The 55,931-nt window shown below is 67.5% G+C and carries 53 protein-coding genes and 1 pseudogene (1 of these 54 running past the window's edge); 35 read left to right on the forward strand and 19 right to left on the reverse strand.

The annotated features are described in order from the left end of the window. Both LC039_RS17855 and LC039_RS17860 read left to right on the forward strand, forming a co-directional pair. Positions 1–113, forward strand: a pseudogene (locus tag LC039_RS17855) (IS5/IS1182 family transposase); the annotation flags it as partial. Between the two features lie 242 nt (positions 114–355). Further along, on the forward strand, positions 356–1,771 hold the full coding sequence (locus tag LC039_RS17860; RefSeq protein WP_226627006.1) for an ABC transporter substrate-binding protein: 1,416 nt from the start codon (positions 356–358) through the stop codon (positions 1,769–1,771). A 26-nt stretch (positions 1,772–1,797) separates the two neighbouring features. Here the strand turns inward: LC039_RS17860 and LC039_RS17865 are convergent. Further along, positions 1,798–2,924 (reverse strand): IS3 family transposase gene (locus tag LC039_RS17865; RefSeq protein ID WP_226627007.1). Its coding sequence is split into 2 segments (ribosomal slippage): positions 1,798–2,660 and positions 2,660–2,924, totalling 1,128 coding nucleotides; the frame shifts between segments, so codons are not numbered across the junction. Between the two features lie 90 nt (positions 2,925–3,014). On the opposite strand from LC039_RS17865, the gene LC039_RS17870 reads away from it, so the two are divergent. The 14 genes from LC039_RS17870 to LC039_RS17935 all read left to right on the forward strand — a co-directional run bounded on the left by LC039_RS17870 (position 3,015) and on the right by LC039_RS17935 (position 16,921). Next, positions 3,015–3,893, forward strand: a complete 879-nt coding sequence (locus LC039_RS17870; RefSeq protein ID WP_226627009.1) for an ABC transporter substrate-binding protein — start codon at positions 3,015–3,017, stop codon at positions 3,891–3,893. A 47-nt stretch (positions 3,894–3,940) separates the two neighbouring features. After that, positions 3,941–4,738, forward strand: coding sequence for an ABC transporter permease (locus LC039_RS17875; protein WP_226627011.1), 798 nt, complete (start codon positions 3,941–3,943; stop codon positions 4,736–4,738). Beyond that, on the forward strand, positions 4,731–5,546 hold the full coding sequence (locus LC039_RS17880) for an ABC transporter permease (protein ID WP_226627013.1): 816 nt from the start codon (positions 4,731–4,733) through the stop codon (positions 5,544–5,546). Before LC039_RS17875 ends, LC039_RS17880 begins: the two co-directional genes overlap by 8 nt. Before the next feature lie 31 nt (positions 5,547–5,577). Then, complete coding sequence (locus tag LC039_RS17885) at positions 5,578–6,987, forward strand: M24 family metallopeptidase (RefSeq protein ID WP_226627015.1); 1,410 nt, start codon at positions 5,578–5,580, stop codon at positions 6,985–6,987. Then, positions 6,984–7,646, forward strand: a complete 663-nt coding sequence (locus tag LC039_RS17890) for a flavin reductase family protein (RefSeq protein ID WP_226627017.1) — start codon at positions 6,984–6,986, stop codon at positions 7,644–7,646. The genes LC039_RS17885 and LC039_RS17890 overlap by 4 nt, the downstream gene beginning before the upstream one ends. A 517-nt stretch (positions 7,647–8,163) precedes the next feature. Then, positions 8,164–9,039, forward strand: a complete 876-nt coding sequence (locus LC039_RS17895) for an STAS domain-containing protein (RefSeq protein WP_226627018.1) — start codon at positions 8,164–8,166, stop codon at positions 9,037–9,039. Positions 9,040–9,049: 10 nt separating this feature from the next. After that, complete coding sequence (locus LC039_RS17900; protein ID WP_224907190.1) at positions 9,050–9,394, forward strand: STAS domain-containing protein; 345 nt, start codon at positions 9,050–9,052, stop codon at positions 9,392–9,394. After that, positions 9,387–9,806: an ATP-binding protein gene (locus LC039_RS17905; protein WP_226627020.1), complete on the forward strand. Its 420-nt coding sequence runs from the start codon at positions 9,387–9,389 to the stop codon at positions 9,804–9,806. Before LC039_RS17900 ends, LC039_RS17905 begins: the two co-directional genes overlap by 8 nt. After that, positions 9,803–10,813: an ATP-binding SpoIIE family protein phosphatase gene (locus tag LC039_RS17910; RefSeq protein ID WP_226627021.1), complete on the forward strand. Its 1,011-nt coding sequence runs from the start codon at positions 9,803–9,805 to the stop codon at positions 10,811–10,813. The genes LC039_RS17905 and LC039_RS17910 overlap by 4 nt, the downstream gene beginning before the upstream one ends. Beyond that, positions 10,810–11,946, forward strand: coding sequence for an ATP-binding protein (locus LC039_RS17915; protein ID WP_226627023.1), 1,137 nt, complete (start codon positions 10,810–10,812; stop codon positions 11,944–11,946). Before LC039_RS17910 ends, LC039_RS17915 begins: the two co-directional genes overlap by 4 nt. A 660-nt stretch (positions 11,947–12,606) precedes the next feature. Then, on the forward strand, positions 12,607–13,890 hold the full coding sequence (locus LC039_RS17920) for a TRAP transporter large permease (RefSeq protein WP_226627025.1): 1,284 nt from the start codon (positions 12,607–12,609) through the stop codon (positions 13,888–13,890). Positions 13,891–13,932: 42 nt separating this feature from the next. Then, entirely contained in the window at positions 13,933–14,913 is a 981-nt protein-coding gene (locus LC039_RS17925; protein WP_226627027.1) for a TRAP transporter substrate-binding protein, read from the forward strand. Positions 14,914–14,925: 12 nt separating this feature from the next. Next, a complete protein-coding gene (locus LC039_RS17930) occupies positions 14,926–15,456 on the forward strand; it encodes a TRAP transporter small permease (protein WP_226627029.1) in 531 nt (176 codons plus the stop codon). 46 nt (positions 15,457–15,502) lie between these two features. Beyond that, positions 15,503–16,921 carry an amidohydrolase family protein gene (locus LC039_RS17935; RefSeq protein WP_226627031.1) on the forward strand — a complete coding sequence of 473 codons (1,419 nt, stop codon included), beginning with the start codon at positions 15,503–15,505 and terminating at the stop codon, positions 16,919–16,921. 261 nt (positions 16,922–17,182) lie between these two features. Here LC039_RS17935 and LC039_RS17940 read toward each other — a convergent pair whose 3' ends face one another. The 12 genes from LC039_RS17940 to LC039_RS17995 form a co-directional block, all read right to left on the reverse strand. Beyond that, positions 17,183–17,890 (reverse strand): SDR family NAD(P)-dependent oxidoreductase, encoded by a 708-nt coding sequence (locus LC039_RS17940; RefSeq protein ID WP_226627033.1) that lies wholly within the window; start codon positions 17,888–17,890, stop codon positions 17,183–17,185. Positions 17,891–17,913: 23 nt separating this feature from the next. Beyond that, positions 17,914–19,221, reverse strand: coding sequence for a TRAP transporter large permease (locus tag LC039_RS17945; RefSeq protein ID WP_226627035.1), 1,308 nt, complete (start codon positions 19,219–19,221; stop codon positions 17,914–17,916). A 21-nt stretch (positions 19,222–19,242) separates the two neighbouring features. Beyond that, a complete protein-coding gene (locus LC039_RS17950) occupies positions 19,243–19,728 on the reverse strand; it encodes a TRAP transporter small permease subunit (protein WP_226627037.1) in 486 nt (161 codons plus the stop codon). A gap of 72 nt (positions 19,729–19,800) precedes the next feature. Then, the gene (locus LC039_RS17955) at positions 19,801–20,919 is read right to left on the reverse strand and encodes a C4-dicarboxylate TRAP transporter substrate-binding protein (protein WP_226627038.1); all 1,119 of its coding nucleotides are present in this window, start codon (positions 20,917–20,919) and stop codon (positions 19,801–19,803) included. A gap of 66 nt (positions 20,920–20,985) precedes the next feature. Further along, a complete protein-coding gene (locus LC039_RS17960) occupies positions 20,986–22,221 on the reverse strand; it encodes a metal-dependent hydrolase family protein (RefSeq protein ID WP_226627040.1) in 1,236 nt (411 codons plus the stop codon). 20 nt (positions 22,222–22,241) lie between these two features. Continuing rightward, positions 22,242–22,724: a GAF domain-containing protein gene (locus LC039_RS17965; protein ID WP_226627042.1), complete on the reverse strand. Its 483-nt coding sequence runs from the start codon at positions 22,722–22,724 to the stop codon at positions 22,242–22,244. Between the two features lie 4 nt (positions 22,725–22,728). Continuing rightward, positions 22,729–24,039, reverse strand: a complete 1,311-nt coding sequence (locus tag LC039_RS17970; protein WP_226627044.1) for a TRAP transporter large permease — start codon at positions 24,037–24,039, stop codon at positions 22,729–22,731. Between the two features lie 23 nt (positions 24,040–24,062). Continuing rightward, positions 24,063–24,587: a TRAP transporter small permease subunit gene (locus LC039_RS17975; protein ID WP_226627046.1), complete on the reverse strand. Its 525-nt coding sequence runs from the start codon at positions 24,585–24,587 to the stop codon at positions 24,063–24,065. Positions 24,588–24,657: 70 nt separating this feature from the next. Continuing rightward, positions 24,658–25,635, reverse strand: a complete 978-nt coding sequence (locus tag LC039_RS17980; protein WP_226627047.1) for a TRAP transporter substrate-binding protein — start codon at positions 25,633–25,635, stop codon at positions 24,658–24,660. Between the two features lie 262 nt (positions 25,636–25,897). After that, positions 25,898–26,515: a TetR/AcrR family transcriptional regulator gene (locus LC039_RS17985; protein ID WP_226627049.1), complete on the reverse strand. Its 618-nt coding sequence runs from the start codon at positions 26,513–26,515 to the stop codon at positions 25,898–25,900. Between the two features lie 218 nt (positions 26,516–26,733). After that, positions 26,734–27,696 carry a Gfo/Idh/MocA family protein gene (locus LC039_RS17990; protein ID WP_226627051.1) on the reverse strand — a complete coding sequence of 321 codons (963 nt, stop codon included), beginning with the start codon at positions 27,694–27,696 and terminating at the stop codon, positions 26,734–26,736. Positions 27,697–27,877: 181 nt separating this feature from the next. Then, entirely contained in the window at positions 27,878–30,256 is a 2,379-nt protein-coding gene (locus LC039_RS17995; protein WP_226627053.1) for a 1-deoxy-D-xylulose-5-phosphate synthase N-terminal domain-containing protein, read from the reverse strand. Between the two features lie 250 nt (positions 30,257–30,506). Here LC039_RS17995 and LC039_RS18000 point away from each other — a divergent pair, with 250 nt between their 5' ends. Continuing rightward, a complete protein-coding gene (locus LC039_RS18000; RefSeq protein ID WP_226627055.1) occupies positions 30,507–31,385 on the forward strand; it encodes an alpha/beta hydrolase fold domain-containing protein in 879 nt (292 codons plus the stop codon). Here the strand turns inward: LC039_RS18000 and LC039_RS18005 are convergent. Beyond that, positions 31,370–32,317 (reverse strand): GlxA family transcriptional regulator, encoded by a 948-nt coding sequence (locus LC039_RS18005; protein ID WP_226627057.1) that lies wholly within the window; start codon positions 32,315–32,317, stop codon positions 31,370–31,372. The genes LC039_RS18000 and LC039_RS18005 overlap by 16 nt on opposite strands. A gap of 171 nt (positions 32,318–32,488) precedes the next feature. Between LC039_RS18005 and LC039_RS18010 the strand changes: the two genes are divergently transcribed. The 8 genes from LC039_RS18010 (at position 32,489) to LC039_RS18045 (ending at position 42,191) form a co-directional block, all read left to right on the forward strand. Beyond that, on the forward strand, positions 32,489–33,409 hold the full coding sequence (locus LC039_RS18010) for a 3-keto-5-aminohexanoate cleavage protein (protein WP_226627059.1): 921 nt from the start codon (positions 32,489–32,491) through the stop codon (positions 33,407–33,409). Further along, positions 33,406–34,848 carry a carnitine 3-dehydrogenase gene (locus LC039_RS18015; protein WP_226627060.1) on the forward strand — a complete coding sequence of 481 codons (1,443 nt, stop codon included), beginning with the start codon at positions 33,406–33,408 and terminating at the stop codon, positions 34,846–34,848. The genes LC039_RS18010 and LC039_RS18015 overlap by 4 nt, the downstream gene beginning before the upstream one ends. 108 nt (positions 34,849–34,956) lie before the next feature. Continuing rightward, a complete protein-coding gene (locus tag LC039_RS18020; protein ID WP_226627062.1) occupies positions 34,957–36,546 on the forward strand; it encodes an ABC transporter substrate-binding protein in 1,590 nt (529 codons plus the stop codon). A 10-nt stretch (positions 36,547–36,556) separates the two neighbouring features. After that, on the forward strand, positions 36,557–37,516 hold the full coding sequence (locus LC039_RS18025; protein WP_226627064.1) for an ABC transporter permease: 960 nt from the start codon (positions 36,557–36,559) through the stop codon (positions 37,514–37,516). Next, the gene (locus LC039_RS18030; RefSeq protein ID WP_226627066.1) at positions 37,513–38,331 is read left to right on the forward strand and encodes an ABC transporter permease; all 819 of its coding nucleotides are present in this window, start codon (positions 37,513–37,515) and stop codon (positions 38,329–38,331) included. Before LC039_RS18025 ends, LC039_RS18030 begins: the two co-directional genes overlap by 4 nt. Then, positions 38,324–39,937, forward strand: coding sequence for an ABC transporter ATP-binding protein (locus LC039_RS18035; RefSeq protein ID WP_226627068.1), 1,614 nt, complete (start codon positions 38,324–38,326; stop codon positions 39,935–39,937). Before LC039_RS18030 ends, LC039_RS18035 begins: the two co-directional genes overlap by 8 nt. A 149-nt stretch (positions 39,938–40,086) precedes the next feature. Then, positions 40,087–41,211 (forward strand): mannitol dehydrogenase family protein, encoded by a 1,125-nt coding sequence (locus tag LC039_RS18040; protein ID WP_226627070.1) that lies wholly within the window; start codon positions 40,087–40,089, stop codon positions 41,209–41,211. An 8-nt stretch (positions 41,212–41,219) separates the two neighbouring features. Beyond that, a complete protein-coding gene (locus tag LC039_RS18045; RefSeq protein ID WP_226627071.1) occupies positions 41,220–42,191 on the forward strand; it encodes an aldo/keto reductase in 972 nt (323 codons plus the stop codon). 34 nt (positions 42,192–42,225) lie between these two features. Here LC039_RS18045 and LC039_RS18050 read toward each other — a convergent pair whose 3' ends face one another. Beyond that, positions 42,226–43,128, reverse strand: coding sequence for a GntR family transcriptional regulator (locus LC039_RS18050; protein WP_226627073.1), 903 nt, complete (start codon positions 43,126–43,128; stop codon positions 42,226–42,228). Between the two features lie 202 nt (positions 43,129–43,330). On the opposite strand from LC039_RS18050, the gene LC039_RS18055 reads away from it, so the two are divergent. The 5 genes from LC039_RS18055 to LC039_RS18075 all read left to right on the forward strand — a co-directional run bounded on the left by LC039_RS18055 (position 43,331) and on the right by LC039_RS18075 (position 48,491). Continuing rightward, positions 43,331–44,356, forward strand: a complete 1,026-nt coding sequence (locus LC039_RS18055) for an ABC transporter permease (RefSeq protein WP_226627075.1) — start codon at positions 43,331–43,333, stop codon at positions 44,354–44,356. 69 nt (positions 44,357–44,425) lie between these two features. After that, positions 44,426–45,370, forward strand: coding sequence for an ABC transporter substrate-binding protein (locus LC039_RS18060; RefSeq protein ID WP_226627077.1), 945 nt, complete (start codon positions 44,426–44,428; stop codon positions 45,368–45,370). A gap of 55 nt (positions 45,371–45,425) precedes the next feature. Next, entirely contained in the window at positions 45,426–46,247 is an 822-nt protein-coding gene (locus LC039_RS18065; RefSeq protein WP_226627079.1) for an ATP-binding cassette domain-containing protein, read from the forward strand. Continuing rightward, complete coding sequence (locus tag LC039_RS18070; RefSeq protein ID WP_226627081.1) at positions 46,244–47,266, forward strand: zinc-binding alcohol dehydrogenase family protein; 1,023 nt, start codon at positions 46,244–46,246, stop codon at positions 47,264–47,266. Before LC039_RS18065 ends, LC039_RS18070 begins: the two co-directional genes overlap by 4 nt. A 181-nt stretch (positions 47,267–47,447) precedes the next feature. Next, positions 47,448–48,491 carry an L-idonate 5-dehydrogenase gene (locus LC039_RS18075; protein ID WP_226627082.1) on the forward strand — a complete coding sequence of 348 codons (1,044 nt, stop codon included), beginning with the start codon at positions 47,448–47,450 and terminating at the stop codon, positions 48,489–48,491. 15 nt (positions 48,492–48,506) lie between these two features. On the opposite strand, the gene LC039_RS18080 is transcribed toward LC039_RS18075, so the two are convergent. The 4 genes from LC039_RS18080 to LC039_RS18095 are packed head-to-tail and all read right to left on the reverse strand — an operon-like array spanning position 48,507 to position 51,986. Beyond that, positions 48,507–49,340, reverse strand: a complete 834-nt coding sequence (locus LC039_RS18080) for a metal ABC transporter permease (RefSeq protein ID WP_226627084.1) — start codon at positions 49,338–49,340, stop codon at positions 48,507–48,509. Next, on the reverse strand, positions 49,337–50,191 hold the full coding sequence (locus LC039_RS18085) for a metal ABC transporter permease (protein WP_226627086.1): 855 nt from the start codon (positions 50,189–50,191) through the stop codon (positions 49,337–49,339). The genes LC039_RS18080 and LC039_RS18085 overlap by 4 nt, the downstream gene beginning before the upstream one ends. After that, positions 50,188–51,060: a manganese/iron ABC transporter ATP-binding protein gene (locus LC039_RS18090; protein ID WP_319003732.1), complete on the reverse strand. Its 873-nt coding sequence runs from the start codon at positions 51,058–51,060 to the stop codon at positions 50,188–50,190. Before LC039_RS18090 ends, LC039_RS18085 begins: the two co-directional genes overlap by 4 nt. A 17-nt stretch (positions 51,061–51,077) precedes the next feature. Then, positions 51,078–51,986 (reverse strand): metal ABC transporter substrate-binding protein, encoded by a 909-nt coding sequence (locus tag LC039_RS18095; protein WP_226627088.1) that lies wholly within the window; start codon positions 51,984–51,986, stop codon positions 51,078–51,080. 179 nt (positions 51,987–52,165) lie between these two features. On the opposite strand from LC039_RS18095, the gene LC039_RS18100 reads away from it, so the two are divergent. The 5 genes from LC039_RS18100 to LC039_RS18120 all read left to right on the forward strand — a co-directional run. Beyond that, the gene (locus tag LC039_RS18100) at positions 52,166–52,588 is read left to right on the forward strand and encodes a Fur family transcriptional regulator (RefSeq protein ID WP_226627090.1); all 423 of its coding nucleotides are present in this window, start codon (positions 52,166–52,168) and stop codon (positions 52,586–52,588) included. A gap of 97 nt (positions 52,589–52,685) precedes the next feature. After that, a complete protein-coding gene (locus LC039_RS18105) occupies positions 52,686–53,480 on the forward strand; it encodes a uracil-DNA glycosylase (protein WP_319003733.1) in 795 nt (264 codons plus the stop codon). A 68-nt stretch (positions 53,481–53,548) separates the two neighbouring features. Beyond that, the gene (locus tag LC039_RS18110; protein ID WP_226627091.1) at positions 53,549–54,067 is read left to right on the forward strand and encodes a hypothetical protein; all 519 of its coding nucleotides are present in this window, start codon (positions 53,549–53,551) and stop codon (positions 54,065–54,067) included. 51 nt (positions 54,068–54,118) lie between these two features. Then, entirely contained in the window at positions 54,119–54,661 is a 543-nt protein-coding gene (moaB, locus tag LC039_RS18115) for a molybdenum cofactor biosynthesis protein B (protein ID WP_226627094.1), read from the forward strand. Between the two features lie 134 nt (positions 54,662–54,795). After that, on the forward strand, positions 54,796–55,931 hold the 5' portion of the coding sequence (locus LC039_RS18120) for an efflux RND transporter periplasmic adaptor subunit (protein ID WP_226627096.1). It continues 340 nt past the right edge of the window; only the first 1,136 of its 1,476 coding nucleotides appear in the window; its start codon is at positions 54,796–54,798; its stop codon lies off the right edge, out of view.

Consider the following 55,931-nt stretch of genomic DNA (forward strand, 5'->3'; position numbering starts at 1 on the left):
AACGCCTCATGGCCCGGGATTTCGACCGTCAGCTTGCGGAAGTCCAAGTCCGTATCGCCGTCATGAACGGTCACACCGCGCTCGGCATACCCGTTACTGTGGCCGTGGGATAAGTCCGTTTGGGGAAAGGGAGAGCCTGATCATCAGCCGATTTGTGCAACAGAGTCATGCGACCGTCGAACCGCCGGAACTCGTAATTGAATCCTCCCTGCCCATAACTGCAACGCGCCCTGAGGCAGAGGTGACTGATTTGCGGGCGTATAACCTCACGGAATATTTGCCGAAGGTTTTCGATTTTGACGACATAGGGGTGCGTTCCCATAGTCGGCCGCATCAAAACAACAGGGAAACGATCATGACTGGAAACGCAGTGACAAATCTGAGGCGCATGCTGGGGCTGGCCGTGGCTGCCGGGCTGTCGATGACCAGTGCCGTCGCGATCGCCGCGACGCTGAATGTCGGCATCAACATGGATGCGACGAACCTCGATCCGCACCGGGCTACGGCGACCACCGACGTTGCGCTGGCGGGCTGGATGTTCAACGGTCTGGTACGGTTCGCTCCGGGCAGTGCCGACCCGGCCTCAATCGAGCCGGACCTAGCGACCAGCTGGGAAACTTCCGAAGACGGGCTGACTTGGACGTTCCACCTGCGTGATGGTGTCGAATTCCAGCGGGGCTACGGCCCATTGACCGCCGATGACGTCGTCTATTCCCTAGAGCGAGCGGCCGATCCGGAGCGGTCGTCCTTCGCGAATGATTACGCCGCCTTCGAAAGCGTCGAGGCAGTTGATGCGAAAACCGTTCAGATCAAGCTCAGCGCGCCGGTTCCGGGCTTCCTTGGCCTGGTTGCCAACTACCACGGCGGCATGATCGTCAGCCGCAAGGCCGCCGAGGAAAAGGGCGATGCCTTCAACGGTGATCCCGTCGGCACCGGCCCGTTCGAGTTCGAAGAGGCCGTGACCCAGCAGCACGTCGATCTGGTGGCGAACCCCGATTACTATCGTGGCGCCCCCAAGCTGGACGGTATCCGCCTCCAGATCATCCCGTCCGACTCCAGCCGCGAACTGGCGCTGATGTCGGGCGAGCTGGACCTGATCTACGGCAAGCGGGAGCAGCGTTGGGTCGATCAGGTGAGCCGCAACCAGGACATGATCGTCGACACCTTCGCGCCCGGCGAATACCGCACCCTTTACCTGAACGAGGCCCATGCGCCGCTGGACAACATCAAGGTCCGCGAAGCCGTGGCCCATGCCGTCAATGTGGACGAGATTTCGGCCTTCGTAGGCGAGGGTGTCGGTCCGCGCGGCTGTTCTGCCGTGCCGTCGGGCTACCTGGGCGAGAACTGCGATGCGGGCACCTACAGCTATGACCCGGAGCTGTCGAAATCCCTGCTGGCAGAGGCAGGCTTCCCCGACGGGATCACGCTGACGGCGGTCGTTTCCTCCAGCTCGTCCCAGCAGCCGATCATGGAAGTGATCCAGGCGCAGCTGGGCCAGGCCGGCATCAAGATGGAAATGAACGTCGTCGACCACCCGACCTATCATCAGCAGATCCGCCAGGACCTGAGCGACATGGTCTTCTACGGCGCCGCGCGCTTCCCTGTGGCCGACAGCTACCTCAGCCAGTTCTACCATTCCAAGGCGATCGTCGGGACGCCGACGGCGGTGACGAATTTCTCGCACTGCGCTGTGGCGGACCAGCAGATCGACGCCGCCCGCGCCGAGGCGGACCCGGAAATGCAGATGCAGCTCTGGGCCGAGGTGAGCTGACCCCATCGAGTGGTCCGGGTTAAATGCTAATGCATGGTCGGCCTTCGATCTATAGGGATGAAGGCCTCTGGCGTCGGCGCCCGATATCCGAGAGCGCTATGCGGCCGGTCCATGTTGTAGTGTTTTCGCCATCTTTCGATGAGGATTTGCGCCTCCCTCAACGAGTAGAAGACCTCGCCATTTAGTAGCTCATCCCGGAAGCGCGCATTGAAGCTCTCGCAATAGCCGTTCTCCCAGGGTGACCCCGGCTCGATGTAGGCAGTCTTCGCGCCCACCAGCTCGATCCAGTCGCGGACCTTCTGCGCGATGAACTCCGGGCCGTTGTCGGACCTGATGAACCGCGGCGGGCCGCGCTGGATGAAGAGATCGGTCAGAGCGTCCAGGACATCGGTGGAGTTCAGTCGCCTGTCGACACGGATCATTAACGCCTCCCGCGTATATTCATCGAGGATGTTGAGTGTCCGGTAGGCCCGGCCGTCGCTGGTCCGGTCCTGCACGAAGTCGTAGGACCAGACGTGGTTGGGATGTTCAGGCTTCAGCCGCACGCAGGAGCCATCGTTCAGCCAGAGGCGGCCGCGTTTCTTCTGCTTGTGCGGGACCTTGAGCCCTTCGCGCCGCCAAATGCGCGCCACCCGCTTGTGGTTCACCTGCCAGCCCTCCCGGCGCAGCAGCACGGCGACCCGGCGGTAGCCGTAGCGGCCATACTCCCGGGCCAGCTCGATGACGTCGGCGGTCAGCCGCGCCTCGTCTTCCCGGCCCTGTGGTGGCTTGCGTTGCGTGGAGCGGTGCTGGCCAAGCACCCGGCAGGCCCGGCGTTCGGAGATGCCGAGTGTCTGGCACACATGCTCCACGCACTCGCGGCGGCGCGAAGGGCTTAGAAGTTTCCCTGAGCAGCCTCGGTCAAGATCAGCTTCTCGAGCGTCAGGTCAGATACCGCCCGCCGCAGCCTCAGGTTCTCCTTCTCGAGGTCCTTGAGCCGCGACACCTGTGCCCGGTTCATCCCGCCATACTGCTTCCGCCAGCGGTAGAACGTGTGCTGCGATATCCCGATCTGGCGCACCGCATCGGCCATCGACAGGCCTTGGCCGTGCAAAACCTCGACCTGACGCAGCTTGGTGACAATGTCTTCCGGCTTCTCTCGCTTTCCAGCCATTCCGTAGTCCTCCTGTCCGCCGAAATCCTATCGGATTTCACGCTTCGTGGGTGAACCACTTCAAAGGGGCTGGCTCAGATCGTCGGCCCGATGGTCAAGGACGCGGGCTTTGATCTGACCGTCGCGCCGTCGCTGGCGCAGGACCAGATCGCCCGCCTGATGGCCAGCCCCGGCCAGCCGCCTTATGACGCGCTGCTCGTCTCGCCGGGCCAGAGCGACATCCTGATCCAGGAAGGGCTGATCGAGAAGATCGACCCCACGCGCCTGAAGAACTGGGACAAGCTGAGCCCTGCCGCGCAGAACGCGTGGGGGCCCTATGTAACGATCGAGGTCAACGGCATCGCCTACAACCCCGAGGTGGTCGACAAGCCCGCGGGCTACAAGGCGCTCTTCGAGGACCCGCAGTGCGAAGGCAACCTTGCGCTCATCGGCTTCGGCTCGAACACCGCGACCATGGCCTATACAGAGATCAACAAGGCCTACGGCGGCACCTATGACAACATGCAGCCGGTCTTCGATCTGCTCGAGGCCTACCTGCCGAAGATCGGCGCCATCGCGACCTCGGGCTCGAACCAGATGACCATGTACCAGCAGGGCGAGATCGCCGTGTTCATGGCCTCGACCGGCAACGTCGCCAAGCTGCGCGAACTGGGCATGCCCTGCGAGTTCGCCCATCCCGAAACCGGCTCGCCCTCGGTGCCCGTCGCGATCCATCTGGTGAAAGGCGCGTCCAACCCCGATGGCGTCTACGCCTATATGGATGCCGCCATCGACGCCGCCGCGCAGACCCAGCTGGCCGAGCCGCCGACCGCGATGATCCCGACCAACGTGGATGTGCCGTATTCCGAGGTCGTCTCGCAGTTCGTCACCCCCGAGCAGGTGGCAAACGCCGTCTACCCGGACTGGCAGGCGATCAACAAGCACCGCGCGGAGTGGACGGAAACCTTCGACCGCCTCGTCGTCCGCTGATCGGGAGAGCCGCGATGATCCGCAAAGAAACCTTACTGTCGTGGCCCATGATCGCTTTCATGGTGCTGTTCTTCATCTCGCCACTGCTGCTGCTCGCCGGCATCAGCCTGCGCGGGGAGGATGGAAGTTGGGGCCTTGGGAACTTCGCGGCCTTCCTTTCCGACCCCTTCGCGCGCGGCGTGCTCACCGGCACGCTGGCGCTGGGGGCGAAGGTGACCTGCTTCGTCTCGCTGGCGGCGCTGCCGCTGGTGATGCTCTACTGGCACGCGGGGAAACGTCTCCGCGGGCTGATCCTGATCTGCACGCTGCTGCCGATGCTGACCGCCAACGTGGTGCGCACCTTCGCCTGGGTCGTGCTGCTGGGGCGCAACGGACCGATCAGCCAGACGCTGCTCGGGCTCGGCCTCACCGAGCGCCCGTTCTCGTTGCTCTTCTCCGAGACCGGGCTGATCATCGCGCTGGTGCAGATCGAACTGCCGCTGCTGCTGCTGCCGGTCTTTGCCGTGCTCAACCGCGCCGACCGCAAGACTCTGGAGGCTGCCGAGGTACTGGGCGCAGGACGCTGGCGTGCCTGGTTCTCGGCGATCTTCCCGCAGATCATCCCCGCCGTGCTGGCGGGCTGGGTGCTGGTCTTCGCCTCCGCCACCACCTCTTACGTGACGCAGAGCGTCATCGGCGGCGCGCGGCTGATCTATCTTCCGCAATTTGTCTACCGCGAGGTCGGTGTACTCTTCCAATGGCCAATGGCCGCCGCGATCTCGATCCTTCTTCTGGCGTCCACCGGCGTCATCATGCTGGGCCTCACCATGCTCGCCCGTCACGAAAGGCTCCAAGGTCATGCTTGAGACACGCTCGAAGATCTCCACCGCCCTCTACTGGGGCTTCGTCTGGGGCTGCGGCCTCGCGGTGCTGGCCTTCATGATCGGCCCGATCCTGCTGGCACTTCTGATGTCCTTCAACTCCGGCACCACGCTGCGCTTCCCGCCCGAGGGCTTCTCGCTGCGCTGGTACGAGATGCTGTTCGACCCGATCGCCTCGGAGCCGATCCACACCGCCGCCAAGAACTCGATCGAGGTGGCGCTCTCCACGGTCGCCGTGGTCACTCTGATCACCGCCCCCGCCGCTTGGGCGCTGGCGCGCGCGCCGAAGCGCTTCGCCGGGTCGGTCGAGCCGGTGCTGCTGGCGCCGCTGGTGCTGCCCAGCCTCGTCTACGCGCTCGCCGCGCTGCTGGCGCTGAGCCTGCTCGGCCTCGGCCCGTCCTTCCTCGCGGTGCTGATCGGCCACGCGGCGGTCTTCGCGCCGCTGATGTTCCGCACCGTGCTGGGCCTTGCGCAGCGCATGAACCCGGCGCTCGAGGAAGCCTCGGCCACGCTCGGCGCCAGCCGCGCCCGCACCTTCCTGCGCATCAGCCTGCCGGGCATTCTTCCCGGTATCTTCGCAGGCGCCTTCCTCGTCTTCATGCAGTCGATCGACAACGTGTCGGTGACGCTCTTCCTCGGCGATCCGGGTCGGACCATGCTGCCGCTGCGCCTCTTCGCCATGCTCGAGGAAAGTCTCGACGGACGGGTTGCCGCGGTCTCCGGCGTGCTGATCCTCGCCGCGGCCCTGCTGCTGGTCACCCTGCAACGCTTCGGCGGGCGCGATGCCCGCTGACCCCGAACCCCCTCACGGAAAGGACCTTCCCATGAACGCGCACAGCTCCGGCGCCCGGCCGTCCGTCGAAAGCCTGCTCGGCGATTTCGCGCCTGACTTCGACTTCACCCCCGCGATGCCGATCCCGGCGGAGGAATACGCCGAGCGGATGCGCAAGCTGAAGCGCGAGGCGGTCTCTGCCGGGCTCGACGCGGTGGTCGTGCATTGTGACAGCGTCGGCTGGTTCCACGCGGCGCATGCCTACCTGCGCTACCTCTGCGACTGGATGCGCGAGGGGGTGCTCATTGTGCCGATGGATGAGGACAAGGAGCCGGTGCTGCTGTCGTTCTTCACCCAGTCGGTGATCCTGCCGCCGGGCGGCGAGCCGGTGGGCGTGGACCGCATCTTGCAGATCGGCGCCGTGGGCCGCGAATACGCCGACATCCCCGGCGACTCGGGTGCCAAGACGATGCAGGCGCTGGTTGGTATCCTGGGTGAGCTGAAGGCCGACAATATCGGCTTCATTGGCGACAAGCGCTCGGCCGGGTTCCGCGCCGCGCTGGTGCCCGAGATGCCCAAGGCGAAATTCTCCGACCAGCACGGCATTCTCGACCGCATGCAGCGCAACCGCACGCCTGCCGAGATTGCTCAGTTCCGCACCGCCGCGCAGCTGATCAGCATCGCGACGCAGGCGGCCTATCATGTCGCCCGCCCCGGCGTGACCGACTATGAGATCTACGCGGCCTTCACCCTTGCTCAGATGGCCCGTGGCGGCGAGACCGGCGACGGCTACCAAATCGGCGCCAACGAATGGGGCACGCATTGCGGCAAGCCCTACGGCCACGTCATGCGCAAGGGCGACCTCGCCAACCTCTACGTGTCGAACGTCACCTACCAGGGCTACACCGCCCAGGCCGCGCGCATGTTCGCCTTGGGCGAGTTGACCGACCGGCAGGAGCTGGTGCTGGACGCCTGCACCCGCGGTGTGCAGGCCGCCGAGAAGTTGATTCGCCCCGGCACGTTGATCCGCGACCTGAACAACGCCGCTTTTGGCAGCTACATCGAGGCCGGTCTGCTGAAAGACGCAGAGGCGCGCACCATGCCCTACAACTGGCGCACCGCCGACGATGGCGGCCCGCGCGAAATTCCGCGCCAGTACGTCCCCGACGCCGACTACGAGGCGCAGGGCCGCAAGTTGATGCATGTCTACCCGGCAACCTTCGGCCCGCATAACCCCAACCTCGGCCATTCGGTCGGCATGGCGGGCGGGCAGAACGCCTTCAACATCTCCTCGCACAATTATGACAGGCTCGAGGAGGGCATGGTCTTCGTCCTGCACACGCAATGGCTCGAGCCCATGTCGGCGGGCTGCAACATCGGCGACATGTACGTTGTGACCGCCGACGGCTTCGAGAACCTCTCGCGCCACACGCCCCTCGAGACGCACCGGATCCCCGCATGAAAGATCAGATCATGACCAGCCACGCCTTCGACTTCGCCGAGCTGACGCCGAAGCAGCGCTACAAGCTGCTGATCGGTACGGTGATCCCGCGCCCCATCGCGCTGATCACCACCCTGTCGGAGGAGGGCACGCCCAACGCGGGCTCCTTCAGCTTCTTCAACATCCTCACCCATGATCCGGCGATCATGGCGGTGGGGATCGAGCACAAGCCCGACGGCACCCCCAAGGACACGGCGGCAAACATCCTCGCCACAGGCGAGTTCACCGTCCACATCTCGGACCATGCGCTGGTCGATCAGATGGAGATCTGCTCGATCAAGTTCCCGGCGGATGTCGACGAGCTCGCCCTTGCGGGGCTCGAAACCGCACCCGGCGAGACGGTGCGCAGCCCGCGCATCCTCGCAGCCCCCGCCGCCTTCGAGTGCCATCTGGTGCAGACTGTCCCGGTCAGCCCCGCGCGCACCATCGTGCTCGGTGAGGTGAAGCGGATGTTCGTGCGCGAGACGCTGGTGGACCCCGAAACCCACTACGTCGATCAGATCGGCATCGACGCCGTCGGGCGTCTTGGCGGGCACCTCTACGCGCGTCAGCTCGACCAGTTCGAGCGTGTGACGCCGACCGTGGAGGAGTTCATGGAAGTCTCGGAGAAGGCGGGCTGAGGCTCGTTTCGGGAACACCGAAACCGATCACTTGGAGAACTGGGAAATGCCCGCAGCTTCGGCCCTTCCCGATCCGCCGGGCGCAGATGACCCCCGCTGAAGTGCTGGCCATCGGAAGGGCTCTGGCTCGGAAGCGCTAGAGCGCTTGAATTCGGGACGGCCAGCGGATGTCCTGCTGACAGCTGTGGGACCGCCGAAGGGGCTGAACGGCCGCCGGTTTGCACTGGCTGCCGCGGAGGGGCGGCCGAGACCAAGGCCGTCCCTGTCCTAGGATGCGATGAAGCCCGCGGCGCTTGGCGCCGACCTTTCGGCGGTGGGCATGGAAGCGGGCATGGAAATCGTGCATGAAGGCTCTGATCCCGACGTGTCGACCGAAGAGAGGGAGCGGTCTTGCCGGCGTCGGTGCATGACGTATTCTTCTGCCTGACGCAGCGATAGGCTACGTTCCCATTGCCGTTGACTTTATTTCCGCTAACTGGCTTATCTGCCGAATAATAATGAACTGGGGTTCCTGCAAATGCCGCAAACAGCGACGGCAAATATTCTGACCATCCTCGAAACCGATTTCTCCGGTGTCGTGGAAGAGTGGCTTGGCACCCAGGTCAAGGAGGGCGTGAAGCGCTCCGACCTGTTCTCCGACTCCGAAAGTCGTGCGCAGAACCAGGAACTCCTGAAAGCATTCGGCAAGGGCGTTCGGGCGGGTGTCGTGAACGAGGAATTCAGCCTCGAAGATGATGCCTGGGAAGACCTGCGCGCCGTCTTGGCCGATGTCAGCAAGGAGCGCGTCAGCCGCGGCGTCACGCCGACCGAAATGGCGACCTTCGTGCTGGCGCTCAAGGCGCCGCTGTTCAAGCGGCTCGAGGCCATGCCCGGCGTCGAAGGCGGGAAGCTCATTCGCGACGTGCTGATGGTGACCCGGCTTGTCGACGCCTTCGCGATCTACACCAACGAGATCTTCATCGGCGAGCGCGACCAGATCATCGAACGCCAGCGCCAGGAGATGCTCGAACTGTCGACCCCCGTGGTCGAACTCTGGGACCGGGTGCTCACGCTGCCGCTCATCGGTACGCTGGATTCCGCCCGGGCGCAGGAGGTCATGGAGAACCTTCTGCAGACCATCCTCGAGCGCCAGGCCGAGGTGGTGATCATGGACATCACCGGTGTCGGCACCGTCGACACGCAGGTTGCGCAGCACCTTCTGCGGGCCGCGGCCGCGGTGCGTCTGATGGGGGCCGAATGCATCATCAGCGGCATCAGCCCGATGATCGCGCAGACCATGGTGCAACTCGGCATCGACGTGGGCACCGTCTCGACCCGGTCCAGCATCCGCACGGCGCTGTCCGATGCGCTGCAGAAGGTCGGCTATGTGATCAAGACCACCGAGGCCTCCTGACGTGTCGGGTGTGACGTCCATAAATCTGGTCGAGAACGCGCTTCTCGTCTCCATTCAGGACGACGTCACCGATACCGAAATCGTCGAGTTGCAGGAGACCCTCTCCAACCGGATCGCCAAGGAGAACGTCAAGGGCGTGATCCTCGACATCAGCTCGCTGGAGATCGTCGATACCTTCGTCGGGCGCGTCATCGCCCAGCTGGCCGGAATCTCCCGGCTGCTGGCCGCCGAGACCTACGTTGTCGGGATGCGCCCGGCGGTGGCCGTGACCCTGGTCGAGCTGGGGATGTACCTGCCCGAGACCCGCACGGCGCTCAGCCTGACCCACGCGCTGTCCCAGTTGCGGCGTGCCTGATCCCGAAGGGACATCAGGCAGGCCCGCGATCGCGGAGATAACGCTCGCAACCAGCCGGGACGTGGTCGCCGCGCGCCAGGCGGTCGCCCGGATCCTCAAGGAACGCGGGCTCTCGGTGATGCGCATCACGCGCTTCGCGACGGCGGTGAGCGAAATTGCTCGCAACGCCATCGTGCACGGTGGTGGTGGCCGGATTTCGATTTATCTCGATACGCGTAACGAGTATCTGCGCGTCGAATGCCGGGACGAAGGTCCGGGGATCGAAGATGTGACGCTGGCCATGACCGAGGGCTACACGACCGCGGGCGGGCTGGGCAGGGGGCTTGGCGGGGCCAAGCGGCTCTCACATGGGTTCGAGGTCCGGTCCGAGCCCGGAAAGGGTACAACCGTTTCCATGAGCGTGAAGCTATGAACCAGTGGGTCGAGATTGATGATCGGAGCGCCGTCGCCGTGGTGCGGCGGCTTGCGCGGCGCCATGGCGCCGAGATCGGTCTTCCCGAGACGCGCGTCGACGAGCTGGCGATCGTCGCGACAGAGGCGACGACGAACATCCTGCGCTACGCCGAGCGCGGCCGGGCCCTGATCGAGCTCGTGCGGTCCCCCGGTGCCGAGCTGATCACCATGATATTCACCGACCGCGGACCGGGGATCTCAGACATCGACCGGATGTTCCAGGACGGCGAAAGCTCCACGGACTCCGCCGGGCTGGGGCTCGGGGCCATCGTTCGGTTGTCCGATACCTTTGACATCTTCAGCTCGCCCGAGAACGGAACCACTATCGTGTGCACCTTCGGGGGGCGGGGCGAGCGCCTGGACGTCGGCGTCGAGGCCGTTGGCCTGCGCGTGTGTCATCCGCACGAGGACTCCTGCGGCGACGACTACCAGATCCGGCAGACCCCGCGGGCGACCGACGTGCTGCTCTGCGATGGCCTTGGCCATGGTCCCGCCGCCGCCGAGGCCGCCGCCGAGGTCACGGACGCCGCTTTCGCCGCGGGCGGGCTGTCGTCCGAGCCGGGCAAGCTGATGCGCCAGATCACCGAGACGCTGGTCGGGCGGCGCGGCGCCGTGGCCGCGCTGGTGCATGTCGCGCAGCCGCAGATGGAGATGCGCTACTGCGGACTCGGCAATATCTCGACCTTGCTGATCGGCGCGCAGGGCGTGCGCCGCATGGCGGTTCGGGACGGTCGCATCGGCGGCGCCGCGACCCGCGGCTACGAGGAAGCCGTGCAGCTCGAGGCGGGGGACATGGTGATCCTGCACAGCGACGGGCTGAAAACGCTTCGGGAAACCCACTTCCCGCCGGGGCTGCTGAAGAAAAGCCCCCTGCTGATTGCCGGCTTCTTTCTCGACCGGGCCTTCCGCGGTCGGGATGACGCCAGCATTGTCGTGATGCGCATCAACCGGGAGCGCGAGCAATGAAGACGGCGAAGCTCACCACCGTGACCCTCGAGAAAAGCGCCGACGTGGCCCGGCTGCGCGAGGTGGCCATGACGCTGACCAACGTGCTGCAGTTCGGCTCCTTCGAGCGGACGCGGACGGTGACCGCCGTGGTCGAGCTTGGCCGCAACGCCATCGAGCATGGCCAGAAGGGGCGTGCGACCTTCTCGCTCACCGAGGTGAACGGCAAGCCGGCGCTCGGTCTTCTGGTGACCGATCAGGGGCGGGGGATCCCGAAAGAGAACCTCGAGCCCGACGGCCCGCCGACCTCCTCGGCGGGCATGGGGCTGGGGCTGCGCGGCGTGCAGAGGATTGCCAAGCGCTTCGACGTCGAGACCGGTCACGAGGGCACGCAGATCGATGCGGCGTTCCAGCCGTCGGCGAGTTTGCCGGCCAGCCCCCAGCTCATCGACCAGGCGACCGAAGCGTTGAACGAACTCAGCGCCAAGGATCCCACTGCGGCTCTCAGCGAGCAGAACCGGGAGCTGAGCGAGGGGATCGCCGACCGTGACCTGCTCATGCAGGAACTGCATCACCGCACTGGCAACAACCTCGCGCTCATCGTCGCGCTGATCCGCATGAGCAAGTCGCAGGCCGAACAGGATGAAACCCAGCAGGTCCTGACCGAGCTGGAGGTCCGCGTCGGCTCCCTGGCCAAGGCGCACGAATTGATGCAGCGCGGCACGGATGCCGGAAAGGTCGACCTGTCGGAGATGCTCGACGAGGTCGCCAGGACATCGGAGCGCGCCTTCAGCGGAGGCGCCCTCGCCGCCAGCATCGAGGTGTCCTGCGGAGCGCTGCAGCTCGACAGCAAGCTTGCCATCGACATCGGGCTCATCATCGGCGAACTCATCACCAACGCCTTCAAGTATGCCTTCGTCGGGAGGGAGAAGGGACTCATCCGTGTCGAGGTCACCGGCGAGCTGGAGCATGGCATCACGCTGGTGGTATCGGACAACGGCGTCGGCCTGCCGGCGGATGCCGAACGTCCGGAACGGTCGAACTCTCTCGGCTGGCGGATGATCCGGACGCTGACTTTCCAGCATGACGCCACCCTGACCGTGGACGGGGCGGATGGTCTGCGCGTGCACATCAAGTTTCCCGCGCAAGCCTGACCTCCGGCGCGGCCTGGCGCTCTGCTGCGGCGGCTTTGCTCATCCGGGGCGGCCGTGCCGGTCCTCATCGAGGTATTGGCCCCGGTAGACGGCGCCATTTGAGACCTGCTCGGCGCAGTCGCGCAGGTTCAGTGACGGCACAATCCGCGCAGCTTCGCGCGCGATCGGCCACTGGCGAACATGCGGAGCGCGGGACCGCAGGGGCCTCGCAATGTGCCACAGACCGGTTCTGGCTACGGCAGCCCCCTAGTCTACCTCGCATCGCAAGTCTGGCACTTCCGCGTCTTGGCAACGCAGGTCGATGCTGGGGCAAGTCGCCTTCGCAACCGCAGCGAACGGCCGCAAAGCGCGCGCTGTCGAGGCTCCACGGGGCAAATCTGCGCTCTCTGGGGATGAACAACAGACCGGCAGGGGGGCAGGTCAAAACGCGCATCGCGTGAATACTTGCCTACTTTGCAGGCGTGACACGAGATCGACCTCGACTTCCGGGATACGGAGACTCGCGAGAGGTATGGGGCAAGTGTCGGAAAATAATCAATTTCTATGGGGTTGCGGGCGGTTATATAACGGCTCATTATATTAAACGAAGGATTAGCGGATTTTCTTTTACGTCGCCGCTCTGCAGCGTCCCGGGACCTCGCCTCCCACATGGACGTCCTCTTGCCCGTTTCCTTCATCCTCCTCTTCACAGCTGTCGCGCTCGCGGCCGGTTCCGCCATCGCCTATCTGATCGGCGCCTCGGCGATCCTGACCTTCTGGGCCGTCGACAAGGCCCAGTTCATGGCCGTGCTGCCGCAGCGCCTGTTCAGCCAGCTCGACAGCTTCGCCTTCCTTGCCATGCCGCTGTTTATCCTCGCCGGAGACCTGATGAACCGGGGCGGCGTCGCCTCTGCGCTGATCGATCTCAGCATGTCGGTCTTCGGTCGGCTGAAGGGCGGTCTGGGCCATGTGAACGTCGTGACATCGGTGTTCTTCGCTGGCGTGTCCGGCTCCGCCACCGCAGACGCCGCGGCGCTTGGCAACTCGCTGGTGCCGGAAATGGAACGCCGCGGCTACACGCGCGACTACGCTTCGGCGATCACCGGCGCCTCGTCGATCATCGGGCCGATCATTCCGCCGTCGTCGATCATGATCTTCTACGGCGCGCTGATGGAAACCAACGTCACCGCGCTGTTTGCCGCCGGTATTCTGCCGGGCCTGCTGCTGGCCGCCATGCTGATGGCCATGAACGCCTATTTTGCCCATCGCGACGACCACCCCGGCGGCGCCGACATGGACCTGCCGCCGTTCCTGCCGTCGCTGATCCGCGCGGTCCCCGCGCTGCTCCTGCCGGTCATCATTCTCGGCGGTACGCTCTTCGGCTTCATGACCCCGGCCGAGGCGGCGGCGGTGGCCGTGCTTGCGGCGCTGCTGATCGGCATCGGCTACGGCAAGCTCAACCTCAAAGGCATCCTCGACAGCCTGATGCGCACGGGTGTGATGCTCGGCGGCCTGTTCATCCTGCTCTGCGCGATTTCCACCTTCTCCTACATCGCGGCGCTGCTGCAGTGGCCGCAGGCGATCCAGAGCGTGGTCGAAGGCTGGGGTCTCGGGCCGCTCGGCTATCTGATGCTGATCAACGTGATTTTCCTTGGCGCTGGCATGGCGATGGACGTGAAAGCCGCCGTGGCGCTCTTCGCCCCGATCTTCGTGCCGGCGGCGCTGGCCATGGGGATCGACCCGATCCATCTGGCGATCGTCATCTGCTTCAACATCACCGCCGGCCTGCTGTCGCCGCCGCTCGGCGCGGTGCTGCTGATCCTGTCGACCGTGGTCAAGCTCGACTACTGGCGGCTGATCCGGGTCACCATGCCCTTCCTGATCGCCGAGCTGCTGCTGCTGCTCGTCCTCACCTACGTTCCCGCCATCACCCTCGCCCTTCCCACGGCGCTCGGGCTGCGCTGATCCCTCCCAATCAAGAGCCCTACCAACAAGGAGACCTCCCACATGAAAACCCTTGCAACCCTGCTCACCGCAAGCGCGCTCACCCTCGGCGTCACCTGCGCCCAGGCCGCTGAAATCAAGATCGCGATGAATTCGGTGGACGACCCCGCGAACAGCGGCGAGGCCACGTTCGCGCATGGCTTCGCCGACGCGCTGGAAGGGACCGATTTCACCGTCGAGATCTACCCCTCGGAAACCCTCGGCAAGGAGAAGGAGCGCCTCGATCAGGTGTCCTCGGGCCTGCTCGAGATCAACCTCGCCGCCGCCTCGACCGCCTATTCGGTCTCGCCCGTGCTCAAGGGCCTGACCCTGCCGTTCTTCTTCGACAGCAACGAACAACTCGACAAGATCATGTCCGAAGACGCGATGATGGAGAAGGCCAGCGCCCCGCTGCTCGACCTCGGCGTGCGCTTCGCCGGCATCAACTTCATCGGCACCCCGATGGGCATCCACAACGCCAAGAAGCCGATCTCGACCGTCGCCGACATGGCGGACCTGCGCTTCCGCGCCCTGAATCCCGAGCAGCTGAACCTGATGGAAGCGCTCGGCTCGAACGGCACCGTGATCGCCTGGGCCGAGGTGGCCAACGCCATCCAGACCGGCGTTGCGGACGGCTACTTCAACCCGCCGAGCTCGGCCATCCGTGGCGGCCACACTGGCTTTCTGACCAACTACACCCCGGCGGACCTCTTCCCGTCGACCCGCGCCATCATGGTCTCGGATGACTGGTACAACAGCCTGAGCGAGGAAGAGCAGGGCCAGATCGACGCGGCGCTGGAAGCGGGCCTCGAGGCCAACCGCGCGTGGCTCGCCGAATGGACCACCGAGATCGCCGAGCGTCAGGCAGAGCTGGGCGTGACCATCACCCTGCTGGCCGAGGGCGAGCGCGACAAGATGATCGAGATGGCGGCACCGCTGTGGGAGACTCAGGTCTCCGCCGAGGACTTCCAGCTCTGGATCGACGCCAAGGCCGCGGCCGAGTAAGCAGGAGCGTTCATGACCTCCCTGAAAAACGCAATCCTCCGGACCAGCCGGATCCTGGATTGGGCAGCCAGCGCGGTGACACTCACCGCGCTGGTCGTGCTCGTCGGCGTGGTGCTGCTGCAGGTGGCGGCGCGCTACATCTTCCAGCAGCCCCCCTCCTGGACCGAGGAGCTGGCGCGCTATGCGATGATCTGGGCCGGGCTCATCGGCGCCACCATGGCCTTCAAGCGCCGCTTCGACCCGGCGCTGATGAACAGCGTCAAGAACGGGCCGCCTTGGCTGCAGACCGCTGCCGAACTGGTGCGGTCGCTGGTGGTGTTCGTCTACCTTGCCCCGGTGCTGCTCTACTGTTTCGTCGGCCCCGGCATGAACCCGGCGCGCGGTTTCCTGCTGCGCCATACCAAGACCATGGCCGAGGCGCTGCCGTTCCACACCATCTGGATCGCCATCGCCGTGCCATTGATGATCGTGGTGATCTTCGTCCATATCCTCGCACGCCACAGCGGCGATGACGGGGCGCCGCGCCGCGCCACGCCCGACTGAATTGCCGTCCTGTCCCCGCGGGGACGGGCACGAAAGGAAAGACACGATGACCTATGATCTGATCCTGCGCGGCGGCCACGTCTGCGACCCGCGCTCGGGCGTGAACGGCATTGCCGATGTCGCTTTCGAGGGGGGCAAGGTCGCCGAGGTCGCGCCGCAGATCAGCGCCGCTGCGGCGCGCGAAGAGGATGTCAGCGGGCTGCACGTGCTGCCCGGGCTGATCGACTCGCACGTCCACGTTTCGGGCTGGATGGGGGGCGCCGCCGGACACCGGATGCTGGCGCTGGCGGGGGTGACCACCGCGCTCGACATGGCCGGACCGATCGACAGCGTCATGCAGATCGCCGCGCGCACCGGCACCGGCCTCACACTGGCCTGCATCGACTACGTGCGCCCCGGCCACACCGTCGACACCACGAACCCCGAGATGCCCGAGCTCGAAGCGGCGCTGGCCCGCGCCCGCGCCGCCGGGGCGGTCGGGCTCAAGGTGCTGGGCGGGCATTTCCCGCTGACCCCCGAGGCCTCGGGCCGGGTCATCGAGCTTTGCGGGCGCGAGGGCGCACATGTCGCCTTTCACGCGGGCACGCTGGACACGCCGCAGAACCTCGACGGGCTGCGGCAGGCCTGCGAGCTTGCGGGCGGCCAGCCGCTGCACATGCCGCACGTCAACGCCTACGCACGCGGCTTCCAGGGGCCGGCGCTGCTCGAGGCCTACGAGGCAGCGCAGATCCTGGCGCGCTATCCCAACATCTGGTCCGAGAGCTACCTCGCGCCGATCAACGGCAACTCGGCGAAATGCGCCAACGGCATTCCCGAGAGCGTCGCGACCCAGCGCAACCTGATCGCCGGCGGCTACAGCGCCGACATCAAGGGCATGGAACAGGCGATCCTCGAGGGCTGGGCGCATATCCACGTCTACGAAGGCGGCGTCACCCGCCTCGAGACCGGCGAGACGGCGGTGGCGGCATGGCGCGAGGCCGAGACCGACATCGGCATGAGCTATTTCGTCAACCCGGCCGACACCTCGATCACCCTGGCGCTGCTGCGCCGCGAGAGCGGCCGCTTCGCAATCGATGCGCTGGCCACCGACGGCGGCGGGCTGCCGCGCAACGACCTGTGCGAGCGCGGCCTCGCGCTGGTGCATCTCAACGCGCTGAGCCTTTCGGAATTCGTGCAAAAGACCTCGGCCGAGCCGGCCCGCATGATGGGGCTTTCGGCCCGCAAGGGCCATCTCGCCCCCGGCGCGGATGCGGATGTGACGGTCATCGACCTCGAGCGCCGGCGGCCCGTGCTGAGCTTTGGCGCTGGCAGGCCGATCCTGCGCGAGGGCGAGGTTGTCGGCTCGGGCACCACCATGGTGGTGCCGCCGGAAGGCGTCGCTGCGGCCCGTGCGCTTGGCCTCGAAACGATCGTCGCCGAGTACGGGAGCTTCCGCCCTGTCCATCATGATCAGGCGCCGAGCTGAACATCGCTGGCCGGGGCCCATGAAAGACATCCCTTCCGCCGCCAGCGCGGACCCTTTCAGTGGGCGGAAGGGAAGTGCTACAGGTGGCGGCTTGCCGGGGGAACGATCGGCCAGCTCGATAGCTGGCTTGATCGAAATGACGATCCGCACCGTCACCGCTCAGTTGAACCCGGGGCGCTTCGCGTGTCCCCTGGCTCTGCAAGCTCCCTGCTCTCGCAGAGATGTGTGGCGGGCGAGCGGACTGCCGGTCGCCCCAACCACTCAGAATATCCCGTCGGTCCGGCAGTTGATGTGGATCTCCGGCACCGAGGCGGTGTTCGACAGGCCGATCGCTTCCATCACCAGATGCGCGACCTCCTCCGGCTGGGTCATCTGCTCTGCGGCTCTGCTGCCCGCGGCGGCGGTTTCGCCCATGTCGGTCGCCACGAGGCCGGGGCAGACCGCGGTGGCGCGGATGCCATGGTCCCAGCCCTCGTAGCGCAGCGCGTGGGCAAGGCCGACCGCGGCGAACTTGCTGACCGAGTAGAGCCCGGATCCGGCCGAGGCCACCCGCTTGCCTGACAGTGACCCGAGGAGGATGACGCGGCCGCGGCCCGCGGCCTTCAGGGCGTCCCAGCTCGCCATGGCCAGCCGCCGCGGCGCGCGCAGGTTCACTTCCAGCAGGGTGTCGACCTCGGCCTCCGGGGCCTCGACGATGCTGCTCGAGGTGAATAGCCCGGCGCTTGCCACGATGGCGTCGATCCGGCCGTGCCGTGCCATGACCGCCTCGGCCCAGGCCGCCTCGGCCTCGCGGTCGGTCGCGTCGTAGGCGAAGGTGTCGAGCAGGGCGGGATCAAGCCCCTCCGGCACGCGCGCGGGGTCGCGCAGCCCGAGGCTCACGTGCCAGCCGAGGGCCTGCGCCGCGCGGGCGATCTCGGCGCCGATCCCTCGGCTGCCGCCGGTGAGCATCATTACGGGGCGGTCGGTCATGGTGGATCCTTTCGGTCAGTGGGTCAGTAGGCCAGAGACGGCAGCCAGAGCGTCAGCGCCGGAAACAGGATCAGGATCAGCAATGTCGCGAGATCCATCAACAGGAACCACCAGATGCCGCGGAAGATCTCGGGCAGGGTCACCGCGTTGTTCAGCGCGCCGTTGATCATGTAGACGTTGAGCCCGATCGGCGGCGTCACGAGGCCGATCTCCAGCAGCTTGACGATGATGATGCCGAACCAGATCGCGTCGATCCCGGTGGTCTGCACCAGCGGCACGAGGATCGGAAGGGTCAGCAGCAGCAGGCCGATGGAGTCGATCAGCATGCCCAGCACGAGATAGATCACCGCCACCGCGAAGAGGATCCACCAGGTCTCGCTGCTGACCGAGAGGATCGCGTTGGAGAAGGCCGTGGGCAGGCCCGAGAGCGCGAGGAAGCGGGTGAAGAACAGCGAGCCGATCAGGATGATGAAGATCGACCCGGTGGAGATCACCGCCTGGGTCACCGCCTCGATCACCGCGGCGCGGGTGAGCTTGCCGCGCACCGCGCTGATCACCGCCGCGAAGAAGGCGCCGAGCGCCCCGGCCTCGGTGGGCGAGAAGGCGCCCGAGAAGATGCCGCCCAGCACCAGCAGGATCAGCGTCGGCAGCGGCCAGACATCCCGCAGCGCCGCGCGGCGCTCTTGCTCGGTCGGCGGCGGCGGGGTCTCGCCCGCGAGCGACGGGTTCAGCTTCACGCGGGTGACGATCATCGCCATGTAGATCAGCGCCGAGAGGATGCCGGGGACAAAGCCCGCCATGAACAGCTGTCCGACCGAGACCTGCGCGTAGACGCCGTAGAGGATCAGCAGCACCGAGGGCGGGATCAGCGAACCCAGCGTGCCCGAGGCGGCGATGGTGCCGGTGGCGAGCCCGCGGTCGTAGCCCTGCTTGAGCATCTCCGGCACCGCCATGCGCGACATCGCCGAGGCGGTGGCGACCGATGAGCCCGAGGCCGCCGCGAAGAAGGCGCAGGCGCCGACGGAGGTGATCGCCAGCCCGCCCGGCAGCCGCGCGAGGTAGAGCCGCAGCGACAGGAACAGCCCGCGCGTCATGTCCGTCGCGGAGCACAGAAAGCCCATCAGCAGGAACATCGGCGCCGCCGACAGCTCCCATTGCCCGACGTAGTCGAAGGGGGTGGCCGAAATCATCCCCCAGGCGACGTTCATGTTGAACATCTGCGAGATGCCGACGATGGAGACGAGCCCGAGCGAGAGGCCGATTGGCACGCGCAGGGCGATCAGCACGAGGGCGACGACGGTGCCGAGAATGCCGATATCGAGATTGCTCATGGTTTCAGTCCCTCTCGGCGGTTACAGCGCGCGCCGCAGCGTCGCGGATTTCAGCAGGTTCGACAGCACCGCCAGCCAGATGCCCGCGAAGCCGACCGGCAGCGCCCAGCGGGCGGGCCAGATGTAGAAGGTGAAGTTGCTCATCGCCTCTTCGGCGCGGGTCGTGGCGCTGAGGGCGTCCTGCGCCGACTGCCAGAACAGCAGGCCGAAGAAGACGAGCCCGAGCACGCAGGCCAGCAGGTAGAGCGCAAGCTGCACGCCCTGCGGCATCATCTTGGCGAAGAGATCGACGCGGATGTGTTCGCCGCGCAGCTCGACGTAGCCGAGCGACAGGAAGACGATCACCACCATGTAGTAGTAGGAGACGATCTCGAGCGTGCCGATGAGCCGGCCATCGAAGAAGTACCGCAGCGCCACGTCGGTGGTGATATGGGCCATCATCAGCAGCATGAAGGCGCAGGCGAGCGCCATGACGGCGCGGTTGGTCCAGCGGATCAGGGCGTGCATCGCGGCACCTCCTTTGGCGTGCGGGCACAGGGGCCCGTCGCGGGGCCCCTGACGTTTCCGATGCGGGTGGGGTTACTTGAGGCCGTAGCTGGCCGGATCGAGATCGCCGTAGATCTCGGACATCGCCAGCGCGGTCAGCGCGTCCTCGTCCGCGGTATCGACCTCGGCCAGCAGCGCGGTCCACTTGTCCATCGTGGCGCGGAAGTCGTCGATCACCGCCTGGGCGTCGGTCAGCCCGTAGGTCTCGGCCGCCTTGTCGTAGACGCCTTCGAGCGTCTTGGCGCGGAATTCCTCGACCGAGGCGGCGAGATCGGCCTCCGGCTCGTAGACGTTGCCGCCCTTGTCCTTGGCGGTCTCCAGCGCGGCCTCGGCCTGTGCGGTGTAGTTGATGATCATCCGTGCCATCGACCGGGCCGAGGCCTGCATGAACACGCCGCGCTGCTCGGCGCTCAGCCCGGACCAGAAACCGGGATTGACGCCCCAGTTCGGCCCCGACCAGTACATGCCGGTCGGCAGCAGCGTGGTGTGCTCGGCCACTTCCAGCAGCGAGCGGTCCACAAGGTCGTTGGCGGCGTTGGTGGCGCAGTCGAGCGTGCCGCGCTCGAGACCGGTGTACATCTCCGACGAGGGCACGTTGACGGGCACGCCGCCCGCGTCCTCGACCCAGGCCGAGACGGCGGAGCCGGCGGTGCGGATGCGCTTGCCCTTCAGCTCGGCAAGATTGCGCACCGGCTCGGCGCACATGAGGATGTAGGGCGGGGTGGCGTAGGCGCCGAGATAGACGATGCCCTGATCGTCCCATTCCGCCAGTTGCGCGTCATTGTGCATCGAGAAATCGGCGACGGCAAAGATCGCGGTGATCGGGTCGGCATAGTTGAAGCCCAGTTCCTGCACCGCGTTCGCCACGGGCAGGTCCGAGGGGGTGTAGATCGCGGCGTGGTGGCCGACCTGCACGACGTTGTCGCGGATGCCCTGCATCGAGGCGCGCGGCGCCAGAAGCACGGTGCCGGTGAAGACCTGCGGCGCCAGTTCACCGCCGGACAGGTCCTTCACGATCTCGGCCCATTCGGTGTAGCCGTATTTCGCCAGCGGGTGCTGCGCGTCGTAGAAGGTGTTGGCGATGAAATCGGTCGCCAGCGCAGGACTTGCAAGCACGCTGGCGAGCAGCGTGGTGGTCAGGAAGGTCTTCATGTCTCTCTCCGGGTTGGTCTGCGGGCGGCCGATGGCGCCCGCGCTGGGGATTTTTCTATTGGCTATTTAGAGGCTTGCCGCCTTCTTGATTGCGCGGCCGCCCTGCATGATCAGCGGCATGTGCGCGCCTTGACCGGTCAGCAGGTCGAGGTTTTCCAGCGGGTTGCCCTCGACCGCGATGATGTCGGCATGGGCGCCCGGGGCGATCACGCCGACTTCGCCTTCCATGCGCAGAACCTTGGCCGCGTCCACGGTGGCGGAGCGGATTACCGCGTCGGCGGGGATGTAGCGCCCGCGCAGCGGGAATTCGCCCGACTGCTCGGTCTGCATGCCGCCCAGCAGGTCCGAGCCGTAGCCCATGGTCACGCCCGCCTCGTGCAGCTTGACCACGCGCTCGAGCCCGGCCTCGCGCACGTCGGAAACCTTGGCCACCGACTCCGGCGGCAGGCCGAACTCGGCGCCCTTGCGGGCCAGCAGGTCGTAGGTGATGTTGGTCGGGACCACCACGGCCCCTTCGCGGGCAACGCGCTTGATGGTCTCGTCGCCGATCAGGTTGCCGTGCTCGATGCAGGTGATGCCGCAGTCCAGCGCCCGCACGATGGCTTCGTCGGCATAGAGATGCGCGGCGACATAGGTGCCAAAGCCATTCGCGACCTCGACGAGGGCGGTGAGTTCGTCGACCGAGTAGACGAGGTAGCCGACCGGGTCGGAGGGCGAGGACACGCCGCCGTCCGCCATCACCTTGAGGAACTGCGCGCCGCCCTTCAGCTCTTCGCGCGCGGCGCGCAGCAGCTCGGGCTTGCCGTCACAGATGCGCCCCAGCGTGCCGAGCGCCTGCGCGTACCAGCCGACGTCGCGGTTGTCGTAGGGCCCGCGGTAGTCGGTGTGCCCGCCGGTCTGGCTCAGCGCCTTGCCGCAGATCACCAGGCGCGGCGCGGTGAAGTGACCTTCCTCCATGGCCAGCTGCAGGCCGCGGTCGGCACCGCCGAGGTCCCGCACCGTGGTAAAGCCGCGCATGATCATGTTCTTCATCAGCGTCGCGGCACGCGCGGCCACCAGCGAGGAGGGCAGCGAGGCATTGAGCCCGAGGTTCGCCGTGGAGGCGATGGTGTGGACGTGGCAGTCGATCAGCCCGGGCATCACCGTCAGCCCGTCGAGGTCCAGGTCGTCCTCTGCGGTGAAGGCGACCGAGGCGCCGACCTCGCGGATGCGGCCATCCTCGATGGCGATCTGCATCGGGTCGGTCGGCTCGGGCGAGGTGCCGTCGACGATGCGGGCGTTCTTGATCAGCAGGGTGGTCATCTTGGTCGTCCTTTCGGGGGTCAGATCAGCGCCGGTGCGAGGGTTTGGGCGATGAGGGTCATGTCCGCCATGTCATCGGGGCTGTAGGCATCGCGCGCATCGTTCAGCGACAGCACGCCGACGCAGCGCCCGGCCCAGAGCACCGGCGCGCAGGCGCAGGCCTCGCAGCCTTTCGACAGGATCAGCTCGGCGTCCGGAAAGGCCCAGAGCACGTCCTCGCGCGAGTTGCCGAGCCAGCTCTGCCCGCCATCCAGCACCACCTTGCCCCATTCGGTCAGCCCCATGGGCTTGAGCGCGCCGGTCGGGTAGTCGGGCTCGGAGCTGTGCATCCGCATGACATTCCCGGTGCCCGGCAGGTTCTTCAGCACGGTCAGGAAGCGAAAGCCGAAACGCTCGGCGCAGGCATCCTGAACCGCGCGGAACAGGGTGTGGGGCTGGTTCAGCTGGGCCTGCGCGCGCAGCAGCGCGGCAAGATCGGTGGCAGGAAGGGCAGGGGAGGTCATTGTCTTATCCGTAGAAGAAGTTCGGAAGCCACAGGGCGATCCCCGGGAAGGCGGCGAGCAGCGCGACCCCGATGAGCATAAGCACGAAGAAGGGCAGCGCGGCGCGGGCGACGTAGCTGATCGAGCGGCCAGAGATGCCCTGCAGCACGAAGAGGTTGAAACCGACGGGCGGCGTGACCTGCGCCATCTCGACCATCAGCACGAGGTAGACGCCGAACCAGATCGGATCGAAGCCTGCCTGCAGCGCCAGCGGCAGGGAGATCGGCAGGCTCATCACGACGATCGACGTGCCGTCGAGGAAGAAGCCCAGCCCGAGGTAGAACAGCGACAGCACCACCAGAAGCCCCCAGGGCGGCAGGTCCAGCGCCGCGATCCCGTCTGCGACATCCGCCGGGATGTGCAGGTAGCCGATCGCGGTGGACATGAAGGCGGCGGTGATCAGGATCGAGCACACCATGGTCGAGGTCCGCAGCGCGCCCATCAGCGTGTCGCGCAGCAGGGTCAAGGATAGCTGGCCCGTCACCGCGGCGATGGCGATGGCGGCGATGACGCCAACGGCGGCGGCCTCGGATGGGGTCGCGATCCCGGTGTAGATCGAGCCCAGAACGATTGTCATCAGCACCACCAGCGGTGCCAGGTCCCAGAGCGCACGCAGGAAATCCATCGCGTTGCGGGTCTCGCGCTTGGCCGGCACCAGGCCCGGGTTCATCTTCGCCCGCAGCATGATGTAGCCCGAGTAGAGCGCGGTGATCATCAGCCCCGGCAGCACGCCGGCGGCGAAGAGGCGCGAAATCGATTGCTCGGCGAGGATGCCGTAGACGATCATCACGATCGACGGCGGGATGAGCAGGCCCAGGCTGCCCGCGCCGGCCAGCGAGCCCAGCGACAGACGGTCGTCGTAGCCGCGCTGGCCCAGCTCGCGCGTGGTGATCCGGCCCACGGTCGCCGTGGTGGCCGGCGACGAGCCGGAGACCGCGGCAAACAGCGTGCAGCCCAGCACGTTGGTGTGCAGCAGGCGGCCGGGGATGTAGTCGACAAAGGGCGACAGGCCGCGGAACAGCCGGGTCGAGATGTCGGTGCGGAAGATGATCTCGCCCATCCAGATGAACATCGGGATGGCCGACAGCTCCCAACTGGTGGAGTAGCGGTAGATGATCCCCGCCGCGATCGAACCGATGCGCGACAGGTCCATCCCGTGCAGGAAGAACAGGGCCGAGGTGGCGACCAGCGCCAGCGAGATGAAGACCCAGACGCCGAGGCCAAGGAACAGCAGAAGGAAGGCCAGCGTGGCGGCCGCGGTCAGGAGCGTGTCCATGTGATCTCTCCGTGTGTGGCGGCTTATTCGACCGGCGTGGCCAGCGGCGTGCGCGGCGCGGGCGAGGGGTGACCGGTGATATGGCGCAGACCGTGCGCCAGCGCGGCGAGCGCGAAGACCCCGAGCCCGACCATGACGGCGCTTTCGGGGATCCAGGTCGGCACGGCGGCGACCGAGGAGGAGACGGTGCCCCGCGACCATGCCCGCGCAACGCGGATCCAGAACATCCAGGCCAGACCGGCAGAGAGCGCGCAGGCCACCAGGGCCGCGGCGGCGGTCATCAGATGCTGCGCGCGCTGCGGCAGGCGGTCGAGCACGAGGCCGACGCGGATCAGGTCGCCATGTTCGAGCACGTAGCCCAGCGACCAGATCACGCAGATGCTGATCGCGTAGCCGACGAACTCGTCGAGCACGAAGGTCGAGGTGGCGAAAAAGCTCCGCAGGATGATCTCGTAGGCGATATGGCCCACCATGTAGACCAGGCCACATGCGGCGATCACGGCAGCCAGTCGCGACAGGGCGAAAACGCCGGAATAGAAGCGGGTCATGCGGAGCTCCGGGGGAAGGAAAAAAATGCGCGGACAGCGCAACGGGCTGTCCGCGCCAGGCGGGGAAGGGTCAGCGGTTCTCGTAGGTTTCCATGATCGACTGCGCGCGGTCGCCGGTGTCCGCGATCCACTGGTCGATGAAGGGCTGCGCCGCGGCGGTCAGCGCCTGCGAGAAGTCGGCCGGGATGTCCTCGGTCACGGTCATGCCGTTCTCGCGCATCGTGTCGAAGTCCTTGGCGGTGGCATCCGCCAGCAGGCCCCAGCCAAAGTCCTCGGCCTCCGCGGCCGCATCCATGACGGCGGTCTGCTGCTCTTCGGTCAGGTCGTCCCAGGCGTCGAGGTTGAGGTGGATCGCCTGCAGAGAGGAGGCGTAGTTCACGTTGGTGAAGTTCGACTGCAGCTCCCACATCTGCACGCCGACGCCGCCGTTGGGCGAGGTCAGCACGGCGTCGATGGCGTTTGTCGAGAGCTGCGCGGGCACGTCGGCCCAGGAGATCTGGATCGGGAAGGCGCCGGCATTCTTCATCGTCTCGGTCGAGGCGACGTCATAGGTGCGCACCTTCACGCCTTCGAGGTCGGCGGTCGAGGTGAAGGCCGTGTTGCCCCAGAGCCCCGAGGACGGCCAGGGCGTGGCGAGCAGCAGCATCTGGTTGTTGTCCTCGAGGACCTTTTCGTACTCGGGCTTCGCCAGCTCGTAAAGGTCATGCACGTCCTCGGAGGTCGGGGCGAGGAAGGGCAGAGACGAGAGCTGGAAGATCGGGTCGATGCCGGTCCAGAACACGAAGGCCGAGGACGCTGCCTGCAGCGCGCCGTCGCCCACCGCGTCGAAATGGTCGACGCTCTTGTATCCAAGGGCGGCGCCATGATGGACGGTCACCTCGACGTCGCCACCGGTCTTCTCGGCCACGGCCTTGGCAAAGAAATCGGCGGTCTGCCCCTGCAGCGAGCCGGCGGGATATTCGCTCGACAGGTCCCAGGTGGTGGCGAACGCAGGTGCGGCTGCGAGGCCGAGGCCGGCGACGGTGCCAAGAAGCGTCTTGATGGTCATGTGATCTTCCCTGTTGCGGCCCGTGGGACCGGGCGGTCTCTCCAATCTGCTCGTTGCGCATGCGAATACTTACGAACAGGTTTGTCCGCATCATGCGATCAGCGCTGTTCGTAAATCAAGCTTTGACCCGCTGAAATTTTAGCGTTGGGGCAAAAATTTCGGCGAAAAAATGAAAATGTAGATTAATAATCTGTAATTAAACAGAAAATTATCGGATCAATTTGCGGGCATTTCTGTTTGGAAGTGTGGGGGATGCCCGGGTTCAGGCCTTCCGGGCGATCCGCTTCCACAGATCGATCAGCTTGTTGGCCGTCTGCGGATCAGAATCGAAGCTCTGGTGCATGGCGATTCCGCGCAGCACCGAGAGGTGCAACTGCACCTTCAGATCAGCCTCGGCGTCGTCGACGTCGCCGCCGACCAGCCGCACGGTGATGCGGTCGCGTTTGCGGATCCATGACACCAGAATATCGCGCAGCGCGTGGCCCAGCTCGTTGTCCTGGCGCGCGGCGAGCATGAGCTCCATCGCCGCGATGTAGCGGCCGTCGGCGAAGATGTTGTTCCAGAGCGCGTCGATCAACTCGTCGACCGAAAGCTGCTCCTTGTCGGGGTCGAGTCCGAAGGGGTAGCCCTCCCGCCATTCGCCAACCAGCTTTTCGAATGCCGCGACCAGCATGTCGTTGCGGGTCGGGAACTGGTGGGTGAGCGCGCCGCGCGACACCTGCGCCTTCTGTGCGATCAGCGTCGTCGAGATCTGCTCGTAGCCGACTTCCACGAGGGCCTGAAGCGTCGCCTCGCAAACCTTGTTGCGGGTCTCCTGTGATCGCTCCGCCTGCGTGCGCCGCGGGCGTGCGGCAGGGGGCGATTTGGCCTCATCGCTCATGTTCTGTCCAGTGTTCGTGAAGTTACGAACTGGTCTACCTGTTTTCGAAGGGGTTGCAAATGGCGACCGCGGGTTTGCTGCGGCGGGAGACGAAACCTGCTCCACCTTGCGGTTCCGCCACGCTTGCTTTGCTCATTCGCTGACCGACCTTTTCCGCAGCGTCGGTCGCCCGGATTTTTCCGCAGGCCCCGCCGCTCGCCCGGGGCCTGCGCGCGTGGTCAGCCCTTGCCGTGCAGCATCGTCTCGACCAGCCGCTGCACGTCCAGCGCCTCCTGCGGCGTGGCGAGCCGGTGCGGCTTGCCGGCGATGCACAGCAGCATATCGTCGAGCTGGGCGCGCAACGCCACGGCGCGCGGCTCGCCGGAGGTCGCCGGGACGGGCACGAAGTCGCCTCCCGTCGAGACCGCCTCGTCCGAGAAGTTGGACACCCGGTGGCTGGCCTTGCTGCCCTTCACGGTGAACTCCTGCCGGTCCTGCTGCGCGCCGCCGACGCTGGCGAGGATCGAGACCGGCACGCCCTCCGCGGTCTCGAGCCGGGCCAGCAGCGCGGTCTCGCAGAGCGCCGGGTCGGCGGGATAGGAGGGCCGCGCCCAGACCACCGAGAGCGGGCCGAGAATGCGCTGGCTGAAGAACAGGAAGTGCGAGAGCACCTCGCGGGTCATGCCGCCCTCGGCGCGGAAGCGCAGCCAGTCCGCCGCGACCTGCCAGGCACGCGGCCAGGCGGCATAGGTGACCACCATGTCGACTCCCGCCAGATCGCCCATCTCCCCGGACTGCGCCGCCGCCGTGATGTGGCTCAGCGCCTCGCCGGCGGCCTGGGTGAAGTTGACCGCCGCGGGCACGCCGCTGGCGCGCAGTCCGGCCACCAGCTCTTCACTCGCGGCGAGGTCGACGCCGAGCGGCTTTTCGAGGAAGACCGCCTTGCCCGCCTCGGCCGCCGCCAGCGCATAGGCCATGCGCGGTTCGGGCGGGCAGGCGAGGTAGACCAGCTCGGCCTCCGCCATGGCCTCTTCGGCACTGGCCGCGACGGGCGTGCCGGGCGCCATGGACTGCGCCGCCGCGCAGCCCTCTGCCGAGGGATCCCACATGGCGACGACGGAATAGCCTTCGTGGCGCTGCATGTGCTCCAGCATGCGCCGCCCCATGATGCCCAGTCCGATGATTGCGGTCTTCACTGCCATGGCCCTGCCTGCTCCTTCGAAGTACTTGAATTCCCACCGGAGCCTGCGCCCCGGCATCGTCCCTCGCATGGCGCTGGAGAAGGGGCCAGAGTGGCGCAGCGTCAACCGGCCGGGCGGCGGCCCGGCTGGGCAGAAACCGGGCGCCCCGTCGCCGGACGAGGCAGGGCGCCCTTGTAAGGGGTCAGGCCACGACCGAGCCCACGGTCAGGTTCGTCACCGCCCGCGCGAGGCTTTCGCGGTCGAGCCCGAAGTGCCGGTAGAGATCGCCGATGGTGCCGGTCTGGCCGAAATGCTCGACGCCATGCGGGATGACCCGGTGCCCCGCGACCGCGCCCAGCCACGACAACGTCGCCGGGTGGCCGTCGATCGCGGTGACCAGCGTACAGTGGCGGGGCAGATCGCCCAGCAGCGCCTCCACATGCGAGCGCGCCGCCGGGTTGCCGCGCGCGCGATCGCGCTGCGCCGCGGTCCAGCCGGCGTTGAGCCGATCCGCCGAGGTCACCGCCAGCACGCCGACGTCGCGCCGGTGCTCGCCGATCATCCCCGCCGCGGCGATGGCCTCGTCGGCCACCGCGCCCTGGTAGGCGATGACGACCGAGCAGTTCGGTCCCGGCTTGCGCAGCCAGTAGCCGCCGTCGATGGCCCCCTGCACGAAGGCGTCGTCCTGCCGCTTGCCGGGCTGCTCGAGCGGCTTTGTGGTCAGCCGCAGGTAGACCGAGCCGCCGGTCTCGTCGCGCAGCCATGTCCGCTCGTCGGGAGCCCCGCCGCCGTCCTTTTGCGCCTCGCGCTGCAGGTAGTCGAAGGCCCATTCCATGATCACTGCCAGCTCGTCGGCGAAGGCGGGCTCGAAGGCCGCCAGCCCGTCCTGGCTCATGCCGATCAGGGGCGTGCCGATCGACTGGTGCGCGCCGCCCTCGGGGGCCAGCGTCACGCCAGAAGGCGTGCCGACGATCATGAAGCGCGCATCCTGGTAGCAGGCGTAGTTCAGCGCATCGAGGCCGCGGGCGACGAAGGGATCATAGACCGTGCCGATGGGGATCACCCGCTTGCCGAAGAGGCTGTGCGACAGTCCCGCCGCGCCGAGCAGCAGGAAGAGGTTCATCTCGGCGATGCCCAGTTCGAGGTGCTGCCCCTCGGGGGCGAAGTTCCACTTGGCGGTCGAGGGGATGCGATGCTCGATGAAGGCGTCGCTCTGCGCCGCGCGGGCAAAGAGCTTGCGGCGGTTCACCCAGGGCCCGAGCCCGGTGGTGCCGGTCACGTCGGGCGAGGTCGTCATGATCCGCGCAGCCAGGTCGCTGTCGCCGCGCGCCAGCTCGTCGAGGATCTTGCCAAAGGCCATCTGCGTCGAGATCTCGCGGCTGGTGTCGATGGCCACCGCCGGAACCGAGAGGCGGGCATCGGAATAGCGCCGCGCGCCCTTGGCGAAGAACGGCACGCGGGCGAGGAACTGCTGGAGCGCCTCGGCGTCCTTCACCGTGGCGAAGGGCTCCCATTCCGCGCCCTCGGCGACGCCCATATGCGCCTGCCACTCGGCCATCTGCGCCTTGGTCATCAGCCCGCCGTGGTTGTCCTTGTGCCCGGCGATCGGCGTGCCCCAGCCCTTGATCGTATAGGCGAGGAAGCAGACGGGGCGGTCATGGTCGATGGCGGCAAAGGCCTCGGCCATTGTGGCAACGCAGTTGCCGCCGAGGTTCTCCATCAGTGCGGCCAGCTCGGCATCGCTGCGCCGCTCGATCAGCGCGGTGACCTCGCCCTGATCGCCCAGATCCTCCATCAGCCGCTCGCGCCAGACCGCGCCGCCGCGGTAGGTCAGCGCGGAATATTCGGCGTTGGGGCAGGCGTCGATCCAGTCCCGCAGCCGCGCGCCGCCGGGCTCGTTGAACGCCTCGCGTTGCAGCGCGCCGTATTTCACCCGCACCACGTCCCAGCCAAAGGCCTCGAAGATCTTCTCGACCCGTTCGAACAGCCCCTCGCGCACGATGCCGTCGAGCGACTGGCGGTTGTAGTCGATCACCCACCAGCAGTTGCGCAGGTCGTTCTTCCAGCCCTCCTGAAGCACCTCGTAGATGTTGCCCTCGTCGAGCTCGGCATCGCCGACCAGCGCGACCATGCGGCCCGCCTCGACCTCGGTGCCCCAGTCCTTGGCCCGGATGAAATCCTGCACCATCGAGGCCAGCGCGGTGATGCCCACGCCAAGCCCGACGGAGCCGGTCGAAAAGTCGACGTCGTCGATGTCTTTCGTCCGGCTGGGGTAGCTCTGCACGCCGCCATAGCCGCGGAAGCGCTCCATCTTCTCGCGGGTCTGGTTGCCCATCAGGTACTGCATCGCGTGGAAGATCGGCGAGGCGTGGGGCTTCACCGCAACCCGGTCCTCGGGGCGCAGCGCCGAGAAGTAGAGCGCGGTCATGATCGAGACCATCGAGGCCGAGGAGGCCTGATGCCCGCCGATCTTGATGCCGTCCTCCTTGGGGCGCAGGTGATTGGCGTTGTGGATCATCCAGTGCGACAGCCAAAGCAGTCGCTGCTCGATCACCTTCAGGTGCTGCGCGTCGTCGGTCATGAAGTCCCTCCCTTTGCAGGCGAGAGTACACGAGACGCGGCAGAGGAACCCGCTTTTCGCATTGCGAGCCCCACCGTTCTGTAGTGGAAATGAGCGTCGAACCCGAAATCTTTGGCGGAAAGCTGCGCAGACCCCCACGCAGCAGAACGGGATCGCGCGAAAGCGCTGCCACGAGCTGCCGAAAACCCGCGCGGGCGAGTCACCCGAAGCCGCGCGCGCCGGGCGGCAGACCCGCAGGAGGCCCCAGACCTTGGACTACCGCAATTACCTATCGCCCGAGATCGTCGCCTTCATCGACGAGACCATGGCCTTCTACCCGCCGGATCTCGACCCGCGCGACTGGCCGGCGCAGCGCGCAGCCTACGACCGGATGGCCGCGCATTTCCACCGTGGGCGGCCCGAGGGGCTAGCCGTTGCGGACCGCGACATCGAGGGCGTGCCGGTGCGGCTCTATGGCTCCGCTTCCGATGTCACCGTGGTCTACGCGCACGGCGGCGGTTTCGTGCTCGGCGGGCTCGACAGCCATGACGACGTCTGCGCCGAGCTGGCGCAGCGCACGGGCAGCCGGGTGGTCTCGGTCGACTACCGGCTGGCGCCCGAGCACCCCGGCGTGGCGGGCCATGAGGATCTGATGCGCGTCACCGAAGGCTGCTGCGCCGAGGGGCCGGTGATCCTCTGCGGCGACAGCGCGGGGGCCTCGCTCTGCGCCACAGTCAGCGGCACCCGCGCGGACCTCGGGCTGCACGGGCAGGTTCTGATCTACCCCAGTCTCGGCTTTCCGCAGCAGGGCGGCAGCTTCGGGACGCACGCCGAGGCGCCGCTGCTGCGCACCGAGGACCTCGGGCTCTACCGGGAGGTGCTTGGCGGTGATCCCGAAGATCCGCGCGTCGCGCCCGCCAGAGGCGATCTGGCTGCGCTTCCGCCGACATGGCTCTTTCCGTCGGAATGCGATCCGCTGCATGACGACGCGCTGCGCTACGCCGCAGCGGCCCGTGCCGCCGGCGCCGAGGTGCACCTGCAGAGCCACGCCGGTCTGGTGCACGGCTGGCTGCGCGCGCGGGACGTGAACGCTCTTGCCCGCGCGAGCTTCGCGCAGATCGTGGAGGCCGTGGTTCAGCTCTCGCGCTGACGCGGACGGCTGCCGCGCGCCTTGCGGATCGGGTGGCCAAAGGCGATCCGGAACGCCTTGCTCAGGGCGGTGGCATTGGCATAGCCGCAGCGCAGGGCGATCTCGCGCAGGTCGTAGTCGGTGCTGGCGGCGAGCTCGCGCGCGTGGGTCAGCCGCATGAGCTGGTAGTAGCGCCCCGGCGACATCGCCAGCTCGGCCTGGAACAGCCGGTTCAGCGTGCGGCGCGTCAGCCCCGCGCGCCGCGCCAACTCCTCGAGCGGCAGGGGAGTCTCGATGGTCTCGACCATCAGGTTGACGATCTCGCGCAGCCGGGCGGTGCCCTTGCCGACCAGCCAGTTCGCGCCGCGCCCGCTGCGTTGCTGGCGCTCGGCATCATGCACGAACATCGTCGAGACGAGGAAGGCATCCGCCGGGCCGAACTGCTCGGAGATAATCGCCAGCATCAGCTCCAGCGCGGTCGAGGCACCGCCACAGGTCGAGACCCGGCCGCCACGCACGAACCGCGCGTCCCCCGCCTGCACCTTGGGGAAGGCCTCGGCGAATTCGGCGAGCACCGCCCAGTGGATCGTCGCGCCCTTGTCGTCGAGCAGGCCCGCGGCCGCCAGCAGCCAGCTTCCGGTGTCCGCCCCGACGATGGCCCGCGCGCCGCGCGTCAGCCGCCGCAGCGGCGCCAGCCGTTCCGGGCGGGCGTGGTCGCGGTAGCCGTAGCCGCTGACCACGATCAGCAGGTCGCAGCGGTCACAGTCGGCGACGCGCGCATCGGGCGAGATGTTCAGCCCGCTCGAGCTGCGCGCCGGCCCGTCGTCCGGCGTGACGATCCGCCACGAGAGCCCGCCCGCGCCCTGGTCACGGACCGCCCGGAGCGGCTCCAGCAGGCACGACAGCACCATGTTGGAGAAGCCATCGTAGAGCAGGAGGGTGACGCTTTTCATCGTGGTATGCAGCTTTGGAACATATTTTGTCACGATAGGGACATTTTGTGGCGAAGTCCCGGGCTATTCTTCGCGCGATTGGCAGCCGGATGCACGCCCGATCACGGGGCGCGCCGCCCGCTCAGCAAGGCGCGCGCACGGCTGCCGCAGCAAGAATAGCAGGAGTTCCCCATGCCTCTGGCGATGAACAAAGAGGTCTTCATCACCTGTGCGGTGACCGGCTCTGGCGGCACGCAGGACCGCTCGCCGCATGTCCCGCGCAGCCCCGAACAGATCGCCAACAGTGCGATCGACGCGGCGACGGCCGGCGCGGCGGTGGTGCATTGCCACGTGCGCGACCCCGAGACCGGTGCCCCGTCGCGCGATCCGGCGCTCTTCCGCGAAGTGACCGAGCGCATCCGCGACGCCGAGGTCGACGTGGTGCTGAACCTCACCGCCGGCATGGGCGGCGACATCGTCTTCGGCCCGACCGAGGCGCCGCTTCCGGTCGATGCCGCCGGCACCGACATGGTCGGCGCGACCGAGCGCATGGCCCACGTCGCGGAATGCCTGCCCGAGATCTGCACCCTCGACTGCGGCACCATGAACTTCGCCGAGGCGGACTACGTGATGACCAACACGCCGGGCATGCTGCGCGCCATGGGCGGCATGATGACCGCACTCGGGGTGAAGCCCGAGATCGAGGCCTTCGACACCGGCCACCTGTGGTTCGCCAAGCAGCTCGTCGCCGAAGGCGTGCTGACCAGCCCCGCGCTGGTGCAGCTCTGCATGGGTGTCCCGTGGGGTGCGCCGAACGATCTCAACACCTTTATGGCCATGGTGAACGCGGTACCCGAGGACTGGGCCTGGTCGGCCTTCAGCCTTGGCCGCGACCAGATGCCCTTCGTCGCGGCCTCGGTGCTGGCGGGTGGCAACGTCCGCGTCGGACTCGAGGACAACCTCTGGCTCGGCAAGGGTCAGCTCGCGACCAATGCGCAGCTCGTGGAGCGCGCGGTCACGATCATCGAGAACATGGGTGCGCGGGTGGTCGGCCCGGAGGCGGTCCGCGCGCGGCTCGGCTTGGTGAAACGCGCGCCGAAGGTGCTGGCATGAGCGCTGGCCGCGAGACTGCCGCCATCGTCGGCGGCGGGGTCATCGGCGGCGGCTGGGCCGCGCGCTTCCTGCTCAACGGCTGGGACGTAAACGTCTTCGACCCCGACCCCGATGCCGAACGCAAAATCGGCGAGGTCATCGCCAATGCCCGCCACGCGCTGCCCGGCCTCTATGACCGCGCGCTGCCGGACGAAGGCACGCTGACCTTTTTCGACGACATGGCCGAGGCCGTCGCGGGCGTGGACTGGGTGCAGGAGAGCGTCCCGGAACAGCTCGCGCTGAAGCACAAGGTGCTGGGCGCGCTGTCGGAGCTGGCACCGCAGAGCGCGGTGATTGGCTCCTCGACCTCGGGCTTCAAACCCTCGGAGCTGAACGCGGAGGGTGCGCGTGCCATCGTTGCCCACCCGTTCAACCCGGTCTACCTGCTGCCGCTGGTCGAGCTGGTCGGCACGCCCGAGCGCACCGGCCGCGCCGCCGAGCTGCTGCGCGCGCTGGGCATGTTCCCCCTGACCCTGCGCAAGGAGATCGACGCCCATATCGCCGACCGTCTGCTCGAGGCGGTCTGGCGCGAGAGCCTCTGGCTGGTCAAGGACGGGGTGGCCACCACCGAGGAGATCGACGAGGCGATCCGCATGGCCTTCGGCATCCGCTGGGCGCAGATGGGCCTCTTCGAGACGTACCGGATCGCCGGCGGCGAAGCGGGGATGAAGCACTTCATGGCGCAGTTCGGCCCGGCGCTCTCCTGGCCCTGGACAAAGCTGATGGATGTACCGGAGTTCACCCCCGAGCTGGTGGACCTGATCGCGGGCCAGTCCGACGCCCAGTCCGGGCACATGTCGATCCGCCAGCTCGAGCGGCTGCGCGACGACAATCTCGTCGGCATGCTGCGGGCGCTGAAGCGCAGCGGCTCCGGGGCAGGGGGCGTGCTCACCAGCCACGAGGCGGCGCTCGACCAGACCGGCAGCAGGGACGGGTTGCCGGTCACCGCGCGGCGGCAGGTGCCCTCGAGCTGGACCGACTACAACGGCCACATGAACGAGACACACTACCTCGAGGCCGCCTCGCTGGCGACCGACCGGCTGATGGAGATGGTAGGCGCGGGGGCCGAGTATATCGCCTCGGGCCGCAGCTTTTTCACCGTCGAGACCCACATCCGCTACCTGGACGAGGTGCTTGCGGGCGAGACGATCACCATCACCACGCAGGTGCTGCGGGGCGAGGGCAAGAAGATGCACCTCTTCCACCGGCTCTGGCGGGCGGACGGCGCGCTCGCGGCCACGATCGAGGTGCTGCTGCTCCACACGGATCTCACAACGCGGCGCTCCAGCCTGCCGGACCGGCCCGTCGCCGAGGCGCTGGCTGCGCTGGCGGAAAAACATGCTGAAATGGACAGCACCGGGGCCGGGCGCTTCGTCGGAGAGCGGCGATCCGGCGAATAAGTTGAGAAATTTGAGAATTACCAATAGGAAGTAGCGCAACGGAAACGACGGGCTCCCTTCCCGGAGAGGGGCCTGCAAGAAACTCAAAGAAAGAAACAGGGGTATCACATGACCAATCAGACCAAGACTTCGACCTATCAGCGGTTCAGCCGCAAGGGCCTGTCGCGCCGCAGCCTGCTTGGCCGAGCCTCCGTGCTCGGCCTTGGCGCTTTGATCGGGGGCGGCGTGCCGTTCAGCGCGGCGCTGGCGCAGGAGCCGGTCAAAGGCGGCATCCTGAAAATGGGCCTCGGCGGCGGCGAGAGCACCGAGTCCCTCGATCCGGCAATGGCGCTGGTTCAGGTGGCCTTCCACACCACCCGCACCTTCGGCGAGACGCTGCTCGACGTGAACCCGGACGGCTCGCTCGACATGCGGCTTGCCACCGATGTCAGCTCGAGCCCCGACGCCATGACCTGGACCTTCGCGATCCGTGAGGGCGTCAAGTTCCACGACGGCTCGGAGCTGACCGCCGAAGACGTGCTCGAAACCATGCGCCGCCATTCGGACGAGGACTCCCAGTCCGGCGCCCTCGGCATCATGAAGGGCATCAAGGACATGAGGGTCGAGGGCGGCAATTTCATCGTCGAACTCGCCGAGGCCAACGCCGACTTGCCCTACCTGATGTCGGACTACCACCTGGTGATCCAGCCGAACGGCGGCCGTGACAACCCCGGCGCGGGCATCGGCACCGGCCCCTACCGTGTGGTCGAGGCCGAGCCGGGCGTGCGCTACACCTTCGAGAAGTTCGCCGACTACTGGGACGACAGCCGCGGCCATTTCGACGGTGTCGAGTTCGCGGTGATCAACGACGCCACCGCGCGCAACGCCGCGCTGCAGTCGGGCCAGGTGCACATCATCAACCAGGTCGCGCCCAAGGTCGCCGGCCTGCTCGGCCGCGCGCCGGGCCTCGAGGTCAAGAGCGTGGCGGGGCGTGGGCACTACGTCTTCATAATGCATTGCGACACCGCGCCCTTCGATAATGCCGACCTGCGCATGGCGCTGAAATACGCGATCAACCGCGAGGAGATGGTCGACAAGATCCTGCAGGGCTACGGCTCGGTGGGCAACGACATCCCGATCAACGCGTCCTACCCGCTGTTCGACGACACCCGCCCGCAGCGCGCGTATGATCCCGAGCTGGCCAAGGAGTTCTACGAGAAGTCCGGCCACGACGGCAGCCCGATCGTCCTGCGCGTTGCCGAGGGCGCCTTCCCCGGCGCGGTGGACGCGGCGCAGCTCTTCCAGGAGAGCGCGCGTGCCTGCGGCATCCCGCTCGAGATCAGCCGCGAGCCCGATGACGGCTACTGGTCGGACGTGTGGAACGTGGAGCCCTTCTGCGCCTCCTACTGGTCGGGCCGCCCGGTGCAGGACCAGATGTACGCCACCGCCTACCTGTCGACCGCCGACTGGAACGACACCCGCTTCGACAATGCCGAGTTCGACGCCAAGCTGGTCGAAGCCCGCGCCGAGCTCGATCAGGAGAAGCGCAAGCAGCTCTACCGCGAGATGGCCGACATCCTCGCCGACGAGGGCGGGCTGATCTGCCCGATGTTCAACGACTTCATCGAAGGCGTGAGCGACCAGATCCAGGGCTGGGAAGAAAGCGGCGTTCTCGAAGTGATGAACGGTCTCGCACCGCACAAGTGCTGGCTGGCCTGAGGCCGCCCGCATGAACGCTTACATCGCGAAACTTGTGGCCCAGCGTATCGCGCTGGGCCTGCTGCTCATATTCCTCGTGTCGATCATGATCTTCCTCGGCACGCAGATCCTCCCCGGGGATGTCGCGCAGGCGATCCTCGGCCAGACCGCCACGCCGGAATCCCTTGCCAACCTGCGCGAGGAGCTGGGCCTCAACGCCTCCGCGACCGAGCGCTATTTCTCCTGGCTCACGGGGATCCTGCACGGCGATCTCGGCACCTCGCTCAGCAATGGCCGCGACATCGCCAGCGCGATCTCGGAACGGCTGGGCAACACGCTCTTCCTGGCCTCCTGGGCGGCGCTGATCTCGGTGCCGCTGGCGATCATCCTGGGTCTGGTCTCGGTACTCTACCGCGGCCGCTGGCCCGACAAGGTGATCTCTGCCGCGACGCTCTCGGCGATCTCGGTGCCCGAGTTCATGATGAGCTACATCCTGATGTACTACGTCGCGGTGCAACTCGGCTGGGCGCCCTCGGTGGCCATGCTCAATGACCGCATGAGCCTGCTCGAAAAGCTCCACGCGATCTCGCTGCCGATCGCCGTGCTGGTGATGGTGGTGCTGGCGCACATGATGCGCATGACCCGCGCCGCGCTGCTCAACGTCATGCAATCGGCCTATATCGAGACCGCCGAACTCAAGGGCATCCGCCGCTCCGCGGTGATCTGGCGCCACGCCTTCCCCAACTCCATCGCGCCGATCGTCAACGTGGTCATGCTCAACATGGCCTATCTCGTCGTCGGCGTCGTCGTGGTCGAGGTGGTCTTCGTCTACCCCGGCATGGGCCAATACCTCGTCGACCACGTCTCCAAGCGCGACGTGCCGGTGGTGCAGGCCTGCGGGCTGATCTTCGCGGCGGTCTACATCTTCCTGAACATGGTCGCGGACATCGTCTCGATCCTCGCGAACCCCAGACTGAGGCACCCGAAATGAGGCGTATTCCCATTCCCGCCCTGATCGGGCTTGTCATCACCGGCCTCTTCCTCTTCAGCGCCATCGCCGCCCCGCTCATCGCCCCCTACGGCGTCAGCGAGGTCGTCGGCGACGTCTGGGAGCCGGCCTCCAGCACCTTCCTGCTCGGCACCGACAACATCGGGCGCGACCTGCTGTCGCGGCTGATCTGGGGCGGGCAGACCACCATTCTCGTCGCCAGCGCGGCCACGGTGGTCAGCTTCGTCACCGGCTCCATCGCCGGGCTCTTCGCCGCGGTCATCGGCGGCTGGGTCGACCAGCTGCTGTCGCGCTTCGTCGATCTGGTCATGGCGATCCCGACGCTGATCTTCGCGCTCGTGGTGCTCTCGGTCATGCCGGTCACCATTCCCGTGCTGATCATCGTCATGGGGCTGCTCGACTCGACCCGCGTCTTCCGCCTGTCCCGCGCCGTCGCCAGCGACATCGCGGTGATGGACTACGTCGAGGCGGCGGAGCTGCGCGGCGAGGGCCGCGCCTGGACCATCTTCCGCGAGATCCTCCCCAACGCGCTCTCGCCGCTGGTCGCCGAGGCCGGCATGCGCTTCATCTTCATGGTGCTCTTCGTCTCGACCCTGTCGTTCCTCGGGCTCGGCGTGCAGCCGCCCGGCGCAGACTGGGGCGGCATCGTGAAGGAGAACAAGGACGGCATCGTCTACGGCATCCCCGCGGCGCTGCTGCCGGCGGTGGCCATCGCGGCGCTGGCGATCAGCGTCAACCTCGTGGCCGACTGGGTGCTCGACCGCACCTCCTCGCTGAAAGGAGGCCGCAATGGCTGACCCGCTTCTGCGCATCGACAACCTGAAGATCGAGGCGACGGCGCAGCCCCCCGGCGAAGCGCCCCGCCGCATCACCATCGTCGACGGCGTCTCGCTCGAGCTGGAAAAGGGCAAGGTGCTGGGCCTCATCGGTGAGTCCGGTGCCGGCAAGTCGACCATCGGCCTCTCGGCCATGGGGTACGGCCGCGGCGGCATCGAGCTGACCGGCGGGGAGATCGTGCTCAACGGGCGCGAGATCCGCGAGGCATCGGGGCGCACCCTGCGCAGCCTGCGCGGGGCCGAGGTGACCTATGTCGCGCAATCCGCCGCCGCCGCCTTCAACCCCGCCAAGTGCCTGATGGACCAGGTGGTCGAGGCCAGCGTCAGCCATGGTCGCGCCACCCGCGCCGTCGCCGAGGCGCGCGCCGTGGAGCTCTTCCGCAAGCTCGGCCTGCCCGAGCCGGAAACCTTCGGCAGCCGCTACCCGCACCAGGTTTCGGGCGGGCAGCTGCAGCGCGCGATGACCGCCATGGCGCTCTGTCCCGAGCCCGACCTGGTGATCTTCGACGAGCCCACCACCGCGCTCGACGTGACCACCCAGCTCGGGGTTCTGTCGGCGATCAAGACGGCGATCCGCGAACAGGGCGTTGCGGCGCTCTACATCACCCACGACCTCGCGGTGGTGGCGCAGATCGCCGACGACATCATGGTGCTGCGCCAGGGCAAGACGGTGGAATACGGCACCACCGAGCAGATCATCACCGCGCCGCAGGAGGAGTACACCAGGGCGCTGGTCTCGGTCACCGCCAAGGCACACGAGGAAAAGATCACCGAACTGCCGCCGGTACTCGAGATCGAGGGGCTCAACGCGCGCTATCGCGGCATGGACCGCAATGTGCTCTCCGATATCAACCTGGCGATCCAGCCGGGCACCACGCTGGCCGTCGTCGGCGAGTCCGGCTCCGGCAAGTCGACGCTGGCGCGGGTCATCACCGGTCTGCTGCCGCCGGTTTCGGGCAAGATCACCTTCGACGGGCGCGTCCTGCCCGCCGAGCGCAAGCGCCGCACGCGCGAGGATCTGCGCGAGCTGCAGATGGTCTACCAGATGGCCGATGTCGCGATGAACCCGCGCCAGACGGTGGGCACGATCATCGGGCGGCCCTTGCGCTTCTACTTCGGCATGAAGGGCCGGGAACAGCGGCGCAGGGTGATCGAACTGCTCGACCAGATCGAACTGGGCGAGGAGTTCATCGACCGCTACCCCGCGGAACTCTCGGGCGGGCAGAAGCAGCGTGTGTGCATCGCCCGCGCGCTGGCCGCCAAGCCCAAGCTGATCATCTGCGACGAGGTGACCAGCGCGCTCGATCCGCTGGTCGCCGAGGGCATCCTCAAGCTGCTCGCCGATCTGCAGGCGCGCGAACAGGTCTCCTATCTCTTCATCACCCATGACATCGCCACGGTCCGCGCCATCGCCGACACGATCGCCGTCATGCACCTCGGCAAGCTGGTCCGCTACGGCCGCAAGTCCGAAGTGCTGGCGCCGCCCTTCGACGACTACACGGACATGCTGTTGAAGTCGGTGCCCGAGATGCGCCTCGGCTGGATGGAAGAGGTGGCCGCCGGCTGAAGGTCTCCCCACGCACAGGTGCAGGCGCCCGCAAATGGCGGGCGCCGCGCAACAATGCCCTTGACCCTGCGTAGGTACTGAATAATAAAAAACCAAATACCGCCGGACCGAGAGGAGTTGGCCCGGCAGAGCAGGGAGGAGGAGACACCATGCTCAGCACGCCGATCCTGCAGTTCGGCACGAGCCGCTTCCTGCAGGCCCATGTCGACCTCTTCCTGTCGGAAGCCATGGCCCGCGGCGAGGCGCTCGGCCCGGTCACCGTGGTGCAATCCTCGGGCGATCCCACCCGCGCCGCGCGGCTGCGGGGGCTCACCGCGCCCGAGGGCTACCCGGTCCGCCTGCGCGGCCTTCGCGCCGGGCAGCAGGTCGACGAGGCGCGCCGCGTCACCAGCGTGAGGCGCACGCTCAGCACCGCCACCGACATGGACCAGCTGCTGGACCTCGTGCGCGGCGAAGTGCAGATCATCCTCTCCAACACCGCCGACGCCGGCTTCCGCCCGCAGCCCGCGGATGCCACGGCCGACACCCGCCCGCAGCAAGATATGTCCTACCCCGGCAAGCTCGCCCGCCTGCTGTTCGCGCGCTTCGAGGCAGGCGGCGCACCGATCCAGGTGATGCCGACCGAGCTGGTCCAGAACAACGGCGACGTGCTGCGCGAGCTTGTGCTCGCCGCATCCGCGGACCTCCCCGACGCCTTCCGCGACTGGCTCAGCACTGATGTGCTCTGGGTGAACTCGCTGGTCGACCGTATCGTCTCGGAGCCGCTGGAGCCCGCCGGAGCCGTCGCCGAACCCTATGCGCTCTGGGCCATCGAGGACCGCCCCGGCCTTATCCTGCCCTGCGCCCATCCCGACGTGCAGGTGGTCGGTGACCTGGGCCGGGTGGCGCGGCTCAAGCTCTTCATCCTCAACCTCGGCCACACCTGGATGGTCTCGCGCTGGCTGGATGAGGGGCGCGACGGGCCGTCGCGGGTCCGCGAGGTGCTGGCCGATCCCGAGCGCCGCGCCGCGCTCGAGGCGCTCTACCGCGAGGAGGTGCTGCCCGGCTTTGCCGCGGCGGGCGAGGGGGCGGCAGCCTCGGCCTATGTGGCGGAGACGCTGGACCGTTTCGCCAACCCCTTCCTCGACCACGCGCTGTCGGACATCGCGCAGAACCACTCGGAAAAACTCGACCGCCGCCTCGCCGCCTTCGTCGCATGGGCCCGCGGGCAGGGCGATCGCACCGACAAACCGCGGATCGAGGCCGCGCTGACACGCAGGGAGGAAACCGCATGAAGACCCCGATGAAAACCAGGACCATCGGCAACACGGGCGCCGAGGTGACCGAAGTCTCCTTCGGCTGCGCCAGCATCGGCAATCTTTACCGGAAGGTGACCGATGCGGACGCCGAGGCCGTGCTGCAGACCGCCTGGGACGCGGGCATCCGCTATTTCGACACCGCGCCGCACTACGGGCGCGGCCTGTCGGAGACCCGGCTGGGACGTTTTCTGCAGGGCCGGGACCGGGACAGCTATGCGCTCTCATCGAAGCTCGGGCGGGTGCTGTCGCCATCGCCCGAGCCGATCGCCGAGGCTGACAGCTACATCGAGCCCTTGGCCAACCTGATGACCTACGACTACTCCGGTGACGGCATCCGAGAGAGTTTCGAGCAGGCCTGCGGACGGCTCGGCGTCACCCGGCTCGACATCGCCTACGTGCACGACATCGGCGCCTACACCCACGGGGAGGCGGCCAACGCCGGGCATATGGAAGCGTTTTTCGGCAGCGGCTACGAGGCGCTGGTGAAGCTCAAGGAGGCGGGCAGGATCGGCGCCTTCGGCCTCGGGGTGAACGAGTGCCAGGTCTGCCTCGATGTGATGGACCACGGGCCCATCGACGTGATCCTGCTGGCCGGGCGCTTGACGCTGCTCGACCGCTCCGCCGAGGCGGAACTGGTGCCGCGCTGCCGGGAGGCCGGGACGAGCCTAGTGCTGGGCGGGGTGTTCAACTCCGGCATCCTCGCCACGGGGCCGGTCGAGGGCGCGACCTACGACTACGGCCCGGCGCCGAAGCAGGTGCTGGACCGCGTCGCCAAGCTGCAGAAGGACGCGGAAGCGCTAGGCATGCCGCTGGCCACCGCCGCGCTGCAGTTCGCCTTGGGCCATCCCGCAACGGCCTCGGTGCTGCTCGGCACCTCCAAGGCTTCGAGCCTGACCCGCAATCTCGAGGCGTTGAAGACCCCTGTCCCCGCGGGGACGGAGGCGCTTTTCGCCTGAGACTTGTCCCTGTGCCTTGGCCTTTCGTGGGGCCTCAGCCCAGTCGGTGGTCGCGGAGCGAGGAGAGCAGCGTCGTCTTCGAAGTCAGGAGATGCCGCCGCGCTGCCTGCTCCGAGGCCGCCGCGTCGCGCAGGAGCAGCGCGTCCAGTAGCTCCAGGTGCTCACCGATGGCAGCCTGGTTTCTGTGCCGTTCCAGGGTCTTGTCCCACATGTAGTGGTAGTGGAAGATCAGCGCGATCACCTTCTGGAACTCCGCTACGAAGCGGTTCTGCACCACCGAGTTGATCGTCGCGTGGAAGCGCTCGTCGAGCGGCGAGAAGTCGTGGAAGTCGCTCTCGATCCGGTCGAGCAGGTCGAGGTGTTCGGCGTGCAGTGCTTCGAGCTTGGGCCAGATCGGGTGACTGCCCGGCAGGGTCACGAGGTGCTGCACCGCGTTCAGCTCCAGCAGGCTGCGGAACTCCGACAGCTCCACCGCGAAACCCGCGGTGAAGCCGAGCAGCAGCCAGCCCCCCTTCTTGCGGCGCTCGACGAGGCCGAAGCGGCTGAGCCCGGCGAGGAACTCCTGCAGGAGCTGCGGCGTCACCCCGAACTCGCGCGATAGCGCGGCGACGTTGAGCGGTGTCCCCGCAGGGACGTCGAAGCGCAGGATCCATTCGAGGAAGCGCTGCTCGAGCGTTTCGGGATCCTCGGTCTGCATGTCGAGCGGCACCCGGTCCTCGGCATGCGGGGCGCGGAGCAGGGTCTTCTCGCGGCCATCCCAGCGGATCAAGCCGTCGTCCGAGGCGCGCTGCAGGCAGGCGCGCACGACGGTGCGGCTGACGCCGAGCCGATCGCCGAGGGCGTTCTCGGAGGGGAGCGAGTCGTCGGGAGAGAGCCCGGCGCAGAGATCGAGCAGGGCATTGTAGGTCTCGCGGAAGCGGGTGTCGCTGCGGGCCATGGGTCAGAACCCTGCGGGTCGGCTTGGCTGAGCGTGCGTCATGTGGTCCTTCCCGGTGCGCCACTTGGTATTTTACCGATGAATTAAATTATTAAAAACACTTGACCCGGGTCAAGCATCACGACACCCTGTTTTTAATAATTTTGTGCCGCGTGGAGGAGGGACCATGACTCGGCACAGTCGGAGGACCCCGGGAGGACCCATGGCCAATATTTCGCAGCCGTCGCAAGGCGCCTGGACCCGCATGCTGCCCAACTCGGCTGCAGCCTTTCACCGCATCTCGGCGCTACTGACGCTGGCGATCCTGGTGATCGCCTTCTCCTTTGCCAGCCCGGCCTTCCTGTCGGTGAACAACACGCTGACCATCCTGCTGCAGACCTCTGTGATCGGGCTGCTGGGCATCGGCATGACCATGGTGATCATCACCGGCGGCATCGACCTGTCGGTGGGCTCGGTGCTAGCGCTTTCGGGCACTGTGACCGGCATGATGGTCAAGGCCGGTGTGCCGGTGGTGCCGGCGATGATGCTGGGCGTCTGCATGGGCGCGGCCTGCGGCCTCTTCAACGGCTTCGTCGTCACAAAGATGAAGATCACGCCTTTCGTCGCCACGCTCGGGATGATGCTGATCGCCCGCGGCGCGGCGCTGCAGCTGACCGGCGCGGCGCCGATCTCGCAGCTCGGCGAGGCCTTCGGGGTGCTCGGCAATGGCGCGCTGTTCCGGGTCGTCGAGATGGGCGACAACGGCTTTCCGCGGGTGATCTTCCCCGGCATTCCCTATCCGGCGATCCTGCTGGTGGTGGTGGCGATCGTCGCCTCCTACATGCTGCGTCGCCGTGCCATCGGGCGGCACATCTACGCCACCGGCTCCAACGAGGAAGCGGCGCGGCTCTCGGGCGTGCTCGTGGATCGCACCAAGCTCATCGCCTACACGCTGTCGGGCGCTCTGGCGGGCGTGGCGGGCAACGTGCTGATGTCGCGGCTGATCACCGCGCAGCCGAGCGAGGGCGTGATGTACGAGCTCGACGCCATCGCTGCGGCAGTGATCGGGGGCGCCTCGCTGATGGGCGGCGTCGGCGGCATCTCGGGCACGATGATCGGTGCCTTCATCATCGGCGTGCTGCGCAACGGGCTGAACATGGGCGGCGTGTCGTCCTTCATCCAGCAGATCGTCATCGGCTTCGTCGTCATCGGCGCCGTCTACATCGACCAGCTGCGCAACCGCCGCTGAGGCGGGCGCGGCCCCGAACGACCCCGGGAAATTTCCAACGAAGACTGTCATCTAGGGAGGAAAGACAGGATGAACGGAAGACTGACCAGCCTCATGGCCGCGAGCGCGCTGGCGCTGACCGCGGCGGGCGCCGCCCAGGCGGGCGAGATCGCGGTGATCGTGAAGACCACCAGCTCGAACTTCTGGCAGAACGTGAACCTCGGCGCCACGGCGGCGATCGAGGGCCAGTCCGAGCACAGCATGAGCTTCGACGGTCCGGCCACCGAGAGCGCCATCGCCGACCAGGTGAACCTTGTCGAGAATGCCATCAACCGCGGCGTTGCGGGCATCGTGCTGGCACCCTCGGACCCCGAGGCGCTGGCCCCGGCGGTCAAGCGCGCCTACGAGTCGGCGATCCCCGTGGTGATCATCGACTCTGCCCTGACCGACAGCGCCGAGGGCACCTACCAGGCGTTCCTGTCGACCGACAACTGCGCCGCGGGCGAGCTGGTCGCCAGCGCGATGATCGACAAGGTCGGCACCGAGGGCAAGGTCGCGGTGATGTCCTACGTCGCGGGCGTCGGGTCGGAAATCGGCCGCGTCGGCTGCTTCAGCGACTACCTTGCGGCCAACTCCTCGCTGGAGATCGTCGGGCCCTATTACTCGCAGTCGCAGATGGCCAACGCGCTGAACCAGACCACCGACGTGCTGGCGGCGAACCCGGACCTCGTGGGCATCTTCGGCGCCAACGAGCCCACCGCCGTGGGCATGGGCCGCGCCATCGAGCAGGCCGGCAAGGCGGGGCAGATCGCCGCCTTCGGCTTCGACGGCAATGCCGACCTGCAGGAATTCGTGCGCTCGGGCACGCTCGAGGCGATCGCCGTGCAGGGCTCGTTCCAGATGGGCGAGCTGGGCGTCAACGCGGTGATGGACGTGCTGGCGGGCAACAAGATCGAGCCCTTCATCGACACCGGCGTGGTGCTGGTGACCAAGGACAATATCGACGCCCCCGAGGCGCAGAACGTCCTCTACTGAGCGATGCGGCCGGGGCCCTCGCGGTCCCGGCCAGACCCATGGAAGGAAGCGCAGCATGAGCCAGACCCTGCAAGCCGCCGCCCGGTTTGACGCCGAGACCACCCCCCTCGTCGAGATGCGCGGCATCGAGAAGCACTTCGGCGGCGTGGTGGCCGTGGACGGGGTCTCGCTCGACCTGCGCCCCGGCGAGGTGGTCGGCGTGCTCGGCCACAACGGTGCGGGCAAGTCCTGCCTGATGCGCATCCTTTCGGGCGCCATGGCGCCGAGCCGCGGCGAGATCCGCATCGCCGGCGACGTGGTCGAGATGGGCTCGCCGCAGGACGCGCGGGCGCATGGTGTCGAGACCATCTACCAGACGCTGGCGCTGGCCGATCACCTCGACGCGCCGTCCAACCTGTTTCTGGGGCGCGAGCTGAAGACCCGCTTCGGCAATCTCGACGACAAGCGCATGCTGGCCGAGGCGCGCAAGGTGCTGGCGACGCTGAACCCGAATTTCACCAACCTCAAGGACCCGGTTTCCAGCCTCTCGGGCGGCCAGCGGCAGGTCATCGCGATTGCCCGCGCCATCTACTTCGACGTGAAGATCCTGATCATGGACGAGCCGACGGCGGCGCTCGGCCCCTCGGAGACGGCGATGGTCGCCGACCTCATCCGCAAGCTGCGGGCGCAGGGCATCGGCATCTTCCTTGTCAGCCACGACATGCACGATGTCTTCGACCTCTGCGACCGGGTGGTGGTGATGAACAAGGGCAAGCTTGTCGGCGCCCATGACATCGACGAAGTGCACAAGGACGACATCCTGTCGCTGATCATCAAGGGCGAGCTGCCCACGGACTGGCGGCCGCGCAACCTCGGCGAGCTGGAGGCGGCGCGATGAACAGCCACACCGAGACCATGCTCTGCGGCACCTGCCTCGAGCCCGGCAAATTCGCGCTCGAGGCGCGGCCGAAGCCCGCCAGCGCGCCCGACGGCTGGGTGCTGGTGGATATTGCCGCCGTCGGCATCTGCGGCACCGATTACCACATTCTCGAGGGCAAGCACCCATTCTTGCAGTACCCGCGGGTGATCGGCCACGAGCTCTCCGGCCATGTCGCCGAGGATGCGGCGGGCTGGAACAAGGGCGAGCTCGTCGTGATCAACCCCTATCTTTCCTGCGGCGAGTGCCGGGCCTGCAAGCGTGGCAAGCCCAATTGCTGCATCTCCATCGAGGTTCTGGGCGTGCACCGCGACGGCGGGCTCTGCGCGCGCATCGCGGTGCCTGCGGGCAATCTCTACGCCGCCGAGGGGCTGCGCCCCGAGCAGGCGGCGATGGTCGAGTTCCTCGCCATCGGTGCGCATGCGGTGCGCCGCTCGGACATCATGGCCGGCGATCGGGTGCTCGTGACCGGGGCGGGGCCGATCGGGCTCGGCACGGCGCTCTTTGCCCGGCTCGAAGGGGCCGAGGTGCACCTGATGGATCTCAGCCCCGCGCGGCTCGAGCAGGCGCAGCGGCTTTTCGGGTTCGAGCACCTGCACGTGGCGGGAGAGCCGATCCTCGAGGGCGACCTGTCGGACGGTTTCGACCTGATCTTCGACGCCACCGGCAACGCGAAGGCCATCGAGGCGGGCTTCCCGCTGCTGGCGCATGGCTCGACCTACGTGCTGGTCAGCGTGGTGAAGGATCAGATCACCTTCGAGGACGCCGAGTTCCACAAGCGCGAGACCCGGATCATCGGCTCGCGCAACGCGCTGAAGGCGGATTTCGAGCGGGTGATGGCAGCCATCGCGTCGGGGGACATCGACACGGCTGCTCTGCTGTCGGAGCGCATCGCGCTGGCCGATCTGCCCGAGCGCTTCCCGCTGCTGGCCAAGGATCGCGACGCGCTGATCAAGGCGGTGGTCACGCCGCTGGGGTAGTTGGATGCGACGGGAGCCGGGCGTGCCTCAGCCCGCCCGGACGGCCGGGGCGCGTATCGCCTTTCGCCTTGAAACCCCTCCTGGCGCCTGTCTAGCTGTCCTCTAGGAGAGGCGCCCGCCGCGCCATTGAGGAGATATCACTCATGACCCGACCCGTTATGACCCGCACGGGCCGCCGCTGATGGAAGCCGTCGTCATCCACGCCCCGAAGGATCTGCGTCTGGACACCATGCAGGGCGCCCCGGCGCCCGGTCCGGGTGAGCTGCGCATCGCCGTCAGCCACGGTGGCATCTGCGGCTCGGACCTGCATTACTACCTGCACGGCGGCTTCGGGGCGATCCGCATCCGCGAGCCGATGGCGCTGGGGCACGAGGTCTCGGGCATCGTCACCGACGTCGGCGCCGGGGTCAGCGGGCTTTCGGAGGGCGACCGGGTGGCGATCAACCCCTCGCGCCCCTGCAATGAATGCGAATACTGCCTGCGCGGCATGGCCAACCATTGCCTCGACATGCGGTTTGCCGGGTCCGCCATGCGTTTCCCGCACGAGCAGGGCTTCTTCCGGGCGCAACTGACGCTGCCCGCCCGGCAGGCGGTGCGGCTGTCGCACAAGGCCGATCTCGCGCTCACCGCCATGTCCGAGCCGCTGGCGGTCTGCCTGCACGCGGTGAGCCAGGCGGGCAGCTTGATCGGCAAGCGCGTGGCGGTCTCGGGCTGCGGCCCGATCGGCTGCCTGACCATCGCGGCGGCGAAGCTCGCCGGGGCAGAGGAGATCGTGGCGACAGATATCTCCGCCTCGGCGCTGGAGGTGGCGAAGACCATGGGCGCGGACCGGACCCTCAACCTCGCCGAACAGGAGGCCGCGCTCGAGCCGCTGCAGGCGGGCAAGGGGCAGGTCGATGTGCTCTTCGAATGCTCGGGCGCCCCGGCGGCGGTCGCCGCGGGATGCGCGATCCTGCGGCCGCGCGGCAAGATGGTGACCGTCGGCCTCGGCCCGGAAACGCCGCTGCCGATGACCGTCATCGTCGCCAAGGAGTTGCGGCTCATGGGCAGCTTCCGCTTCGATCCCGAGTTCGCCACGGCGGCGCGGCTGATCGACAGCGGGCGGCTCGACGTGAAGCCCTTGCTCACCGGCGTGCTGCCGGTGGCCCAGGCGCAGGACGCTTTCGAGTTGGCCGCCGACAAGACCCGCGCCATGAAGGTGCAGATCGCCTTTCCCGAACCCTGAACAGACGAGCCCTGATCAGACCTGTGCAGAGGCCCGGCGGGTGAGGATTCCGCGCCGGACCAGCGCCGCGAGGAAGATCGCGGTCAGGATCAGGATGATCGTCGGCGCGGGCGCGCTGTCGAGGAAGAAGCTCAGGTAGGTGCCCGCCAGCATGGCGAAGAGGCAGGCGGCGCAGGCCGCGACCATCATCTTCCCGAAGCTGCGCGCGATCAGGAAGCCGATGGCGCCCGGCGCGATCAGCAGGCCGACGGCGAGGATCAGCCCGGTGGCGCTCAGCGTTGCCACGATGGTCAGCGAGATCAGCGTCAGCAGCCCGTAGTGCAGCAGCCCCACTGGCAGCCCGCTGGCCCTTGCCTGCGCCGGATCGAAGGCGTGCAGGAGCAGGTCCTTCCATTTGAGCAGCAGCGCCCCGGCCACCGCCAGCGAGATCAGCCCGGCGGTCCAGAGGTCGTCCGCGCCGACGCCGAGCATGTTGCCGAAGAGGATGTGATCGAGGTGCACGTTGGTGTGGATCTGCGTGTAGAGCACGATGCCGAGCGCGAACATGCCCGAGAAGACCACGCCCATCACCGTGTCCTGCTTCACCCGGCTGTTGCCCGCAAGAAAGCCGGTGGCGAGCGCGGTGACCATGCCGGCGCCAAAGGCGCCGAGGATCAGCGGCAGGTTCAGGATGTAGGCCAGCACGACCCCCGGCAGGATCGCGTGGCTGATCGCGTCACCCATCAGCGCCCAGCCCTTCAGCACCAGGAAACACGACAGGAGCGCGGTGGGGATGGCGACGATGGCGCAGATCAGAAAGGCGTTCTGCATGAAGGGGAACTGGAAGGGCAGGGTGAGGGTCTCGATCATGCTGCCTCCTCCAGTGCGGCCTTCGCCTTGCGGCGGGCGGCGAGACGGCCGTGTTTCGGCGCGAAGGTGAAGGCCAGCAGGAAGATCGCCGTCTGCAGCAGCACGATGATCCCGCCGGTGGCGCCGTCGAGGAAGTAGCTCAGGTAGGCGCCGGCGAAACTGGTCACCGTGCCGATCGCCACCGAGGTCGCGATGAGCCGCGGGAAGCGGTCGCAGAGCAGGTAGGCGGTGGCGCCGGGGGTGACGACCATGGCGATCACCAAGAAGGCCCCCACGGTCTGCATCGCCGCCACCACGCAGGCCGAGAGCAGCGTGAAGAAGAGCGCCTTCAGCAACCCCGGCCGCAGCCCGATGGAGCGGGCGTGGCCCTCGTCGAAGAAGACGACCATGAGGTCCTTCCACTTCGCCAGAAGCACCGCCAGCGAGACCAGCCCGATGATCGCCAACTGCAGCGTATCGGCGGGGGTGATGGCGAGGATATTGCCCATGGTGATGGTCTGGATCGACACCGCCATCGGGTTCACCGAGGCCATGAACAGCCCGAGCCCGAAGAAGGAGGTGAAGATGAGGCCGATGATCACGTCGCTCTTCAGCCCCGATCGGTCCGAGAGCAGCAGCATCGCCGCTGCCGCCAGCCCGCCCGACAGGAAGGCGCCGAGCGCGAAGGGCAGGCCGAGCATGTAGGCCCCGGCGACGCCCGGTACCACCGAATGCGAGAGCGCGTCGCCGATCAGCGACCAGCCCTTGAGCATCAGGTAGCTCGACAGGAAGGCGCAGACCGCGCCCACCAGCGCCGAGACCCACATGGCGTTGGTCATGTAGCCGTAGGTGAAAGGCTCGAGCAGGCTCATTCCTCGCGCTCCTTCGCCGCGCGGCGCATTTCGCCGCCGTAGCGCACCAGCGGGCGCTCGTCGTCGGTGAGGATCGAGACGCGGCGGGGGTCTGCATCGTCGTGCAGGTCGGCGCCCTCGATGGTGAAATGACGCAGCACCCCGCCGAAGGCCTCCTCCAGCGCGGCGCGGGTGAAGGTGGTTTCGGTCGGGCCGTAGGCGAGCACCGTGCCCTTGACCAGCACCGTGCGGTCGCAGAACTCCGGCACCGTGCCGAGGTTGTGGGTCGAGACCAGCATGACCCGGCCCTCGGCCTTCAACTCGCGCAACAGCGCGATGATCTGCTCCTCGGTCTTTACGTCGACACCGGTGAAGGGCTCGTCGAGCAGGATCACCTGGCCCTCCTGCGCCAGCGCGCGGGCGAGGAAGACGCGCTTCTTCTGCCCGCCGGACAGCTCGCCGATCTGGCGGTGGCGGAATTCGCTCATGTTGACTCGTGCCAACGCCGCCTCGACCGCCACATGGTCGGCCTTGCCGGGGCGCCGCAGGAAGCCCATGTGTCCGTAGCGGCCCATCATCACCACGTCCTCGACCAGCACCGGGAAGGACCAGTCGACCTCTTCCGACTGCGGCACGTAGGCCGCGAGGTTGCGCTTCAGCGCCGCCTTCACCGATTGGCCGAGCAGGGTGATATTGCCCTGCGCCACGGGCACGAAGCCCATGATCGCCTTGAACAGCGTCGACTTGCCCGCGCCGTTGACCCCCACGAGCGCGGTGATCGTGCCGCGCGGGATCTCGAAGCTGGCGCGGCGCAGGGCGGTGTGGCCGTTGCGGTAGGTGACGGTGACGTCCTCTACGCGGATGCCGTCCATGGTGCCGGTGTCTTTCATGGTGGCCTCCGTCCCGGTCATTGCGCGGCGAAGCCCGCCTCGAGCCCCTCGGCGATGGTGCGCGCGGTGACGCCTAGCAGGTCGAGGTAGCTCGGCACCGGCCCGCCCGGCTCCGACAGGCTGTCGACATAGAGCACGCCGCCGTAGGCGGCGCCGGTCTCGCGCGCCACCTGCTCGGCGGGGCGGGTGCTGACGGTGCTTTCGCAGAACACCACGGGGATGTCGTTGCCGGTGACCCCGTCGATCACCGCGCGCACCTGCTGCGGCGTGCCCATCTGGTCGGCGTTCATCGGCCAGAGGTAGAGCTCCTTCATGCCGAAATCGCGGGCGAGATAGCTGAAGGCGCCCTCGCAGGTGACCAGCCAGCGCTGCGCCTCGGGGATGGCGGCGATGCGGGCGCGCAGCGGCTCGAGCGTGGCGCGCAGCTCGTCCTTGTAGGCAGCGGCGTTGGCTTCGTAAGTGGCGGCGTTCCCGGGGTCGTGCTCGGCGAAGGCGCTGGCGATATTGTCAATGTAGATCAGCGCGTTCTCCAGCCCCATCCAGGCGTGCGGGTTGGGCTTGCCCTGATAGGCGCCGGCGGCGATCGGGATCTGGTCGATGCCCTCGGACAGCGTCACCGAGGGCACGTCCCGCAGGTTCGACAGGAACTGCTCGAACCAGAGCTCCAGGTTCAGCCCGTTCCACAGGATCAGGTCCGCCCCCCGCGCCCGCACGATGTCGCGCGGGGTCGGCTGGTAGCCGTGGATCTCCGCGCCGGGCTTGGTGACCGAGACCACCTCGGCAGCCTCCCCGGCCACCTGCGCTGCCATGTCCGCAAGCACGGTGAAGGTGGTCACCACCTTCATCTTGTCGGCCGCACCGGCGGGCTGGGCGATCAGCAGGCCAAGGCTGGCGAGGGCGGTGACGAGCCGGGGGCTGGCGGGCATGGGGAGTCCTCCTTGGGGTGTTCCGATAAATGTAAATGCGAGGCATTCGCAGAAGTCAAGCTAGATGCGAGTCGTTCTCATTTGTCGGCGGGGCACTGCCGGACCCGGTCTTCCCGCCGCGGCGTGGTTGCCACGTTGCCGGACCGGGGCTATCAAACTGGCCTGAACAGGAGTTGCCCATGACCGCGGTCTCGACCGATTTTGCCCAGGCCTTGCGCGATGCGGGGCTGCGCGTGACGCAGCAGCGCATGATCGTGATGTCCGTGCTCATGGAGTCCGAGGACCACCCCAATGCCGACGAACTCTTCGCGCGCACCAAGGCGATCGACGGGTCGGTCTCCTTTGCCACGGTCTACCGCACGCTGGCGGCGCTGGAGGAGGCGGGGCTGATCCGCAAGCTCAGCTTCGAGCACGAGCCGGCGCGCTTCGAGGTGACTCCGGCGGCGGAGCACGACCACCTTGTCGATGTGGACACCGGCGAGGTGATCGAGATCGAGAGCGAGGAGATCGAACGGCTCCGGCGCGAGCTGGTCGAGCGGCTCGGCTACGAGATCATCAGCCACAACACGTTGATCCGCGCGCGCAAGAAGCCGCGCTCCTGAGCGCGGGCTTTTGCCCGGCGTGCCTTTCGCGCGCATTTTCGGAAAGATGCCTCCGGGGGAGATTTGCTCCGCCGCCGCGCTCGGGTAGTGTCTCGATATGGATTCGGGGATCGACTGGCATTGGGCGCGCGCGGCGCTGGACTGGCAGCTTGAGCTGGGCGCCGACGAGGCGATCGGCGAAGCGCCTGTGGACCGTTTTGCGCTGGAAGCAGCGGAGCAGGCGGCGCGGGCGCAGCCTGCCGCCGCGCCGCAGGTCGAGCGCGGCGCGGCGCCCGTGCCCATGGCCGAGCCGGCCGGGCCGGACCCGGTGCAGCTTGCGCAGGAGGCCGCGCGGGGCGCTGGCAGCCTCGAGGCGCTGCGTGCGGCGATGGAGGGGTTCGAGCATTGCGAGCTGAAGCGCGGCGCACGCAACCTCGTCTTCTGCGACGGGGTCGAGGGCGCGCGGGTGATGATCGTCGGCGAGGCGCCGGGCCGCGAGGAAGACCTGCAGGGCAAGCCCTTCGTCGGACGCGCCGGGCAGTTGCTCGACCGGATGCTGGCGGCGATCGGCCTCGATCGCGCCTCCTCGGTCTACATCACCAACGTGCTGCCCTGGCGGCCGCCGCAGAACCGCGATCCTCGCCCGGACGAGATCGCGATGATGAAGCCCTTCCTTGCCCGGCACATCGCGCTGGCCGACCCGGATCTGCTGGTGATCATGGGCAATATCTCCTGCGATGCCCTTTTGGGCAAACGCGGCATCACCCGTCTGCGCGGCACCTGGGCCGAGGCCGAGGGCCGTCCCGCAATGCCGATGTTCCACCCCGCCTACCTGCTGCGCCAACCCGCCATGAAGCGGCAGGCCTGGGCCGACCTGCTGGAGCTGCAGGCCAAGCTGAAGGCGCTGGGGTGAGGCCGGGGCGGGCCGGGCGCATCTGTGCCGGGGTCGCCGCTTGGGTGTTGTTGCTCGCGCCTGTCCCAATGGCCCGCGCCGATGGCTTCAGCCCGGATTTCATCGCGCTGTTCCGCGACCATGCGGCAGAGGTCGAGGACCCCGCGCCGGGACTCGAAATCCTGGAATTGCCGGGGCCGGTGATCGTCACCCGGCGCGACGGGGCAGGGGTGCAGGCAGAAGATCAGAGCGGCCATGGGCCCGCTGGCTGCGCGCTGGCGCGGTTGGTCGAGATCACTGCCGCCGTGCAGCTCTGCCCGGACCTGCTGAACATTGCCGAGCGCGACCGGCTGGCGAGCCTGCTGCTGCGCGCCGCCCGCTTCGCCGCCGAGAACACCTATCCGCCGCTGTCCGATGAAGAGCGCGAGGACGCGCTGGCGGCAGCGCTGGCCAAGGCGCGGCTGGCGCAGGGCGGCACCTGCCCGCAGCCCGAGACCGAGGCCGACTGGGTGCGCTTCGCCCGCAGCCTCGCCACCGATGCCGCCGCCCGGCGCTTTGCCCATATCTTCGCCGTGCCGCGACTGCCGGTGGCGGAGCCCTGCCCGTGACGCTATGGCTGTCTGCGACACCCCTGTGATCCGAGTGCTGATGGAGTCCGCATGAGCCGCATCGACGAAACCCGAGAGTTCATTCCCGTCCGCATCGCGGTGCTGACCGTGAGCGACACCCGCGGCCTCGACGAGGACCGATCGGGCGCCACGCTGGTGCAGAGATTGACCGATGCAGGGCATCTGCTCGCGGATCGCGCAATCGTGAAGGATGACCGCGCCGCCATTTCGGAGCAGCTGCGGAGGTGGATCGCCGACCCGGAGGTGGATGTGATCATCTCCACCGGCGGCACCGGTCTCACCGGGCGCGACGTGACCGTCGAGGCGCACCGCGATGTCTACGAGAAGGAGATCGACGCCTTCGGCACGGTCTTCACCATGATTTCCATGCAGAAAATCGGCACTTCGGCGGTGCAGTCACGGGCCACGGGTGGCGTTGCGGGGGGCACCTACCTCTTTGCGCTGCCCGGCAGCACCGGCGCCTGCAAGGACGCATGGGACGAGATCCTGCGCTGGCAGCTCGACTACCGGCACATGCCCTGCAACTTCGTCGAGATTTTTCCGCGTCTTGAGGAACACAAGCGGCGGAAATGATACGATCCCGCGTATAACCGTCACGGCTTGGATTGCGCCGGGCGACGGGCGTAAGCTGAATGCGGCCAGTTAGTGCAGCCAGACGGTGCAGCCAGACAGGGGGGCGCGGCCTCTCCATTTCGCGGGACGATCACATGCGGTTTCTTCGGCGGGGCCTCGTTGGGCTCTTTCTCCTTTCGCTGACGCTCGGCCTGCTGGCCTGGGCCGGTATCCTCGTGCGGGACGCGGTGCAGACCTACATCACCGACGCGCCGCGGGTGCCGCAGGCGCGCGAGCGGGTGTTCGCCGTCAACGTGGTGCCGGTGCGGCTGGAGACAGTGTCGCCGGAGATGACCGCCTTCGGCGAGATCCAGAGCCGCCGCAGCCTCGAGCTGCGCAGCGCCGTGGGCGGCACGCTGATCGACCTCGCGCCCGAATTCGTCGAGGGCGGGCGGGTCGCGGCGGGCACGCTGCTGGCGCGCATCGATCCGGCGGACATGCAGGCCGAGCTGGAGCGGATGCAAAGCGCCCTGCTGGATGCCGAGGCCGAGCGCCGCGAGGCGATCCGCGCGGTCGAGCTGGAAAAGGACGCGCTCGCCGCCGCAGAGGAACAGGCGGCACTGCGCCAGCGCGCCTACCAGCGGCAGGCCGACCTGCAGACCCGCGGCGTCGGCACGTCGGCGCTGGTGGAAGAGGCCGAGCTCTCGGCCTCCTCGGCGCGGCAGGCGGTGGTCACCCGGCGGCAGGCGCTGGCGCAGGCCGAGGCGCGGGTCGACCAGAGCACCACGGCGCTCACCCGCGCGCATATCGCGCTGGACGAGGCGCAGCGGCGGCTCGACGAGACGGAGATCCGCGCCGGGTTCGATGCCCAGCTCGAGGACGTCTCGGTGGTCGCCGGCCGGCGGGTCTCGGCGAACGAGATGCTGGCGACGCTGGTGGACCCGCAGGCGCTGGAAGTGGCATTTCGCGTGTCTACCCAGCAGTACCTGCAACTGCTCAATGCCTCGGACCGGCCGCGCGAGCTGCCGGTGACGGTGACGCTGGATTTCTACGGTGCCTCGGTGAGCAGCAAGGGCACGCTGACCCGCGAGGGCGCGGCAGTGGGCGAGGGGCAGACCGGCCGTCTGCTCTTTGCTGCACTCGAGACGCCGCGCGGCTTCAAGCCCGGCGATTTCGTCACCGTGACAGTCGCCGAGCCGCCGCTGGAGCAGGTGGCGCTGCTGCCCGCCACGGCGCTCGGTCCGGCGGGCGACGTCTTGGTGCTTGGCGCCGACGCGCGGCTCGAGGCGGT

Source organism: Alloyangia pacifica (assembly GCF_020524285.1).
Lineage (GTDB): Bacteria > Pseudomonadota > Alphaproteobacteria > Rhodobacterales > Rhodobacteraceae > Salipiger > Salipiger pacificus_B.

Bases quoted from the DNA above. Each gene is read 5' to 3' on its own strand.
- LC039_RS17860 (WP_226627006.1), top strand. From the start codon at position 356: ATGACTGGAAACGCAGTGACAAATCTGAGGCGCATGCTGGGGCTGGCC.
- LC039_RS17870 (WP_226627009.1), top strand. From the start codon at position 3,015: ATGGTCAAGGACGCGGGCTTTGATCTGACCGTCGCGCCGTCGCTGGCG.
- LC039_RS17875 (WP_226627011.1), top strand. From the start codon at position 3,941: ATGATCGCTTTCATGGTGCTGTTCTTCATCTCGCCACTGCTGCTGCTC.
- LC039_RS17880 (WP_226627013.1), top strand. From the start codon at position 4,731: ATGCTTGAGACACGCTCGAAGATCTCCACCGCCCTCTACTGGGGCTTC.
- LC039_RS17885 (WP_226627015.1), top strand. From the start codon at position 5,578: ATGAACGCGCACAGCTCCGGCGCCCGGCCGTCCGTCGAAAGCCTGCTC.
- LC039_RS17890 (WP_226627017.1), top strand. From the start codon at position 6,984: ATGAAAGATCAGATCATGACCAGCCACGCCTTCGACTTCGCCGAGCTG.
- LC039_RS17895 (WP_226627018.1), top strand. From the start codon at position 8,164: ATGCCGCAAACAGCGACGGCAAATATTCTGACCATCCTCGAAACCGAT.
- LC039_RS17910 (WP_226627021.1), top strand. From the start codon at position 9,803: ATGAACCAGTGGGTCGAGATTGATGATCGGAGCGCCGTCGCCGTGGTG.
- LC039_RS17915 (WP_226627023.1), top strand. From the start codon at position 10,810: ATGAAGACGGCGAAGCTCACCACCGTGACCCTCGAGAAAAGCGCCGAC.
- LC039_RS17925 (WP_226627027.1), top strand. From the start codon at position 13,933: ATGAAAACCCTTGCAACCCTGCTCACCGCAAGCGCGCTCACCCTCGGC.
- LC039_RS17930 (WP_226627029.1), top strand. From the start codon at position 14,926: ATGACCTCCCTGAAAAACGCAATCCTCCGGACCAGCCGGATCCTGGAT.
- LC039_RS17935 (WP_226627031.1), top strand. From the start codon at position 15,503: ATGACCTATGATCTGATCCTGCGCGGCGGCCACGTCTGCGACCCGCGC.
- LC039_RS17940 (WP_226627033.1), bottom strand. From the start codon at position 17,890: ATGACCGACCGCCCCGTAATGATGCTCACCGGCGGCAGCCGAGGGATC.
- LC039_RS17945 (WP_226627035.1), bottom strand. From the start codon at position 19,221: ATGAGCAATCTCGATATCGGCATTCTCGGCACCGTCGTCGCCCTCGTG.
- LC039_RS17950 (WP_226627037.1), bottom strand. From the start codon at position 19,728: ATGCACGCCCTGATCCGCTGGACCAACCGCGCCGTCATGGCGCTCGCC.
- LC039_RS17955 (WP_226627038.1), bottom strand. From the start codon at position 20,919: ATGAAGACCTTCCTGACCACCACGCTGCTCGCCAGCGTGCTTGCAAGT.
- LC039_RS17960 (WP_226627040.1), bottom strand. From the start codon at position 22,221: ATGACCACCCTGCTGATCAAGAACGCCCGCATCGTCGACGGCACCTCG.
- LC039_RS17965 (WP_226627042.1), bottom strand. From the start codon at position 22,724: ATGACCTCCCCTGCCCTTCCTGCCACCGATCTTGCCGCGCTGCTGCGC.
- LC039_RS17970 (WP_226627044.1), bottom strand. From the start codon at position 24,039: ATGGACACGCTCCTGACCGCGGCCGCCACGCTGGCCTTCCTTCTGCTG.
- LC039_RS17975 (WP_226627046.1), bottom strand. From the start codon at position 24,587: ATGACCCGCTTCTATTCCGGCGTTTTCGCCCTGTCGCGACTGGCTGCC.
- LC039_RS17980 (WP_226627047.1), bottom strand. From the start codon at position 25,635: ATGACCATCAAGACGCTTCTTGGCACCGTCGCCGGCCTCGGCCTCGCA.
- LC039_RS17985 (WP_226627049.1), bottom strand. From the start codon at position 26,515: ATGAGCGATGAGGCCAAATCGCCCCCTGCCGCACGCCCGCGGCGCACG.
- LC039_RS17990 (WP_226627051.1), bottom strand. From the start codon at position 27,696: ATGGCAGTGAAGACCGCAATCATCGGACTGGGCATCATGGGGCGGCGC.
- LC039_RS17995 (WP_226627053.1), bottom strand. From the start codon at position 30,256: ATGACCGACGACGCGCAGCACCTGAAGGTGATCGAGCAGCGACTGCTT.
- LC039_RS18005 (WP_226627057.1), bottom strand. From the start codon at position 32,317: ATGAAAAGCGTCACCCTCCTGCTCTACGATGGCTTCTCCAACATGGTG.
- LC039_RS18010 (WP_226627059.1), top strand. From the start codon at position 32,489: ATGCCTCTGGCGATGAACAAAGAGGTCTTCATCACCTGTGCGGTGACC.
- LC039_RS18015 (WP_226627060.1), top strand. From the start codon at position 33,406: ATGAGCGCTGGCCGCGAGACTGCCGCCATCGTCGGCGGCGGGGTCATC.
- LC039_RS18020 (WP_226627062.1), top strand. From the start codon at position 34,957: ATGACCAATCAGACCAAGACTTCGACCTATCAGCGGTTCAGCCGCAAG.
- LC039_RS18025 (WP_226627064.1), top strand. From the start codon at position 36,557: ATGAACGCTTACATCGCGAAACTTGTGGCCCAGCGTATCGCGCTGGGC.
- LC039_RS18030 (WP_226627066.1), top strand. From the start codon at position 37,513: ATGAGGCGTATTCCCATTCCCGCCCTGATCGGGCTTGTCATCACCGGC.
- LC039_RS18035 (WP_226627068.1), top strand. From the start codon at position 38,324: ATGGCTGACCCGCTTCTGCGCATCGACAACCTGAAGATCGAGGCGACG.
- LC039_RS18040 (WP_226627070.1), top strand. From the start codon at position 40,087: ATGCTCAGCACGCCGATCCTGCAGTTCGGCACGAGCCGCTTCCTGCAG.
- LC039_RS18045 (WP_226627071.1), top strand. From the start codon at position 41,220: ATGAAAACCAGGACCATCGGCAACACGGGCGCCGAGGTGACCGAAGTC.
- LC039_RS18050 (WP_226627073.1), bottom strand. From the start codon at position 43,128: ATGGCCCGCAGCGACACCCGCTTCCGCGAGACCTACAATGCCCTGCTC.
- LC039_RS18055 (WP_226627075.1), top strand. From the start codon at position 43,331: ATGGCCAATATTTCGCAGCCGTCGCAAGGCGCCTGGACCCGCATGCTG.
- LC039_RS18060 (WP_226627077.1), top strand. From the start codon at position 44,426: ATGAACGGAAGACTGACCAGCCTCATGGCCGCGAGCGCGCTGGCGCTG.
- LC039_RS18065 (WP_226627079.1), top strand. From the start codon at position 45,426: ATGAGCCAGACCCTGCAAGCCGCCGCCCGGTTTGACGCCGAGACCACC.
- LC039_RS18070 (WP_226627081.1), top strand. From the start codon at position 46,244: ATGAACAGCCACACCGAGACCATGCTCTGCGGCACCTGCCTCGAGCCC.
- LC039_RS18075 (WP_226627082.1), top strand. From the start codon at position 47,448: ATGGAAGCCGTCGTCATCCACGCCCCGAAGGATCTGCGTCTGGACACC.
- LC039_RS18080 (WP_226627084.1), bottom strand. From the start codon at position 49,340: ATGATCGAGACCCTCACCCTGCCCTTCCAGTTCCCCTTCATGCAGAAC.
- LC039_RS18085 (WP_226627086.1), bottom strand. From the start codon at position 50,191: ATGAGCCTGCTCGAGCCTTTCACCTACGGCTACATGACCAACGCCATG.
- LC039_RS18090 (WP_319003732.1), bottom strand. From the start codon at position 51,060: ATGAAAGACACCGGCACCATGGACGGCATCCGCGTAGAGGACGTCACC.
- LC039_RS18095 (WP_226627088.1), bottom strand. From the start codon at position 51,986: ATGCCCGCCAGCCCCCGGCTCGTCACCGCCCTCGCCAGCCTTGGCCTG.
- LC039_RS18100 (WP_226627090.1), top strand. From the start codon at position 52,166: ATGACCGCGGTCTCGACCGATTTTGCCCAGGCCTTGCGCGATGCGGGG.
- LC039_RS18105 (WP_319003733.1), top strand. From the start codon at position 52,686: ATGGATTCGGGGATCGACTGGCATTGGGCGCGCGCGGCGCTGGACTGG.
- LC039_RS18110 (WP_226627091.1), top strand. From the start codon at position 53,549: ATGGCCCGCGCCGATGGCTTCAGCCCGGATTTCATCGCGCTGTTCCGC.
- moaB (WP_226627094.1), top strand. From the start codon at position 54,119: ATGAGCCGCATCGACGAAACCCGAGAGTTCATTCCCGTCCGCATCGCG.